This window comes from Streptomyces sp. NPDC020299 (genome assembly GCF_044387825.1).
Taxonomy (GTDB): domain Bacteria; phylum Actinomycetota; class Actinomycetes; order Streptomycetales; family Streptomycetaceae; genus Streptomyces.
This window is the reverse complement of sequence record NZ_JBIRWL010000001.1, coordinates 302,015-357,122: the sequence shown is the minus strand read 5'-3', so window position 1 is coordinate 357,122 and position 55,108 is coordinate 302,015. Positions and strand designations below refer to the sequence as shown.

At 72.5% G+C, this 55,108-nt stretch carries 56 protein-coding genes and 1 pseudogene (1 of these 57 only partly in view); 32 read left to right on the top strand and 25 right to left on the bottom strand.

What is annotated here, in order from left to right; all coding sequences use genetic code 11:
* The 3 genes from ACH45E_RS01715 to ACH45E_RS01705 form a co-directional block, all read left to right on the top strand.
* A protein-coding gene (locus tag ACH45E_RS01715; protein ID WP_361436885.1) for a hypothetical protein crosses the window boundary here: on the top strand, positions 1–476 show its 3' portion. The gene continues 7 nt to the left of window position 1, outside the view; only the last 476 of its 483 coding nucleotides appear in the window; its start codon lies beyond the left edge, outside the window; it ends in the stop codon at positions 474–476.
* Positions 477–571: 95 nt separating this feature from the next.
* On the top strand, positions 572–1,051 hold the full coding sequence (locus tag ACH45E_RS01710; RefSeq protein WP_361436288.1) for an SRPBCC family protein: 480 nt from the start codon (positions 572–574) through the stop codon (positions 1,049–1,051).
* Between the two features lie 173 nt (positions 1,052–1,224).
* On the top strand, positions 1,225–2,211 hold the full coding sequence (locus ACH45E_RS01705) for a pyridoxal-phosphate dependent enzyme (RefSeq protein WP_361436291.1): 987 nt from the start codon (positions 1,225–1,227) through the stop codon (positions 2,209–2,211).
* Between the two features lie 33 nt (positions 2,212–2,244).
* Here the strand turns inward: ACH45E_RS01705 and ACH45E_RS01700 are convergent, their stop codons facing one another.
* Entirely contained in the window at positions 2,245–3,036 is a 792-nt protein-coding gene (locus ACH45E_RS01700; RefSeq protein ID WP_361436294.1) for an inositol monophosphatase, read from the bottom strand.
* Positions 3,037–3,137: 101 nt separating this feature from the next.
* On the opposite strand from ACH45E_RS01700, the gene ACH45E_RS01695 reads away from it, so the two are divergent.
* The 3 genes from ACH45E_RS01695 (at position 3,138) to ACH45E_RS01685 (ending at position 5,813) form a co-directional block, all read left to right on the top strand.
* Positions 3,138–4,121 (top strand): AsnC family transcriptional regulator, encoded by a 984-nt coding sequence (locus tag ACH45E_RS01695; RefSeq protein WP_361436296.1) that lies wholly within the window; start codon positions 3,138–3,140, stop codon positions 4,119–4,121.
* Positions 4,122–4,543: 422 nt separating this feature from the next.
* Positions 4,544–4,951, top strand: a complete 408-nt coding sequence (locus ACH45E_RS01690; protein ID WP_361436298.1) for an SseB family protein — start codon at positions 4,544–4,546, stop codon at positions 4,949–4,951.
* A gap of 193 nt (positions 4,952–5,144) precedes the next feature.
* A complete protein-coding gene (locus ACH45E_RS01685; protein WP_399039939.1) occupies positions 5,145–5,813 on the top strand; it encodes an MBL fold metallo-hydrolase in 669 nt (222 codons plus the stop codon).
* A 4-nt stretch (positions 5,814–5,817) separates the two neighbouring features.
* On the opposite strand, the gene ACH45E_RS01680 is transcribed toward ACH45E_RS01685, so the two are convergent.
* The 6 genes from ACH45E_RS01680 to ACH45E_RS01655 form a co-directional block, all read right to left on the bottom strand.
* Positions 5,818–6,216, bottom strand: coding sequence for a MarR family transcriptional regulator (locus ACH45E_RS01680; RefSeq protein ID WP_361436300.1), 399 nt, complete (start codon positions 6,214–6,216; stop codon positions 5,818–5,820).
* 99 nt (positions 6,217–6,315) lie between these two features.
* Positions 6,316–6,666 carry a VOC family protein gene (locus tag ACH45E_RS01675; protein WP_361436302.1) on the bottom strand — a complete coding sequence of 117 codons (351 nt, stop codon included), beginning with the start codon at positions 6,664–6,666 and terminating at the stop codon, positions 6,316–6,318.
* 255 nt (positions 6,667–6,921) lie between these two features.
* The gene (locus ACH45E_RS01670) at positions 6,922–7,956 is read right to left on the bottom strand and encodes a LacI family DNA-binding transcriptional regulator (RefSeq protein WP_361436304.1); all 1,035 of its coding nucleotides are present in this window, start codon (positions 7,954–7,956) and stop codon (positions 6,922–6,924) included.
* A complete protein-coding gene (locus ACH45E_RS01665; RefSeq protein ID WP_361436306.1) occupies positions 7,953–8,858 on the bottom strand; it encodes a carbohydrate ABC transporter permease in 906 nt (301 codons plus the stop codon). Before ACH45E_RS01665 ends, ACH45E_RS01670 begins: the two co-directional genes overlap by 4 nt.
* Positions 8,855–9,781, bottom strand: a complete 927-nt coding sequence (locus tag ACH45E_RS01660) for a sugar ABC transporter permease (RefSeq protein WP_361436309.1) — start codon at positions 9,779–9,781, stop codon at positions 8,855–8,857. The genes ACH45E_RS01665 and ACH45E_RS01660 overlap by 4 nt, the downstream gene beginning before the upstream one ends.
* Positions 9,778–11,094, bottom strand: coding sequence for an extracellular solute-binding protein (locus ACH45E_RS01655; protein ID WP_361436311.1), 1,317 nt, complete (start codon positions 11,092–11,094; stop codon positions 9,778–9,780). Before ACH45E_RS01655 ends, ACH45E_RS01660 begins: the two co-directional genes overlap by 4 nt.
* A gap of 228 nt (positions 11,095–11,322) precedes the next feature.
* On the opposite strand from ACH45E_RS01655, the gene ACH45E_RS01650 reads away from it, so the two are divergent.
* From ACH45E_RS01650 to ACH45E_RS01585, 14 genes are all read left to right on the top strand, one after another.
* On the top strand, positions 11,323–13,350 hold the full coding sequence (locus ACH45E_RS01650; RefSeq protein WP_361436313.1) for a beta-galactosidase: 2,028 nt from the start codon (positions 11,323–11,325) through the stop codon (positions 13,348–13,350).
* A gap of 147 nt (positions 13,351–13,497) precedes the next feature.
* Positions 13,498–15,057, top strand: coding sequence for a glycosyl hydrolase 53 family protein (locus tag ACH45E_RS01645; protein WP_361436315.1), 1,560 nt, complete (start codon positions 13,498–13,500; stop codon positions 15,055–15,057).
* A 193-nt stretch (positions 15,058–15,250) separates the two neighbouring features.
* Entirely contained in the window at positions 15,251–15,538 is a 288-nt protein-coding gene (locus ACH45E_RS01640) for an ArsR family transcriptional regulator (protein WP_361436317.1), read from the top strand.
* A gap of 62 nt (positions 15,539–15,600) precedes the next feature.
* Positions 15,601–16,563: an SMP-30/gluconolactonase/LRE family protein gene (locus tag ACH45E_RS01635; RefSeq protein WP_361436319.1), complete on the top strand. Its 963-nt coding sequence runs from the start codon at positions 15,601–15,603 to the stop codon at positions 16,561–16,563.
* Between the two features lie 78 nt (positions 16,564–16,641).
* Positions 16,642–17,145, top strand: a complete 504-nt coding sequence (gene crcB, locus ACH45E_RS01630) for a fluoride efflux transporter CrcB (RefSeq protein ID WP_361436321.1) — start codon at positions 16,642–16,644, stop codon at positions 17,143–17,145.
* A 9-nt stretch (positions 17,146–17,154) separates the two neighbouring features.
* Positions 17,155–17,520 carry a fluoride efflux transporter CrcB gene (gene crcB, locus ACH45E_RS01625; protein ID WP_361436323.1) on the top strand — a complete coding sequence of 122 codons (366 nt, stop codon included), beginning with the start codon at positions 17,155–17,157 and terminating at the stop codon, positions 17,518–17,520.
* Between the two features lie 75 nt (positions 17,521–17,595).
* Positions 17,596–18,432, top strand: coding sequence for an undecaprenyl-diphosphate phosphatase (locus ACH45E_RS01620; protein WP_361436325.1), 837 nt, complete (start codon positions 17,596–17,598; stop codon positions 18,430–18,432).
* Between the two features lie 192 nt (positions 18,433–18,624).
* Entirely contained in the window at positions 18,625–19,302 is a 678-nt protein-coding gene (locus ACH45E_RS01615; protein ID WP_361436891.1) for a FadR/GntR family transcriptional regulator, read from the top strand.
* On the top strand, positions 19,299–20,735 hold the full coding sequence (locus ACH45E_RS01610; RefSeq protein WP_361436327.1) for an amino acid permease: 1,437 nt from the start codon (positions 19,299–19,301) through the stop codon (positions 20,733–20,735). Before ACH45E_RS01615 ends, ACH45E_RS01610 begins: the two co-directional genes overlap by 4 nt.
* 11 nt (positions 20,736–20,746) lie before the next feature.
* On the top strand, positions 20,747–21,763 hold the full coding sequence (locus tag ACH45E_RS01605) for an asparaginase (RefSeq protein WP_361436329.1): 1,017 nt from the start codon (positions 20,747–20,749) through the stop codon (positions 21,761–21,763).
* Positions 21,764–22,079: 316 nt separating this feature from the next.
* The gene (aspA, locus tag ACH45E_RS01600; RefSeq protein WP_361436331.1) at positions 22,080–23,495 is read left to right on the top strand and encodes an aspartate ammonia-lyase; all 1,416 of its coding nucleotides are present in this window, start codon (positions 22,080–22,082) and stop codon (positions 23,493–23,495) included.
* Positions 23,496–23,554: 59 nt separating this feature from the next.
* Entirely contained in the window at positions 23,555–24,484 is a 930-nt protein-coding gene (locus tag ACH45E_RS01595) for a glutaminase (RefSeq protein WP_361436333.1), read from the top strand.
* Between the two features lie 157 nt (positions 24,485–24,641).
* On the top strand, positions 24,642–26,048 hold the full coding sequence (gene mptB / locus ACH45E_RS01590; protein ID WP_361436335.1) for a polyprenol phosphomannose-dependent alpha 1,6 mannosyltransferase MptB: 1,407 nt from the start codon (positions 24,642–24,644) through the stop codon (positions 26,046–26,048).
* Positions 26,045–27,430, top strand: coding sequence for a glycosyltransferase 87 family protein (locus ACH45E_RS01585; protein WP_361436337.1), 1,386 nt, complete (start codon positions 26,045–26,047; stop codon positions 27,428–27,430). Before mptB ends, ACH45E_RS01585 begins: the two co-directional genes overlap by 4 nt.
* Before the next feature lie 59 nt (positions 27,431–27,489).
* Here the strand turns inward: ACH45E_RS01585 and ACH45E_RS01580 are convergent.
* Positions 27,490–28,305 (bottom strand): annotated as a pseudogene (locus ACH45E_RS01580) (D-alanyl-D-alanine carboxypeptidase family protein); the annotation flags it as partial.
* Positions 28,306–28,393: 88 nt separating this feature from the next.
* The gene (rho, locus tag ACH45E_RS01575) at positions 28,394–29,548 is read right to left on the bottom strand and encodes a transcription termination factor Rho (protein WP_361436339.1); all 1,155 of its coding nucleotides are present in this window, start codon (positions 29,546–29,548) and stop codon (positions 28,394–28,396) included.
* Positions 29,549–30,198: 650 nt separating this feature from the next.
* Between rho and ACH45E_RS01570 the strand changes: the two genes are divergently transcribed.
* Complete coding sequence (locus ACH45E_RS01570; protein WP_361436341.1) at positions 30,199–31,086, top strand: hypothetical protein; 888 nt, start codon at positions 30,199–30,201, stop codon at positions 31,084–31,086.
* 19 nt (positions 31,087–31,105) lie between these two features.
* Here ACH45E_RS01570 and ACH45E_RS01565 read toward each other — a convergent pair whose 3' ends face one another.
* On the bottom strand, positions 31,106–31,513 hold the full coding sequence (locus ACH45E_RS01565) for a nuclear transport factor 2 family protein (RefSeq protein ID WP_361436343.1): 408 nt from the start codon (positions 31,511–31,513) through the stop codon (positions 31,106–31,108).
* A gap of 70 nt (positions 31,514–31,583) precedes the next feature.
* Here ACH45E_RS01565 and ACH45E_RS01560 point away from each other — a divergent pair, with 70 nt between their 5' ends.
* Together ACH45E_RS01560 and ACH45E_RS01555 are read left to right on the top strand one after the other, a co-directional pair.
* Positions 31,584–32,147, top strand: a complete 564-nt coding sequence (locus tag ACH45E_RS01560; RefSeq protein WP_361436346.1) for a PadR family transcriptional regulator — start codon at positions 31,584–31,586, stop codon at positions 32,145–32,147.
* 5 nt (positions 32,148–32,152) lie between these two features.
* Positions 32,153–32,896 carry a class I SAM-dependent methyltransferase gene (locus tag ACH45E_RS01555; RefSeq protein ID WP_361436348.1) on the top strand — a complete coding sequence of 248 codons (744 nt, stop codon included), beginning with the start codon at positions 32,153–32,155 and terminating at the stop codon, positions 32,894–32,896.
* Here ACH45E_RS01555 and ACH45E_RS01550 read toward each other — a convergent pair.
* From ACH45E_RS01550 to ACH45E_RS01520, 7 genes are all read right to left on the bottom strand, one after another.
* Positions 32,874–33,617 (bottom strand): GntR family transcriptional regulator, encoded by a 744-nt coding sequence (locus ACH45E_RS01550; RefSeq protein WP_361436350.1) that lies wholly within the window; start codon positions 33,615–33,617, stop codon positions 32,874–32,876. The two genes, ACH45E_RS01555 and ACH45E_RS01550, sit on opposite strands and share 23 nt — an antisense overlap.
* Before the next feature lie 130 nt (positions 33,618–33,747).
* Positions 33,748–34,923 carry a serine hydrolase domain-containing protein gene (locus ACH45E_RS01545; RefSeq protein ID WP_361436352.1) on the bottom strand — a complete coding sequence of 392 codons (1,176 nt, stop codon included), beginning with the start codon at positions 34,921–34,923 and terminating at the stop codon, positions 33,748–33,750.
* A 108-nt stretch (positions 34,924–35,031) separates the two neighbouring features.
* Positions 35,032–35,436: a nuclear transport factor 2 family protein gene (locus ACH45E_RS01540; protein ID WP_361436354.1), complete on the bottom strand. Its 405-nt coding sequence runs from the start codon at positions 35,434–35,436 to the stop codon at positions 35,032–35,034.
* Positions 35,437–35,446: 10 nt separating this feature from the next.
* A complete protein-coding gene (locus ACH45E_RS01535) occupies positions 35,447–36,415 on the bottom strand; it encodes an acetylxylan esterase (protein ID WP_361436356.1) in 969 nt (322 codons plus the stop codon).
* A 145-nt stretch (positions 36,416–36,560) separates the two neighbouring features.
* Entirely contained in the window at positions 36,561–37,139 is a 579-nt protein-coding gene (locus tag ACH45E_RS01530) for a hypothetical protein (RefSeq protein WP_399039937.1), read from the bottom strand.
* Positions 37,140–37,326: 187 nt separating this feature from the next.
* Positions 37,327–38,115 carry a ferredoxin reductase gene (locus ACH45E_RS01525; protein ID WP_361436360.1) on the bottom strand — a complete coding sequence of 263 codons (789 nt, stop codon included), beginning with the start codon at positions 38,113–38,115 and terminating at the stop codon, positions 37,327–37,329.
* A complete protein-coding gene (locus tag ACH45E_RS01520; protein ID WP_361436362.1) occupies positions 38,108–38,713 on the bottom strand; it encodes a sulfite oxidase-like oxidoreductase in 606 nt (201 codons plus the stop codon). The genes ACH45E_RS01525 and ACH45E_RS01520 overlap by 8 nt, the downstream gene beginning before the upstream one ends.
* Positions 38,714–38,896: 183 nt before the next feature.
* Here ACH45E_RS01520 and ACH45E_RS01515 point away from each other — a divergent pair, with 183 nt between their 5' ends.
* Both ACH45E_RS01515 and ACH45E_RS01510 read left to right on the top strand, forming a co-directional pair.
* A complete protein-coding gene (locus ACH45E_RS01515) occupies positions 38,897–39,823 on the top strand; it encodes an NADP-dependent oxidoreductase (protein WP_361436364.1) in 927 nt (308 codons plus the stop codon).
* On the top strand, positions 39,820–40,545 hold the full coding sequence (locus ACH45E_RS01510; protein WP_361436366.1) for a GNAT family N-acetyltransferase: 726 nt from the start codon (positions 39,820–39,822) through the stop codon (positions 40,543–40,545). The genes ACH45E_RS01515 and ACH45E_RS01510 overlap by 4 nt, the downstream gene beginning before the upstream one ends.
* Before the next feature lie 15 nt (positions 40,546–40,560).
* Here the strand turns inward: ACH45E_RS01510 and ACH45E_RS01505 are convergent, their stop codons facing one another.
* Positions 40,561–40,962: a MarR family winged helix-turn-helix transcriptional regulator gene (locus tag ACH45E_RS01505; protein WP_399039935.1), complete on the bottom strand. Its 402-nt coding sequence runs from the start codon at positions 40,960–40,962 to the stop codon at positions 40,561–40,563.
* 280 nt (positions 40,963–41,242) lie between these two features.
* Here ACH45E_RS01505 and ACH45E_RS01500 point away from each other — a divergent pair, with 280 nt between their 5' ends.
* Positions 41,243–42,040 carry a putative protein N(5)-glutamine methyltransferase gene (locus ACH45E_RS01500; RefSeq protein ID WP_361436371.1) on the top strand — a complete coding sequence of 266 codons (798 nt, stop codon included), beginning with the start codon at positions 41,243–41,245 and terminating at the stop codon, positions 42,038–42,040.
* Here ACH45E_RS01500 and ACH45E_RS01495 read toward each other — a convergent pair.
* Positions 42,037–44,124, bottom strand: coding sequence for a SpoIIE family protein phosphatase (locus tag ACH45E_RS01495; RefSeq protein WP_361436374.1), 2,088 nt, complete (start codon positions 44,122–44,124; stop codon positions 42,037–42,039). The genes ACH45E_RS01500 and ACH45E_RS01495 overlap by 4 nt on opposite strands.
* 233 nt (positions 44,125–44,357) lie before the next feature.
* Between ACH45E_RS01495 and ACH45E_RS01490 the strand changes: the two genes are divergently transcribed.
* Complete coding sequence (locus tag ACH45E_RS01490) at positions 44,358–45,242, top strand: hypothetical protein (protein WP_361436894.1); 885 nt, start codon at positions 44,358–44,360, stop codon at positions 45,240–45,242.
* A 95-nt stretch (positions 45,243–45,337) separates the two neighbouring features.
* Positions 45,338–45,712: a hypothetical protein gene (locus tag ACH45E_RS01485; protein WP_361436376.1), complete on the top strand. Its 375-nt coding sequence runs from the start codon at positions 45,338–45,340 to the stop codon at positions 45,710–45,712.
* A gap of 40 nt (positions 45,713–45,752) precedes the next feature.
* Here the strand turns inward: ACH45E_RS01485 and ACH45E_RS01480 are convergent, their stop codons facing one another.
* The gene (locus tag ACH45E_RS01480) at positions 45,753–46,163 is read right to left on the bottom strand and encodes a tautomerase family protein (protein WP_361436378.1); all 411 of its coding nucleotides are present in this window, start codon (positions 46,161–46,163) and stop codon (positions 45,753–45,755) included.
* 160 nt (positions 46,164–46,323) lie between these two features.
* On the opposite strand from ACH45E_RS01480, the gene ACH45E_RS01475 reads away from it, so the two are divergent.
* Complete coding sequence (locus ACH45E_RS01475) at positions 46,324–48,339, top strand: NADPH-dependent 2,4-dienoyl-CoA reductase (RefSeq protein ID WP_361436380.1); 2,016 nt, start codon at positions 46,324–46,326, stop codon at positions 48,337–48,339.
* Between the two features lie 51 nt (positions 48,340–48,390).
* Positions 48,391–48,954: a PadR family transcriptional regulator gene (locus ACH45E_RS01470; protein ID WP_361436382.1), complete on the top strand. Its 564-nt coding sequence runs from the start codon at positions 48,391–48,393 to the stop codon at positions 48,952–48,954.
* 11 nt (positions 48,955–48,965) lie between these two features.
* On the opposite strand, the gene ACH45E_RS01465 is transcribed toward ACH45E_RS01470, so the two are convergent.
* Entirely contained in the window at positions 48,966–49,508 is a 543-nt protein-coding gene (locus ACH45E_RS01465; protein ID WP_361436384.1) for a hypothetical protein, read from the bottom strand.
* A 179-nt stretch (positions 49,509–49,687) separates the two neighbouring features.
* Entirely contained in the window at positions 49,688–50,665 is a 978-nt protein-coding gene (locus ACH45E_RS01460) for a fibronectin type III domain-containing protein (RefSeq protein WP_361436386.1), read from the bottom strand.
* A 352-nt stretch (positions 50,666–51,017) separates the two neighbouring features.
* Between ACH45E_RS01460 and ACH45E_RS01455 the strand changes: the two genes are divergently transcribed.
* Complete coding sequence (locus ACH45E_RS01455) at positions 51,018–51,725, top strand: glycoside hydrolase family 75 protein (RefSeq protein ID WP_361436897.1); 708 nt, start codon at positions 51,018–51,020, stop codon at positions 51,723–51,725.
* Positions 51,726–51,782: 57 nt separating this feature from the next.
* Here ACH45E_RS01455 and ACH45E_RS01450 read toward each other — a convergent pair whose 3' ends face one another.
* From ACH45E_RS01450 to dhaK, 3 genes are read right to left on the bottom strand one after another with little or no spacing between them, the layout of a single operon-like run.
* On the bottom strand, positions 51,783–52,193 hold the full coding sequence (locus tag ACH45E_RS01450) for a PTS fructose transporter subunit IIA (RefSeq protein WP_361436388.1): 411 nt from the start codon (positions 52,191–52,193) through the stop codon (positions 51,783–51,785).
* Entirely contained in the window at positions 52,186–52,803 is a 618-nt protein-coding gene (gene dhaL / locus ACH45E_RS01445; protein WP_361436390.1) for a dihydroxyacetone kinase subunit DhaL, read from the bottom strand. Before dhaL ends, ACH45E_RS01450 begins: the two co-directional genes overlap by 8 nt.
* Before the next feature lie 45 nt (positions 52,804–52,848).
* Positions 52,849–53,841 (bottom strand): dihydroxyacetone kinase subunit DhaK, encoded by a 993-nt coding sequence (gene dhaK / locus ACH45E_RS01440; RefSeq protein WP_361436392.1) that lies wholly within the window; start codon positions 53,839–53,841, stop codon positions 52,849–52,851.
* A gap of 484 nt (positions 53,842–54,325) precedes the next feature.
* Here dhaK and ACH45E_RS01435 point away from each other — a divergent pair, with 484 nt between their 5' ends.
* The gene (locus ACH45E_RS01435; RefSeq protein WP_361436394.1) at positions 54,326–54,769 is read left to right on the top strand and encodes a universal stress protein; all 444 of its coding nucleotides are present in this window, start codon (positions 54,326–54,328) and stop codon (positions 54,767–54,769) included.
* Positions 54,770–55,108: the final 339 nt, after the last annotated feature.

The following is a 55,108-nucleotide window of genomic DNA, read 5'->3' as shown; positions in this document are numbered from 1 at the left end:
TGCTGGGCATCTACCTCAACGACCATCTGGCGGGGGCCACCGTCGGCACCCGCCGCGCCGGGTACGTGGCACGGGCACACCGCGGCACCGCGCTCGGTGACGTGCTGGAACCGCTCGCGCGGGAGATCGCCGAGGACCGCGAGAGCCTGCTGGGCGTCATGGACCGGCTCGGAGTCCCGAAGCGCCGGTACAAGGTCCTGGCGGGAGCCGCCGCCGAATGTGCGGGGCGGCTCAAGCCCAACGGGCGCGTCGTCGCCCGGTCGCCGCTCTCGGCGGTCCTCGAACTCGAATTCCTGCGGCTCGGTGTCGAGGGGAAGGCGGCCGGCTGGCGGTCGCTGCGTCCGCTGGCCGACGCGGACGGGCGCCTCGGCCCACGGCAGCTGGACGAGCTGATCGCCCGGGCCGAACGGCAGCTGAGCACGCTGGAGGAGCTGCGCCTGCGCACGTCGCAGGAGGTGTTCCGCGACGGTGGGTGAGCCCACCTGTGATCGGGCCGGTCACCGGGGTACCCGGAGGCCGGCCGACGAGAGCCGGTCGATGACCACCGACCGATGAAGACGAAGGAGGGCTTATGAGCACGGTCAAGGAAACGGTTGAGGTCGAGGTCCCCCTCCACACCGCCTACAACCAGTGGACGCAGTTCGAGCAGTTCCCGCAGTTCATGGAGGGAGTGGAGGAGGTCAGGCAGCTCGACGACCGCCACAACCACTGGACCACCAAGATCGGGGGAGTGAAGCGCGAGTTCGACACCGAGATCGTCGACCAGCTCCCCGACGAGCGGATCACGTGGCGCTCGATCAGCGGCGACACCGAGCAGAAGGGGTCGGTCCGCTTCCAGCGCCTGGACGACACGCACACGCGCGTGGAGCTCGTCATGGACATCGTGCCGGGAGGCATGGTGGAGAAGGGCGCGGACGCGCTGGGCATGATCGACCGGCGAGTCAAGGGAGACATGCGCCGCTTCAAGGACTACGTCGAGCACCGCGGTGGCGAGACCGGCGCCTGGCGTGGGCGCATCAAGCCCGGCGACCCCGGCGGCCAGGTGCTCTGAGGCCGGGCGGGCCACGACTCCGGCTGGGCGCTGCCGCCCCCGGGAGCGACCGGAGGGCTGGACTTTCCGTCTAGATGCTGGACAATGATTCCAGCCTGGATCGGTCCGGCATCCGGCGACATCCGGCATCCGGCGACCGCAGTGGTCGGCAGCGCCCAGAACGGAGTTCGAACATGCCCGACACCCCGCCCGTCAGCCTCGACGACGTCCGGGACGCCGCCGCACGGATCAAGGGCGTCGCCCACCGGACGCCCGTGCTGCGCTCGCGGACCCTGGACGAGCTGGTGGGCGCCGAGGTCTTCGTCAAGTGCGAGAACCTCCAGCGGGTCGGCGCCTTCAAGTTCCGCGGTGCCTACAACGCCGCGTCCCGGCTGTCCCCGGAACGCCTGGCCAAGGGCATCGCCGCCTATTCCTCCGGCAACCACGCGCAGGCCGTCGCGCTGGCCGCCCGTGAGCTCGGCACCACCGCCGTCATCCTGATGCCCGAGGACACGCCCCGCGCCAAGCTGGAGGCGACCGCCGGCTACGGCGCCGAGATCGTCACCTACGACCGCTACACCGGTGACCGGGTCGCGATCGGGGAGGCCCTCGCCGCCGACCGCGGCCTGGAGCTGATCCCGCCGTACGAGCACCCCCACGTCATCGCCGGGCAGGGAACGGCGGCCCTGGAACTGATCGAGGAGGCCGGGGACCTCGACGCCCTGGTCGTGCCGGTCGGCGGCGGCGGACTGATCGCCGGAAGCGCGACCGCGGCCAAGGGCCTCCTGCCGGACATCCGGGTGATCGGCGTCGAGCCGGAGGCCGGGGACGACACCAGGCGCTCCCTGGAGGCCGGCCGGCGCGTCTCCATCCCCGTGCCCCGCACCATCGCCGACGGTCAGGCCGCCGACATCCCAGGCGAACTCACCTTCTCCATCAACCGGCGGCTCCTCGACGGCATCGCCCTGGTCGACGACGACCGGATCCGCGAGGGGATGCGGTTCGCCTTCGAGCGTCTGAAGACCGTCGTCGAACCGAGCGGCGCGAGCGCCCTGGCCGCCCTGCTGGCCCACCGCGTGGAGCCACTGCCCCGCCGGATCGGAGTCATCCTCTCGGGCGGCAACATCGGCGCCCAGCGCTTCGCCGAACTCCTCGGCGACCAGGGGCTCCGCCCGGACTGAGCGGTCCGGGGACGTCGTCGGCCCGGCGCGGCGTCACCCGAGACGCAAGGCGTCCACCAGGTGGCCGTGCAGCCCGGCCGGGGCGGACAGGAAGCTGTCCGAGGCGGCTGTCCAGGGCTTGCCGTCGGCGTCGCTGACCACCGCGCCCGCCTCCCGGGCGACCAGGGCACCGGGCAACAGGTTGGCGGCGTCCCGGCCGAACTGCCAGAAGGCGTCCAGACGCCCGGCGGCGGTGTCGGCGATCTGCCAGCTGGTGGGCCCCAGGTTGCGTACGGCGGCCACCCGCGGCAGCACCGCGGCCAGTGACCGGCCGGCCGCCTCGGCCACGCCCGGCTGCCGGCCGATGAAAGGCGGCTGACTGGTCGCGACCACGGCCGCCGCCGGATCCGTCTTCACCGAGGGTGCCACCGGTCGCCCGTCGAGCGTCGCGCCCCGCCCGCGGGCGGCCCGGTACGTCTCGCCCAGCAGCGGGGCGTACAGCACCGCCGCCACCGGCTCGCCGTCGCTCACCAGCGCCAGGCTCACGCAGTACTGGGGCAGCCCCTGAAGGAACTGCACCGCTCCGTCGATCGCGTCCACCACCCACACCTCACCCTCCGAGGGCAGTCCGGCCAGGCCGTCCAGCTCCTCCGCCCAGGCCACCCCCGGCCGCAGCGCCTCCAGGTGACGCCGCAGCACGGCCAGCGCCGGCGCCTCCAGTGCGTGGAACGCCGCGGCGAACTCCTCGGCTGTGGCGGCACGTTCCGGTCGCGAAGCGGCCGACACCAGCTGCCCGGCCTCGTGGGCGGCGGCGGTCATGGGGGCGAGCAGGCTCTCGTACGTCATGGTGGACTCCTCGGGAGTGGGTTGCTTCGGTGACTTGATCCTCGCCCCCGCCGATCGTCGTACGACTCTCCAGGCCGTGGATGTGAGCGATAATGTGCGCCATGGCCCTCGACATGGCGGATCCGGTACTCGGCGAGCTGGATCAGCGGCTGGTGGCCGCGCTCCAGTGCGACGGGCGGCTGGCCGCCGAACGCGCCGCCGAAGTGCTGGGGGTCAGCGCGCGCACGGTGCACCGGCGCTGGCGTGCCCTGCTCGGCGACGGGGTCTGCCGGGTGATCGCGCTGCCCGTGCGGCCCGACTCGGTCGGCGCGCTGTTCCTGCGGATCCGCGTGCTCGGCGGCCGGTTGGAGGCCCTCACGGCGGCGCTCGCGGCCCGGACCGACGTCCCGTTCATCGACCTGTCCACCTCCGGCGACGAGATCCTCGCCGTCTCCTGGACCCGGCCAGGCAGCCCGGACCACCTGGTCTTCCGGGAGCTGCCCGCCACCCGGGCGGTCACCTCCGTCTCGGCGGACACGGTCCTGCACGCCTTCGCCGAGGCCCCGGAGTGGCGGCACGACGTGCTGACCGATGCCGAACGCACCGCCCTGACCCCCGCCCGTCCGGCCGCGCCCGGCGAACCCGACGACGTCGACCGCGCCGTCCTGGCCGCCCTGGGCGACGACGCACGGGCCCCGGCGGCGGCCGTGGCCGCGCGCACCGGCCACCCCGAGTCCACGGTGCGCCGGCGCGTCGCCCGGCTGGCGGAGAGCGGGCGCCTGCTCACCCAGGTCGTCGTCGACCCACGGCGGCTCGGACTGGACATCGACGCCAACGTCGTGATGCGCGTCGCCCCCGGCCGGCTCGACGCGGTGGGCCGGACCCTGGCCCGCCACTCGGCGGTGCACGGCGCGTTCGCCACCACCGGCGCCGCCAACCTGCACGTCGCGGTCTGGGTGCGCGACCTGGCTCACCTCTACCGGTTCATCACGCGGGACCTGGGCGGGCTGGGCGTCGACAGTGTCGAGACCGTCATCGTCGGCCAGGCGGTCAAGCGTCCGGGCAAGACCCCCGTGATCCCCGACGCCCGGCACCGCCCGGCCTAGGGCCTGTCGTCACATTCCCGTCTGCCCCACGACGCCTGGCACGCTCCCCCACTGCCTCAAGGGCGTGGGAGGTACCCCCACTCGCCGCACCGGGCGAAAGCCCACGTACGTCCGGTCCGTCGACGGGGCCTTCCGCCCGGCACTCCCCCAGTCTTCGGCCGGGGGGACCCCCAGAGCACGCTCCCCCACGACGCCGCGGGGCCGCCCTTCGGGCGACGACGGGAATGTGACGACAGGCCCTAGCGTCCCCCCGCCGAACACGTCCGGCTGCCTCCGGCATGCGCCACGGTTCGCCGAACCGTCATCCGCCCGGTCCCATCCGGCCTGCATGCCCCCGGACCTGCTGGGTACGCGCTCAGGACCGTGCCCGCGGCCGAGTGCCGACGGGCGACCGCACGACCGCCGCTAGCAGGGGATCTGCCATGGAGACACCCGCGTACGACGACATGCCGACGCCGGCCCAGCGGGCGCTGGACGCGCTGGCCGAGAACGCCGAGGACCCAACCGCGCTGCACACGCTCGCCAGCAGCGACGTGCTGCTCCCCGTGCCGGACGACGCCGCCGCCGAGGACGCCACCGACCCCTCCGCGGTGGCACTGCCCGTCCTGGAGAGGCCGGGGGACAACCCCGTCGTGCCGGTGTTCACCTCGGAACTGGAGATGGCCGAGCTGCTGCCCTACGTCTCCCGCTACCGCCTCGTGCCCCTGGGCGCGCTCGCCTCCCAGTGGCCGGCCGACGACATCTCGCTCACCATCGACGGCAGCTCCGAGCACGGCCTGACCCTCACCTCCGAGGGGGTGCGCACCCTGCTGGCCCGCTCGGCGGGCTGAGCGCGGCCGATTCCGGCGACGACCGCCCGGCCGAGGCCGGCCGGAACTACCCCCGGAGAAGGGGTGGTCCGCGCGGCCAGGGAGGGAAGATCCCAGCGGAGGGGCCGGGCGAGCGAGCGGGACGGATGGTCGTGAGGATCGTCCTGCTACCGCGGCCGGCGGCGGCTTCCCGCAGTGGAACCGCGCCTGCGCGCTGTGCTCGGCCGCCCGGGACGGAAAGCTGCCCCCGCGCACCCAGGAGTGCGCGGCCCTCTCCGGCAACGGCCGCGACCGGTGGCTGCTGAACGCCTCGCCCGACATCCGTACCCGGCTCACCGCCACCCCTGCGCTCCGGCCCGGCCCCCGCGACACCCCGCTGCGGGGCGTGCTGCTGACCGATGCCGAGGCCGACCACGTCATGGGCCTCGCCGTGCTGCGCGGCGCGGCCGGCCTGCGGGTGTACGCGGCCCCCCCGGTCCGTGCCGCACTCGCCCCGGCCCGCGGCGCCCTCGACCGCCATGCCCCCTGGGAGTGGTACGACAGCCTGGCCGACGGCGGCTTCGTGCTGGGGGGCGGCCTGGTGGTCACGGCCCACCCGATGGGCGCCAAGGCCCCCAAGTACATGCCGGCCCCCGCCCCGGACGGCCGCTGGGTGACGGCGTACCGAGGACCTGGCCACCGGGGGAGTGCTGGTGTACGCGCCCTGCGTGGACGCCTGGGGCGAGACGCTGGACGGACTGTGCGCGACGGCCGACTGCGTGCTGCTGGACGGCACCTTCTTCGCGGCCTCACCTCGACAACACGAACCCACTGCCCGACCCCGCCTCCCCGGCCCGCGCGCAGGTGGCCGGCGTGGAAGTCCTCGCGGACGGGGCCGAGTTGATCCTCTAGGCCGGCTGCTCCTCCAGGATGCGGGCCAGTGCCGCCCGCTGCAGCGGCAGCACCCGCGCGTGCAGTTCACGGCCCTTGCCGGTCAGCGCGACCCAGACGCCCCGCCGGTCCTCGGCGCAGATCGAGCGCTCCACGAGGCCGTCCTTCTCCAGCCGCCCGATGAGGCGGGACAGCGCGCTCTGGCTGAGGTGCACCCGGCCGACCAGGTTCTGCACCCGGCACTGGTCGCCCTGCTCGCGCGGCTCGGAGGCGAGCAGATCCAGTACCTCGAAGTCGCTCGCGCCCAGCCCGTGGGGGTGCAGCGACCGGTCGATCTCGCACATCGTGCGCGCGTGGACCGACAGGATGTCCCGCCACCGTTCCTCGAGCCGTGCGTCGGCCGTCTTCGCTGCCATATCCGCACCGTAGCACCAAATCGGCCAATTGTTGAGTATGCAACTAGTGCGGGCGCAAGTAGTGCGGGCGCAAGGAGCCGGCGAGGAGCCGCACGAGGCTCAGGCGGCCGGGTCCTGGAGGAGCCCCACCAGATTGCCGTCGGGGTCCTTCACCGAGGCGATCAGCCGGCCGTTGCCGACGTCCCGCACGTCCTGGAGCAGTTCCGCACCCGCCTCGAGCAGCGCGGCGAGCCGCTCCCGGAGATCGGTGACGTGCCAGAACGGCACCGGCCCGGTCATGCCCTGCGCATGCCCGTTCGGGTCGAGGCCGACGTCCTGCCCGGCGGCCTTGAAGCCGACGTAGTAGGGCGCGTCGGCGTAGGGCTCGACGCCCAGCAGAGCGGTGAACAGGGGCTTGGCCTTCTCCAGGTCCTTGACCGGATAGATGATCGTCTGCAGGCCTGCGGTCATGGGACTCACTCCTCGGTGCCGGTGGTCCGACGGGTTTCCGTCGGTGCTCCCACGCTAGGGCGGGGGAGCCCGCTCCGGCTTCTTCGATCCTGACCGGTCGCGGGCTGCGCGCCGCCGTCATGCGTTGTGCCGCAGCGATCGGAACGCGGCAGCCCCGGGACCGTCGCATGCCAGACGCGCGACCGCGCCCGGGCGGTGGTCCTCGCCTACGGGACGGGGCTGGTCAGACCGGCCAGCCGGTGGGCCACGGCGCGCTCACGTCGACTCCCGGCGCACCAGTTCCGTCGGCAGGATCACCGCCGCCGGGTCCTCGCCGCCGATCTGGGCGAGGAGCACGCGGACCATCTCGGAGCTGATCCGGTCCCAGGGCTGCCGGATGGTGGTGAGGGCGGGGCTGACGGCGGTCGCCGCGGGGGAGTCGTCGAAGCCGCCGACAGCGATGTCGTCCGGCACCCGCTTGCCCGCCCGCTGGAGCGCCGTGACCACGCCCTGTGCCATCAGATCGGAGGCGACGAAGACGGCGTCCATGTCCGGGGCCTGGGCCAGCAGCCGCTCCGCCCCCGCCTCGCCGCTGGCCCGGCTGTAGTCGCCGGAGACGATGAGCCTGTCGTCGACGCCGGCCCCCGCCTCGCAGAGCACCTCCTTGTAACCGGCGAGCCGCTCGACACCGCCGGGCGTGTCCAGCGGGCCGGTGACCACGCCGATCCGGCGGCGGCCCAGCGACAGCAGATGGCGCACCATGTCACGGGCCCCGTCGCGGTCGTCGGCGGCCACGTAACTGACCTTCGAGCCCAGCCCGATCGGCTTGCCGCAGGCGACCAGCGGCACGCCCGCCTCCCGCAGCTCCTCGGCCACCGGGTCGCCGGAGTGGCTGGAGACCAGCAGCACCCCGTCGACGTGCCCGGCGGTGATGTACCGCGCTATGCGCCGCCGTTCGTCCTCCGTGCCGGCCAGCATCAGCAGCAGCGGCACGTCGTGCGCGGCCAGCGCCTGCGTGCACCCGCGCAGCAGGACGTTGAAGTTGGGGTCCTCGAAGAACCGCTCCTGCGGCTCGGTCAGCAGGAAGCCGACCGAGTCCGAGCGCCCCGTGATCAGCGAACGGGCATGCCGGTTCACGACGTACCCCGTCCTGCGGATGGCGGCGTTCACCGCCTCCTGCGCGGCCGGGCTGACGTAGTGCCCGCCGTTGAGCACTCGCGAGACGGTGCCTCGTGAGACCCCTGCCTCGCGCGCCACGTCGTGGATCGTCGGCGGTTTGCGACGGCTCCCCGCATTGCTGCTCATGGTCATGACTTTACGGCCCCGGACAGCAGATCCAGGCTCCAGAACCGCTGGATGACCAGGAAGAGGGCGATCAGCGGCAGCACGGCCAGAGCGGCCCCGGTGATCACCAGGGTGTACAGCGCAGGGGTGTTGGAACCCTGCTCCAGGAGCGTGTACAGGCCGAGCGGGATCGGGAACTTCTCGTCGTCGCTCAGCATGATGTACGGCAGCAGGAAGTTGTTCCACACCGCCACGAACTGGAACAGGAACACCGTCACCAGGCCGGGCACCATCATCGGCAGCGAGATCCGGGTGAAGATCCGCCACTCGCTCGCGCCGTCCATCCGTCCGGCCTCGACCACGTCACCGGGCACGGCGGCGGCCGCGTAGATGCGCGAGAGGTAGACGCCGTACGGGGAGAGGATCTGCGGGAGCAGCACGGACAGATAGGAGTCCGTGAGGTTCGCCTTCGCCAGCAGCAGGTACTGCGGGACGGCGAGGATCACCGGCGGCATCAGCACGCCCATGAGCAGGACGTTGAACATCGTCTCGCGCCCACGGAAGCGGTAGGTCGCCAGGGCGTACCCGCTGCACGCCGACACGGCCGTCGACAGCAGGGCGCCGAGACCGGAGTACAGGGCGGAGTTGCCCAGCCATTCCCAGTAGATGCCGTCGCGGTAGGCGCTGAGGTCCTCGAGGTTGCCGGCGAGGCCGGTGCCCGGCAGGAAGGTGAACGTGGAGAACAGCTCGTGCCCGGACTTGGTGGACGCGATCACCACCCAGGCGACCGGCAGCAGCATGTAGATCGCGCCGAGCAGCAGGGTGAGGGTCGGGACCAGCGCGATCCGGTGGCGCAGCGGCGGGCCCTGGGCGGTGCCGGGTGTGGTGCCGGCGGCCGGGGCGGCCTTGCGGACGGCAAGAGAACTCATCGTGCTTCCTCCTGCTTGTTGCGTCGGTTCGCGGCCCGCAGGAATCCGAACGACAGGACCAGCGTCACCAGGGCGATCAGCGTCGCCTCGGCGGCCGCCGAGTAGATGTCGTTGCGGTGGAAGGCGTCCTCGTACACCTTCATCAGCGGACTCCAGCTGGTGTTGACGGAGTTGGTGAGCGGGTGGAGGGTGGTCGGCTCGTTGAACACCTGGAGCGTCGCGATGATCGAGAAGAAGAAGGTCAGCACCAGCGAGGGCGCCACCATCGGGATCTTGATCTTCAGCGCGATCTGCAGCGGAGTGGCGCCGTCCAGCTTCGCCGCCTCGTACACCTCGGCGGGGATGGCCCGCAGCGAGGTGTAGATGACGATCATGTTGAAGCCGGTGCCGCCCCATACCGCGATGTTCGACAGGGCGAGGTAGAGCGGGCCGCCGTCCAGCAGGTCCGGCTGCGGCAGGCCGAACTTGTCGAGCAGGTAGTAGAACGGGCTGACGTCCGGCAGGTACAGGAAGCCCCACAGCAGCGCGGCCACCACGCCAGGGATGGCGTACGGCAGGAAGATCGCGAGCCGGGTGAACGGGGCGAGGCGCACCTTCTCGGAGTCGAGCATCAGCGCGAACAGCAGGGCCAGGCCGAGCATCACCGGGACGACGATGCATCCGTAGCCGAGCACGCGCAGCGCGCCGTCGAGGAGCTCGCTGTCACCGAGGGCGTCGGTGTAGTTCTCCAGGCCCGCCCAGACCTCCTTCCGCGCGCCCGACCCCAGGCCGAGGCCGGAGACGTGCACCTTGCGGAAGCTGAGCCAGACCGCGTACCCGATGGGCAGCGCGAAGAACAGGGCGAAGAGGATCGTGGCGGGGAGGAGGAAGGCGTACGGGGCCCCCTTGACCCCGTACGCCTTCCGGCTTGTGGTGCTCGTCACTGAGAGACTCCGAAGCCCTGCTTCTTCATGTCGGCGACCGTGGCGTCCTGCATCTTGTCCAGGGCGGCGGCGAAGTCCGACTTGTTCTTGGCGGCGGCGCCGAACGCGTCGTTGAAGGTCGCGTAGGCGACGTTGACGTTCGGGCCCCAGGCGGACGGCGCGGTGCTGTTCGCGATCTTGGCGGCCTGCGGGTAGAAGTCCGCCTGGTTGGAGAAGTACTCCGGCGGGTTGCTGAAGGCGCCGCTGAGCTGGGCGGAGGTGGAGGCCGGGTAGATGCCGCTGTCCTTCGCCAGTGCGTTGAGCGCGTCGTGGTCGGTGTTCAGCCACTTGGCGAACTTGGCGGCCGCCTCCTGGTGCTGGGAGTCGGTGGTGACGGCGGTCGAGGAGCCGCCCCAGCTGCCGGTGACGTTGTCGGTCGCGGACCACTGGGGGAGCGGGGCCATGGCCCACTTGCCCTTGGTGTCGGGTGCGGCGGTGGTGAGGGTGCCCGGCGCCCACACGGCGCTGACCCAGGCTATCTGCTTGCCGGTGTTGAGCGCCTTGTTCCAGGACGGGGTGTACATCGGCTGGTTGTCGACGACGCCCTCCTTGACCAGGCCGCCCCAGAACTTGGCGACCTTCTGGGTGGCCGCGTCGTTGATCGCGACCTTCCACTTGTCGCCGGAGGCGGTCCACCACTTGGCGCCGGCCTGCTGGGCGAGGCCCGCGAAGAGACCGGAGTCGTTGGCCGAGAACGTCGTCAACTCCTTGTCGGGGGCGGCCTTCTTCAGCGCGCGGGCGGTCTCGGCGAACTGCTCCCAGGTCGTGGGGACCTTCAGGTTGTACTTCTTGAACAGGTCCTCGCGGTAGTAGAACATCATCGGCCCGATGTCCTGCGGGACGGCGTAGACCGCGTCCGTGCCCAGCGTGGTCTGCTGCCAGACGCCGTCGGCGAACTTGCCCTTGACGTCGTCGACCTCCTTGGAGATGTCCGCCAGGGCGTCATTGCTGACCAGCGTCGGCAGCGCCTGGTACTCGGCCTGCACCAGGTCCGGCGCCTTCTTCGCCTTGTGCGCGGTGAGGATCTTGGTGACCAGCGTGTCGCCGGACGCCTGCTTCTTCACCGTGACGGTGATCTTGTCTTGCTTGCCCGGCCCCTTGTTCCACAGGTCCACGACCTTGTCCATACCGGGCGTCCAGGTCCAGTACGTCAGCGAGACCGGGCCCGACTCGGCCTTGCTGCCGTCCTCGGTGCCGCAGGCGGCGAGGGCGGTGGCGCCGAGCGAGACGGCGACGGCGGTTGTCACGAGGCGGCGGCGCTTCGTGTGCGGCATGGAACTCTCCCCTGACCTGGGTCCCCGCCTGCTGCGGGGATCTGCCATGCAGAAGCCGGCCGACCAGGGCTGCGCCCGTCGCGAGCCCTGTCCTGCTTCTGTGAGCGTTCACAGTAGAGAAACATCCTGGACACTTGTCAATGGTTGTTGCTGTGCGGTTATGTTGGGCTCGCACCGCCGCTGATGTGTGTGCACGTTCCCAAATGATCGATAACCCGGGAGAGATCCATGCCGGAGACCACCCCCAGGGGCCTCACCAGGCTCGCCTTCGGTGGGGACTACAACCCCGAGCAGTGGCCGGAAAGCGTCTGGCTCGATGACGTCCGGCTGATGCGGGAGGCCGGCGTCACGATGGTGAGCGCCGGGATCTTCTCCTGGGCGCTGCTGGAGCCCGCCCCCGGGGAGTACGACTTCGGCTGGCTGGACCGGATCCTGGACCTGCTGCACGAGGGCGGCATCCGCGTCGACCTCGGCACGCCCACCGTGGTGCCGCCCGCCTGGTTCTACCGGGCGCATCCCGAGGCCCTGCCGGTCACCGCCGAGGGCGTGCGCCACGAGTTCGGCTCACGCGGAGCGATCTGCCACAGCAACGCCGACTACCGTGCCGCCGCCGCGAACATCACCACGAAGCTCGCCGAGCGCTACGGCGACCACCCGGCCCTGGCGATGTGGCACGTCCACAACGAGTACGGCGTCCCCGTCTCCGCCTGCTACTGCGACTCCTGCGCCGCCCACTTCCGCCGCTGGCTCGCGGACACCTACGGCGGCGTCGACGCGGTCAACGAGGCCTGGGGCACCGCCTTCTGGGGCCAGCACTACACCGGCCTCGACCAGATCAACCCGCCGCGCGCGACCCCGACGGTCGGCAACCCGGGCCAGGCGCTGGACTACAAGCGGTTCGCCGACGCCACCATCCGCGAGAACTTCCGCATGGAGCGGGACATCCTGCACCGCCTCTCGCCCGGCATCCCGGTCACCACCAACTTCATGACCGCGCTCAGCCAGTGCGACTCCATGGACTACTGGGCGTGGGGCCGTGAGGTCGACCTCGTCACCAACGACCACTACCTGATCACCGACGGCCGCCGCACCCACGTCAACCTCGCGATGGCCGCCGACCTCACCCGCTCGGTCGCCGGGGGAGCCCCCTGGCTGCTCCTGGAGCACTCCACCTCGGGCGTCAACTGGCAGCCCCGCAACCCGGCCAAGGCCCCCGGCGAGATGGCCCGCAACTCCCTCGCACATGTCGCACGCGGCTCGGAGGGCGCCATGTTCTTCCAGTGGCGGCAGTCCAGGCGTGGCGCCGAGAAGTTCCACTCGGCGATGCTGCCGCACGGCGGCACCGGGACCCGCGTGTGGCGCGAGGTCGTGGAACTCGGCGCGAGCATCGACTCGCTGAGCCAGATCCGCGGCACCCGAACCCGGGCCGACGTGGCCGTCCTGTGGGACTGGCAGTCCTGGTGGGCGCAGAACCTCCAGTGGCGCCCGAGCGAGGACCACGACCCGCGCGAGCGCGCCGACTCCTTCTACGAGGCCCTCTACGACCGCCACCTCACCGTCGACTTCGCCCACCCCGAAGCCGACTTGTCGAGTTACCCCCTTGTCGTCGTACCGGCGCTGTACCTGATGACGGAGGCCGCCGGGAACAACCTCAAGGAGTACGTGGCGGGCGGCGGCACCCTCGTGGTGTCGTACTTCTCCGGCATCGTCGACGAGCACGACTCCGTGCACGACGGCGCCTACCCGGGCCCGCTGCGGGACGTCCTCGGGCTGACCGTGGAGGAGTTCTCGCCCCTGCTCGGGAACCAGCGGGTACGCGTCACCGGCCCCGACGCCTGTGAGCTCACCGGGGACGTGTGGACGGAGTTCGTGGTGCCGCGCGGCGCCGAGACCGTCTGGACGTACGCCGACGGCCTCACCGCCGGCCGCCCCGCCGTCACCCGGCACCGGCTCGGTGAGGGCACCGCCTGGTACGTTTCCACCCGCCTCGACACCCACGGCCTCGACGAGGTGCTCGCCCGGGCCGCCGCGGACGCCCGTATCGCGCCGCGCGCCGACCTGCCCCGGGACGTCGAAGTGGTGCGCCGCACCGACGAGTCGGGCACCCGTACCTTCCTGTTCGCGATCAACCACACCGCCACCGACGCCAAGGTGCCGCTGGACACCCCCGGCACCGAACTGCTGACGGGCGAACGCGCCGCGGGCCGCCTCGCGGTCCCCGCGGGAGCCGTCCGGGTCGTACGACTCGACGGCTAGGCCCTGTCGCCAAGGCCCCATCCGCTCCCCTCCGCCCGCGCGAGCCGTACGAGCCGCGGGCGGAGGGGCTCTCCTCCCACTCCCACAGAGGGCACCCCCCACGGAGGACACCCCCAACCCATCACGTCGAAGGGACGACGGACGACGATGTTCCATCCCAGACGCACCCTGAGGACCCTGCTGCTGCCGCTCGCGGCCGGGCTCGCCCTCACCGCCCTGCCCGCCCAGACCGCCCAGGCGGCGAGCACCCTCACCAACGGCGGCTTCGAGTCCGACGGCACCGGCGCGGCCACGCCAAGCGGCTGGTCGGAGTACGGCGACACCGGCGCCTCGTACACCGAGTCCGGCGGCCACGGCGGGAGCTACCGGCTCAGCCACTACTCGGCCTCCGCCTACAAGGTGGAGACCTACCAGTACCTGTCCGGGCTGACCAACGGCACCTACACCCTCACCGCCTGGGTCCGCTCCAGCGGCGGGCAGAACTCCGCCTACATATCCCTGAAGAACTGCGGGAGTCCGGAGCAGCGCACCGACCTGCCGGTGTCCACCGGCAGCTGGGTCCGCATCGTCACCTCCGTCGCGGTGACCGGCAACCAGTGCACCATCAGCATCAACTCCGACGCCAACGCGGGCAACTGGATCAACGTCGACGACCTGAGCTTCACCTCGGGCAGGACCGGCCTCGCCGTCAAGGGCGCCGACATCTCCTCCCTCGCCAAGAGCGAGGCCAAGGGCGGTGTGTACAAGACGAGTTCCGGCAGCACCGGTGACGCGGTCACCATCCTGAAGAACGCCGGGATGAACTACGCGCGCCTGAAGGTCTGGGTCGACCCGGCCGACGGCTACAACAACAAGACGCGCGTACTGGCCATGGCCAAGCGCATCAAGGCCGCCGGCATGAAACTGCTGGTCGACTTCCACTACTCGGACACCTGGGCCGACCCGGGCAAGCAGACCAAGCCCGCCGCCTGGGCCTCGCACTCCTACAGTCAGCTCAAGACCGACGTCTACAACCACACGTACGACGTCCTCAACGCGCTGAAGGCGCAGGGCACCACCGCCGACATGGTGCAGATCGGCAACGAGATCAACGGCGGCATGCTGTGGTCCGAGGGCTCCACCGACAACTGGTCGCAGCTCGCCGGCCTGATCAACTCCGGCTACAGCGCCACGAAGGCGGTGTCCTCGAGCACGCGGGTCGCGCTGCACCTGGCGAACGCCGGTGACGACGCCACCGTCCGCTGGTGGTTCGACAACGCCAAGACGTACGGCATCGACTACGACGTGATCGGCCTGTCGTACTACGGCTACTGGCACGGCTCACTGGCCGCCGCGCAGACCACCCTGGACGACGCCGCCGCCCGCTACGGCAAGCCGGTCTTCATCGCCGAGACGGCCTACCCCTTCCGCCTCGACAGCGACGACTCGCTCACCAACCAGATCGACACCACCGGCGAACTCGTCACCGGCTACCCGGCCACCGTCGCCGGGCAGACCCGGTGGATGAACGACGTGGCCAGCATCGTGGAAGCCGTCCCGAACGGCCGCGGCCTCGGCGTCTTCTACTGGGAGGCCACCTGGACCGCCGTCACCGGCAACGGCTGGGACCCCGCCGACGCCACCTCCGGCAACGGCTGGGAGAACCAGGCCCTGTTCGGCTACGACGACAAGGCCCTGTCCTCCATGACGTGGTTCAGCCACCGCTGAACCACCCCGACGGGCCCGGCCGCGTGGGGGCGGCCGGGCCCTTCTGGCTCCCCTACCGGGCCCGATCGCCAACTCCGCTGTCCAGCAGGGCCGTTCGGTACCGGACAAGGGTCGACGACTGTCGTACGCGGTGGTAGCGGCTGCGGGAGAGTGGGAAGACCGAACACGGGGAGGCGCGGACGGAGGCGATGCGATGCTGAGGACTCCCACGGGCGAACGACGCCTGGAGATCCTGGAGTGGCTCAAGGACCCGGCCGCGCACTTCCCACCGCAACGCCACGCCGACCTGACCGAGGACGGCGTCACCGCACACGCCGTCGCCGCCAAACTCGGCGTGTCCCGCCGGGCCGCCGAGACCCACCTCGGCCTGCTGACCCGCATCGGCCTGCTGCGCGCCAAACGGATCCGGCGCCGCACCTACTACCGGCGCGACGAGGTACGGATCGCCGAGGTGGCCCGGATGTTCGAGAAGGGCTGGTAGGGGCACCCACGAGCAGCGAGCATGGGACTTCACCAGCGTTCGACAGCGAAGGGCAGGCGCGCATGGACCGTCCCACGGAACTCGTTCCCCGCCATTACGTGGCGATCGGCGGCCGGGGCCCCGAGGACGTGGTGGCCGACGACCGGGGCCGCGTCCTGACCGGCGTGGAGGACGGCCGCATCCTCCGCCTCGACGGCCTGGCCGACCCCGGCACGGCCCGCGTCGAAGTGCTCGCCGACACCGGCGGCCGGCCCCTCGGCCTCGAACTCCTCCCGGACGGCGACCTGATCGTGTGCGACGCCGAACGGGGCCTGCTGCGCGTCGGACCGGGCGACGGCTCCGTCCATGTGCTGGCCGACTCGGTGGCGGGGGAGCCGCTGCGGTTCTGCAGCAACGTGGTGGCCCTGTCCGACGGCAGCCTCTGCTTCACCGTCTCCAGCCGCCGCCACCCGCTGCGGCACTGGATGGCCGACCTGGCCGAACACTCCGGCACCGGACGCCTGCTGCGCCTCCCGCCCGGCGGTGGCAGCCCCGAGGTGCTGCTGGAGGGGCTGCAGTTCGCCAACGGCGTCGCCCCGAGCGCGGACGAGTCCTTCCTGGTCGTGGCCGAGACCGGCGCCCGCCGGCTGACCCGCGTCCGGCTCACCGGCCCCTGGGCGGGCACCGCCGAGCCCTTCGCCGACGGCCTCCCGGGCATGCCCGACAACATCTGGCGCGCCGGGAAGTCCGGCCCGATCTGGGTGGCCCTGGCCGGACCGCCCGTCCCGCCGCTGGACCTGCTGCACCGCACCCCGCCCGCCGTACGCCGCGCCGCGGCCCGGGCCGCCGCGCACGCCCCCTATCGCCCGACGGGCTACGCCGGCGTCCTGGCCGTCGACGACGACGGCACCACGGTCCACCACCTCACCCGCCGCCGCTCCGGCTTCCGCATGGTCACCAGCGTCTGCGAGACCGACGGCCACCTGGTCCTGGGCAGCCTGTGGGAGCGCGGAGTCGCGGTCTGTGAGGTGCCCGCCGCGAGGTGACCCGCGGGTACACCCGGGCGGTACCCTGATGCCCGGCCGTGATCCAGTCGACGGGGCCGGATCAGGAGACGTTCGACCATGACAGCCCCGGAAGCCGAGAGCCTCCGCGTCCAGTCCGGCCCCGTGCGGCGACCGGCCTGGCGCGCGCAGGCACCCGTGGTCGCGGTGGTCGCACTCGGCGGCGCGCTCGGCGCGACGGCCCGCTACGCACTGTCCCTGGCATGGCCCACGCCCCCCGGCGGCTTCCCCTGGGCGACCTTCTGGACCAACGTCGGCGGCTGCGCCGTGATCGGTGTGTTCATGGTGGTCATCAGCGAGGTGTGGGCCGCCCACCCCCTCGTCCGCCCGTTCTTCGGCACCGGCGTGCTCGGCGGCTTCACCACCTTCTCCACCTACGCCGTCGACATCCAGCGGCTGCTCGACGGCGGCCGGCCCGGCACGGCGCTGGCCTATCTCGCCGCGACCCTGCTCGCGGCCCTGACGGCGGTGTGGGCCGCCGCTGCGGCGACCCGCGGCGTCCTGAAGCCGCGAGGCGGGCCCGAACCAGGGCGCAAGTCCGGGCAAAACGGACGAGAAGGGTAAGAGGTCGTTGTGAACTGGCTGTTGGTCGTCCTCGGGGCCATGGTCGGTGCGCCGCTGCGCTACCTGACCGACCGTGCGGTGCAGTCCCGGCACGACTCGCGCCTGCCCTGGGGCACGTTCGTGGTGAACGTCACCGGCTGCCTGGTCCTGGGCGTGCTGACCGGGGCGTCCTCGGCCGATCCGCACCTCCGGCTGCTGCTGGGCACCGGCCTGTGCGGGGCGCTGACGACGTACTCGACCTTCTCCTGGGAGACTCTGAGGCTGACCGAGACCGGTGCGGGGCTCTACGCTGCCGCCAATGCCCTCGCGAGCGTGGCGGTGGGTCTCGGTGCGGCCTTCGCCGGTGTGTCGCTCGCCCAGACGGTGTGGGCGTAGGCACCAGCCGCACAACCGGGCATAGTAAGACTGTCTACAGCACTGTCGACCAACTCCTGAGCAGAACTGGATCCCATGAGCGCCATCTCCGTCGGTCAAGCCGTCGTCCTCGGTGTCGTCGAGGGGGTGACCGAATTCCTCCCCGTGTCCTCGACCGGCCACCTCAAGATCACCGAGGGGCTCATGCACATCCCCGTCGACGACAAGTCCGTGGTCGGCTTCTCGGCGGTCATCCAGGTCGGCGCCATCGCCGCCGTGCTGGTGTACTTCTTCAAGGACATCGTGCGGATCGTCTCCGCCTGGGGCCGCGGCATCCGCAACAAGGAGGAGCGCTACCACCACGACTACAAGTTCGCCTGGTGGGTGATCTACGCGACCATCCCGATCGTCGCGGTGGGCCTGGCCGCCAAGCCGCTGATCGAGGGCCCGCTCGCCTCGCTGTGGGTGGTCGCGGGCTCGTTGATCGTCGGGTCCGGTGTGATGTGGGCCGCGGACCAGATGGGCCGGCACAAGCGCGGCGAGGACGACACCTCGTTCAAGGACGCGATGCTGGTCGGCTGCTCCCAGATCCTCGCCCTGCTCTTCCCCGGCTTCTCCCGCTCCGGCGCCACCATGTCCACCGCGCTCATCCTCGACCTGGACCGCGTGGCCGCCACCCGGCTGTCCTTCTTCCTCGGCATCCCGGCCCTGACCGGTGCCGGCCTGTACGAGCTGAAGGACGCCCTGGGGACGGGTGTGGGCGCCGCCCCGCTGGTGGTCGGCACGGTCGTCTCCTTCGTGGTCGCCTACGCCTCCATCGCCTGGCTGCTGAAGTTCGTCGCCAAGCACTCCTTCAACGCCTTCGTGCTGTACCGGATCGTCATCGGCGTGGCCCTCTTCGGCCTGCTGGGCTCCGGGGTCCTCGACGGCTGACGGGCCTGAGGCCGTCGGCCTGAGGCCGTCCGTGATCTCCCACGGGGTGTGATGCAGAGTTTCATGCATCACACCCCGTGAATGTTTCCTTTCCAGGTGCCTTGACACTGCCGTCCCGCAACCCGCAGGATCGAGCCCGTGAACCTGTCAGACAGCCAGACAGGTGGCCCGGTTCCCCGGCGCGTCAGCGCCATGGAAGCCGTACTCGGCCACCTCCGCGGTGCCATCGAACGCGGCGAGTACGCGATCGGCGACAAGCTCCCCTCCGAGGCGGAGCTCTGCCGCACGCTCGAGGTGTCCCGGCCCGTGCTCCGCGAGGCGCTGCGGGCCCTGCAGACGATGGGCCTGACGGTCTCCCGGACCGGCAAGGGCACCTTCGTCGTGGCCAGTGCCGTCGAAGATCCCACCTTCGGCGACTACGCGGCCAGCGACCTGCTCGAGGTGCGCCGGCACATCGAGATCCCGGTCGCCGGGTACGCGGCCGCGCGCCGCACCCCCGAGAACCTCGACCACCTCGCCCATCTGCTCGACCGCATGGAGCGGGAGACGGACACCACCGCGTGGGTCGCGATGGACACCCTCTTCCACCTCGCCGTGGCCGAGGCCGCCCAGAACCCGGTCTTCCGCCGGGTCATCGAGGAGATCCGTGACGCACTGGCGCGTCAGTCGGCCTTCCTCAACGAGCTGGGCGGCCGCCGTGAGCAGTCCAACCGCGAGCACCGGGCGATCGTCGAGGCGCTGGCCGACGGCTGCGAACACGACGCGGTGGAGGCCATGAGCCACCATCTCGACCGCGTCGAGACGACCCTGACCGACATCGTGCGCTCCCCGCGCACGGACACCCCCACGGAAGGCGGACCCGAGGCGTGAGCGAGCACCTCAAAGAAGAGACGCGCCCCTCGTCCGGTCACGTCGACGCCGGAGACGCGGGCTACAGCAAGTCCCTGAAGTCCCGGCACGTCAACATGATCGCCATCGGCGGCGCCATCGGCACCGGCCTCTTCCTCGGCGCCGGCGGCCGTCTCGCCGACGCCGGACCCTCCCTGTTCGTCGCGTACGCGGTCTGCGGCGTCTTCGCCTTCCTCGTCGTCCGCGCCCTCGGCGAACTCGTGCTCTACCGGCCGTCCTCCGGCGCCTTCGTGTCGTACGCCCGGGAGTTCCTCGGCGAGAAGGGCGCGTACACCGCGGGCTGGATGTACTTCCTGAACTGGGCGACCACCGGCATCGCCGACATCACCGCGGTGGCCACCTACACCCACTACTGGGGCATGTTCTCCGACATCCCGCAGTGGGTGATCGCGCTGATCGCCCTGGCCGTGGTCCTCACCGTGAACCTGATCTCGGTGAAGATCTTCGGCGAGATGGAGTTCTGGTTCGCGATCGTCAAGGTCAGCGCGCTCGTCGTCTTCATGTGCATCGGCATCTACCTGCTGGTCACCCAGCACCCGGTCGACGGCAGCCACCCCGGCCCGTCACTGATCACCGACAACGGCGGCCTGTTCCCCAACGGGCTGATGCCCATGCTGCTGATCATCCAGGGCGTCGTCTTCGCCTACGCCTCCGTCGAGCTGGTCGGTGTCGCGGCCGGTGAGACCGAGAACCCCGAGAAGATCATGCCGAAGGCGATCAACTCGATCATGTGGCGGGTGGGCCTGTTCTACGTCGGTTCGGTCGTCCTGCTGTCGATGCTGCTGCCCTGGAACAAGTACACGGCGGGGGAGAGCCCCTTCGTCACCGTGCTGTCCCACATCGGTGTCCCGGCGGCCGGCGGCGTGATGAACCTGGTCGTCCTCACCGCGGCGATGTCCTCGCTCAACTCCGGCCTGTACTCCACCGGCCGCATCCTGCGCTCGATGGCGGTCAGCGGCTCGGCCCCGAAGTTCACCGCGCGGATGAGCCGCAGCCAGGTGCCGTACGGCGGGATCCTGCTCACCAGCGGTATCTGTGTCCTGGGCGTCGGCCTCAACTTCGTCGTCCCCGCGGACGCCTTCGAGATCGTGCTCAACTTCGCGGCGATCGGTATCCTTGCCACCTGGGGCATGATCATGATCTGTCACCTGTTCTTCTGGCGGAAGACCCAGAAGGGCGAACTGACCCGGCCCGGGTACCGGCTGCCGGGTTCGCCCTGGACCGAACTCGTGACGCTGGCGTTCCTCGCCTCCGTCCTGGTCCTGATGTACGCCGACGGCGGCGCCGGACGCACCACCGTGCTGTGCCTGCCGCTGATCGTCGCAGCGCTGGTCGCCGGCTGGTACGCCATCCGCGGCCGTACGGCGCGCCAGTCCACCACACCCAACCAGTGATACAGGCAGTGATGTACAGCAGTTTCCCCGCGGAGGCACCCCTCGTCCGCGAGCCGCTCCACGCTCCCGTCGCCCACCTGATACGCGGCGGGATCGTCGAGGGCGTCCACTACGGTTCCGTCGTCGTCCTCGACGGCGACGGACAGGTCCGGCTGCAACTCGGCGACATCGAGGCGGCCTTCTACCCCCGCTCGGCCCTCAAGCCCGTGCAGGCCGTGGCCATGGCGCGGCTCGGGCTGCCGCTCGACGGCGCCCTGCTGTCCCTGGCCGCGGCGAGCCACTCCGGCGAGGAGTACCACCTCGCCGGCACCCGGCGGATCCTCGAACTCGCCGGGCTCACCGAGGACGACCTGCGCAACGTCCCCGACCTGCCGTTCGACCCCGTCGTCCGGGACGCCTGGGTCCGGGAGGGCCGCCTGCCCAACCGGCTCGCCCAGAACTGCTCCGGCAAGCACGCGGCGATGCTGTGGACCGCCAAGCTCAACGGCTGGTCCCTGAAGGACTATCTGGACCCCGCGCACCCCCTCCAGCGGGCGATCGCGGAGACCGTCGAGGACCTCACCGGCCAGCGCATCGCCCGCGTGACCGTCGACGGCTGCGGCGCCCCGCTGTTCTCCGTCTCCCTGCACGGCCTCGCCCGGGCCGCCGCCCGGATCACCACCGCGGCGCCCAGCACGGCCGAGGCCCAGGTGGCCGACGCCATGCGCGAGCACGCCGAGATGGCCTCCGGCTCCGGCCGTGACGTGGCCGCCCTGATGCGGGCCGTGCCCGGCCTGCTGGCCAAGGACGGCTTCGAGGGCGTCCAGGTCGCCGCCCTCCCGGACGGCCGGGCCGTAGCCGTCAAGATCGCCGACGGTGCCAGCCGGGCCCGCGTCCCGGTCGCCGCCGCCGCCCTCGCCCGCGCGGGCGTCGACCCCGCCCACCTCACCGAGTTCGCGGGCGAGCCGCTGCTCGGCGGCGGCGAACCCGTGGGCTGCGTACGCGCGGTCCGCGCCCTGGACCCGGTCCCGCTCACGGCTTGCGCGTAGCCGCGGCGCTCGGCTTCGGCGGGGTCGGCGGTGTTGTCCGCGGCGCTTGGGCGGTCGGCTCGGCGGGCGGTGTTCGTGGTGCCGGCCGGGGCCGGTCCTCGGGCGGCGTCCGCGGTGTCCGTCGAGTGTGAACGCCGGGGCACGTCCGTGGCGTCGGCCGGGTCCGGCCGGCGGGCGGTGTCCGCGGCGAACCCAGCCACGGCCCGCCCCCTCACCGGCGGTCAGCCGCCCCCGCCATCCCCGGCGAACCCCGCGCGGTCACCCACGCCGCCCACCCCACCCTCACCTCCGTACCTCCGAAAGAGGCCCGCACCCCATGACCGCCGCTGCCACCACCCGCACCGAACACGACCTGCTCGGAGACCGTGACGTCCCCGCCGACGCGTACTGGGGTGTCCACACCCTGCGCGCCACGGAGAACTTCCCGATCACCGGCACGCCGATCTCCGCCTACCCGCATCTGATCGACGCCCTGGCCGCCGTGAAGGAGGCCGCCGCGCTGGCGAACGACGAACTCGGGCTGCTGGAGCCGAAGAAGGCGGCCGCCATCGTCGAGGCGTGCCGGGAGATCCGGGACGGCAAGCTGCACGACCAGTTCGTCGTGGACGTCATCCAGGGCGGCGCGGGCACGTCCACCAACATGAACGCCAACGAGGTCGTCGCGAACCGGGCGCTGGAACTGCTGGGGTACGAGAAGGGGCGGTACGCGCATCTGCACCCCAACGAGGACGTCAACCTCGGCCAGTCGACGAACGACGTCTACCCCACCGCCGTGAAGATCGCGACCGTCTTCGCGGTGCGCGGGCTGCTCGAGGCGATGGCCGTGCTGCAGGACTCCTTCGCCCGCAAGGCGGTCGAGTTCCGGGACGTGCTGAAGATGGGGCGCACGCAGTTGCAGGACGCGGTGCCGATGACGCTGGGCCAGGAGTTCTCGGCGTTCGCGGTCATGCTCGACGAGGACCGCAGCAGGCTCGCGGAGGCCGTCGAGCTGATCCACGAGATCAATCTGGGCGCCACCGCGATCGGCACCGGGCTCAACGCCCCCGCGGGGTACGCCGAGTCCGCCCGCCGGCACCTCGCCGCGATCACCGGCCTGCCCCTGGTCACCGCCGCCAACCTGGTCGAGGCCACCCAGGACTGCGGCGCGTTCGTCCAGATGTCCGGCGTGCTCAAGCGCGTCGCGGTCAAGCTGAGCAAGAGCTGCAACGACCTGCGCCTGCTGTCCTCCGGGCCCCGCGCGGGCCTCGGCGAGATCAACCTGCCGCCGGTGCAGGCCGGTTCGAGCATCATGCCGGGGAAGGTCAACCCGGTGATCCCCGAGGTCGTCAACCAGGTCGCCTTCGAGGTGATCGGCAACGACGTCGCCATCACCATGGCCGCCGAGGCCGGACAGCTCCAGCTCAACGCCTTCGAGCCGATCATCCTGCACTCCCTCTCCGAGAGCATCACGCACCTGCGGACCGCCTGCCTCACGCTCGCCGAGCGCTGCGTGAACGGCATCACCGCCAACACCGAGGCCCTGCGCGCCACCGTCGAGAACTCCATCGGTCTGGTCACCGCCCTCAACCCGCACATCGGGTACACGGCCGCCACCGACATCGCCAAGGAGGCCCTCGCCACCGGCCGCGGTGTGGCCGAACTGGTGCTGGAGAAGGGCCTGTTGCCCGCCGAGACACTCGCCGGCCTGTTGCGCCCGGAGGTCCTCGCGGGCAGCGTGACACCCCTCACCTGACCTGCGCCGACGCAGCGGCGATGGACGCATCGGGACCGGCCGGAGGCACAATAGTGATCATGACAACGACGTCGTCCTTCACCTTCCTGCCGGTCCTGGAGCGCATCGCCGAGGAGATCGAGCGGACGCCCGGCCGCGGGCGTCCCGCCGACTACATCCCGGCGCTCGCGGCCTGCGACCCGCGCCGCTTCGGCATGGCCGTCGCCGAGCTGGACGGCACGGTCTACGGGGTGGGGGACTGGCGGCAGCCGTTCTCGGCGCAGTCCATCACCAAGGTCTTCACCCTCGCCCTGGACCTGGCCCGCGAGGGCGACGCACTCTGGGAGCACGTGGGCCGCGAGCCCTCCGGCAACCCGTTCAACTCCCTGGTGCAGCTGGAGTACGAGAACGGCATCCCGCGGAACCCCTTCATCAACGCGGGCGCCCTCGTCGTCACCGACCGCCTCCAGACCCGTACCGGCGACGCGGCCGGCGAGCTGCTGGCCTTCCTGCGCGCCGAGAGCGGCAACGCGGCCCTGGACTTCGACAAGGACATCGCCGCGTCCGAGACCGCGCACGGTGACCGCAACGCCGCCCTCGCCCATTTCATGGCGTCCTACGGCAACATCGACAACCCGGTCCCGGTCCTCCTCGACCAGTACTTCCGGCAGTGCTCCATCGCCGCCTCCTGCGCCGACCTCGCCCTGGCCACCACCTTCCTGGCCCGGCACGGCATCCGGGCCGACGGCACCCGCCTGCTCACCCGCAGCCAGGCCAAGCAGGTCAACGCGGTGATGCTGACCTGCGGGACGTACGACGCGGCCGGGAACTTCGCCTACCGGGTCGGCCTGCCCGGCAAGAGCGGGGTGGGCGGCGGGATCATCGCGGTCGTACCGGGCCGCTGCACGCTGTGCGTGTGGAGCCCGGGGCTCGACGAGCGCGGCAACTCCGTGGCGGGTGTGGCGGCCCTCGACCGGTTCACGACCCTGACCGGGCTGTCGGTTTTCTGATCCTCTCTGGTCCTCCCTCTGATCCTCTTTCTGATCCCCACAGTCCCCGCACAGTCCTCGGGCCCGATCACGTCCCGGTCACGCGCAGGCCGTCCTTCGGAGGGAGCCAGGTCGCCTTCCGGCCATCCGGCGTTGCCACGCTGCCCCGGTGTTGGCCATGGCTTTTCCCGTCGATCTCCGCCGCTGCCAGGTACTGGGCCTGGCCGGTACCGCCTGCCTCGCGCTGGGCGGTGAGACGGCCGGCGCCCTGCCCGTGCGGGAACTCCTCGCCCCCGCCTCCGTCCGCGCCGCCCTCGGCCTGGTCGGCGTGTACTTCGGCGTGGTCCTGCTGATCGCGGCCTGGCTGCTGCTGGGACGCCTGGTGCGCGGCGACCGTCCGCCGACCCCGCGGGCCCTGCTCCTGGTCCTCGCCGTGTGGGCGGCCCCGCTGCTGCTGGCGCCGCCGCTGTTCAGCCGGGACGTGTACAGCTACCTCGCGCAGGGCGCCATGGTCGACGCCCACATGGACGTGTACGCGCACGGCCCGGCCCGGCTCGGCGGCCCGCTCGCCGACGAGGTCGCACCGGTGTGGCGGAACACCGGTGCCCCGTACGGACCGGCCTTCCTGGCGGTCGCCTCCGCCCTGGCCGGCCTGACCCGGGGCGAGCTGCCCGCCGGGCTGTTCGGGATGCGGCTCCTCGCGCTGCTCGGCGTGGCCCTGATGGCCGCCGCGCTGCCCCGCCTCGCCCGGCACAGCGGCGCCGACCCGGCCGCCGCCCTGTGGCTCGGCGCCCTGAACCCGCTGGTGCTGCTGCATCTGGTGGCCGGGGCCCACAACGACGCCATCATGCTCGGCCTGCTGGGATTGGGCCTGGTGGCGGCGCTGCGACACGCCCCAGGCCGGTGGCCCGTCCTGGGCGCCGTTCTCGTGACGCTCGCGGCCCTGGTGAAGGCGCCCGCCGCGCTCGGCCTGCTGGCGGTCGTCGTCGTCCAGGTACGCGCGGGGCACAGACCGGTGCGGGCCGTGCTGACGACCTCACTGGCGGCCGGCGCGACCACGGCCGTCGCGACCGCCGTCGCCGGGACCGGGTACGGCTGGATCACCGCGCTGGACACACCGGTCTCCCCGCACAACTGGGCGCTCACCAGCCTGCTCGGCCGAGCCACCGCCGCCCTGCTCGAACGCCTCGGCAGCGGCCTGGCCCCGCTGGCCGTTCCGGCCTGGCACGTGCTCGGCCTCGCGGTCACCGCGGCCGTGGTCCTCCTCATCTGGCTGCGGCTGCGGCCCGCCCCGGTCTACGCGCTCGGCCTGAGCCTCGCCGTCGTGGCCGCCTTCGGCCCGGCGATCCGCCCCTGGTACGCCCTGTGGGGCCTGTTCCTGATCGCGGCCGCCGCGCCCAGTACCTCGGTACGGCGCCGGGTGGCCGCGGTCACGGGCGTGCTCGCGCTGGCGGTGCTGCCCAGCGGTGGCCCCGCGGACACCGGTCAGCTGGTGCTCGCCGTCTCCGGGGGCGTGCTCGCGGTCGTGGTCCTGACGCAGGCCCACCAGGCGGCCCGGACACCGGCCCTGGGGCGTGCGGCGTGAGGGGGCCGGGCACCGACCGGGGGCGGGTGCTCCTCGTCCTGGCCCTCTGCGCCGCGGTGACGGTCTTCACCGCGACCGTGCCGCTGCTGCGCGGCTTCTTCGACCTGCGCGTCTACTACGGGGCCGTGGACGGCTGGGTCCACCACGGCGGCCGGATCTACGACTACCGCGTGCCGGGGACGCCGTACGGCTTCACCTACCCGCCGTTCGCCGCCCTGGCCATGCTGCCGATGGCGCTCCTGCCCCTGCGCACCGCGATCGCCGCGTCCCTGCTGCTGAACCTGGCGGCGCTGGCGGTGGTGCTGCGCATCCTGGCCGGACCCGCCTGGCGACGGCACGGCTGGTACGGCTGGGCCCTGGCCGCCTGTCTGCTCGCGCTGTTCGAGCCGCTGCGCGACACCTTCAGCTTCGGCCAGGTCAATCTGCTGCTGCTGGCCCTGGTGCTGGCCGACGGCCGGCTGCTCGCGACCGGGCGGGGCCGCTGGGCGGGCGCCGGTATCGGACTGGCCGCCGCGATCAAGCTCACCCCGGCCGTCTTCATCGGTCTGCTGCTGCTCGCCCGCCGGTGGCGGGCCGCCGCGCTGGCGACGGCGGTCGCCGCCGGGGCGACCGCGCTGGCGGCCTGGGCGGATCCCGGAGCCTCCCGCTTCTACTGGACCGAGGCGCTGTGGGACACCGGCAGGGTCGGCCGGCTGGACTACGTCTCGAACCAGTCCCTCCAGGGGGTGCTGGCCCGGCTCGGCGAACCGGGCCGTCCGGTGTGGGCGACGGCCGTGCTGCTGGTGCTGTGCGTGTGGGCCTGGCGGTCGCGGGGAGCGGTCGCGGCCGGGGACTGGCCGGCCGCCTTCGCCCTCACCGGCCTCACCGCCTGCCTGGTCAGCCCGATCACCTGGGTGCACCACCTGGTGTGGCTGCTGCCGTCCTTCGCCGTGCTGGTCCGCGCCGGTCACCCGCGCCTGGCGGGCGCGCTGTACACGATGCTGTGCACCAGTGTGGTGTGGCTCTGGTACGACGACGCGTCCGGCCTCGACGGGTTCCTGGGCAGCAATGCCTACACGTGGATCACCCTGGGCCTGCTGCTCGGCCTGCCGGCCGGTCAGCCGTCCGCCTTCCGGCCGCCCTTGGCGCGCAGGGCCAGTGCCACGCCTGCGGCGCCGAGACAGGCGGCGCCCGCGACGACCCCGGCGTCCGGCCAGTCGGATTCCGTGCCGGCGGGAGGCGCCGGCGGGGCCGCCACGGGCTGCGCGGACGCGGCCGGGTGGGGCGGACGCGGGATCAGGGCGTCCAGCGAACCCACCGGATCGACGCGTCCGGAGGCGGCGAAGCCCCAGTCCAGCAGTGCGCGCGCCTCCTCGTACACGGCGAAGCCGCCGCCCTCCTGAGGGTTCATCACGGTCGTCACGAGCGTGCGCCCGTTCCGGCGCGCGGCGGCGACGAGCGTGTTCCCCGCGTTGGTGGTGTAGCCGTTCTTGACGCCGATCAGACCGGGGTACGGCTGCACGCCGTCCTCGCCGGTCAGCAGCCGGTTGGTGTTCTCGATGCCGTACGACCCGCCGTCGTCGCCGGGGAAGCGGGCCTGGGCGGTGGAGCAGTACCGGGCGAAGTCGCGGTTGCGCAGTCCGGCGCGGCCGAAGACCGCCAGGTCGTACGCCGACGACACCTGGCCGGGAGTGTCGTAGCCGTCCGGCGAGACGACCCTGGTGTCCAGGGCGCCCAGGGCGCGGGCCCTGACCTGCATCCGGTCCGCCGTGGTCTGCCAGCCGCCGGCGAGGGAGGCCAGGACGTGCACCGCGTCGTTGCCCGAGCTGAGGAAGACGCCCCGCCACAGGTCGGCGACCCGGTACGTGTGTCCCTCGACCACGCCGACCAGGCTGCTGCCCTCGCCGACGTCCGCCAGTTCCTTGGTGTCGACGGTGTGCCGGGAGCTCCCGGGCAGGGTCGGCAGCACGGTCAGGGCGAACAGCGTCTTGAGGGTGCTGGCGGGCGGCAGCCTGCGGTGCGCCTCGGACGAGGCCAGCACCTCGCCGCTGTCGGCGTCCGCCACCAGCCACGACAGCGCGGAGACGGCCGGGACCTCGGGCACCCCCGGGTGCGGACGGACCTGAGTGCCGGAACGGTAGAGGAGCGACGGCTGCGGGACCGCCGCCCTCGGCCGTCCGGGTGGGGCGGGGTCCGCCGACGCCGGGGCGAGCGCGAGCACCCCCGCGACGCAGAGGGCGCAGGTCGAGGCAGCCACCCGAGAGGAGAATCCGATCATCATACGAATCAACGTAGGAACGGACGTGCCGTGGCGCGCGTTGCCTGGGCCGGACGGCCCCGGGAGGCACCCGGATGCCGCACGCGGATCAGTCCGTCGGCAGTGTCGGCTGGACCCGCCGCAGGAACGTCGCGTTGTCGGGGGTCTCGCGCATCCGCCGCAGTAGCGTCTCAAGGTTCGCCGGGCCGCCGTCCCGCGACCGCAGCGCGCGGCGCAGCCCCCGTACGGTGGTCAATTCGGCCGGGGTGAGCAGGAGTTCCTCGCGGCGGGTGCCGGAGGCGTCGAGGTCCACGGCCGGGAAGAGCCGGTGGGAGGCCAGTTCCCGGTCCAGCCGCAGCTCCATGTTGCCGGTGCTCTTCAGCTCCTCGAAGAACAGGCCGTCGGCGCGGGAGCCGGTGTCCACCAGGGCGGTGGCCAGGATGGTGAGTGAGCCGCCCTCCTCGGCGTGCCGCGCCGCGCCGAAGAACCGCTTGGGGCCGAGCAGGGCGCCCGCGTCGACGCCGCCGCTGAGGGTGCGGCCGCCGGCGGAGGCCGCGTTGTTGTGGGCCCGGCACAGCCGGGTCAGGGAGTCGAGCAGGATGACGACGTCCTCGCCGTCCTCGACGAGCCGCTTGGCGCGCTCGACGACGAGTTCCGCGAGCGCGATGTGGTCCTTGGCCGACCGGTCGAAGGTCGAGGCGTACACCTCGCCGCGGACCGAGCGCCGCATGTCGGTGACCTCCTCGGGGCGCTCGTCGAGCAGCAGCACCATCAGCCGGCACTCGGGGTGGTTGCCCGCGACGGCGGCGGCGATCTGCTGGAGCAGCACGGTCTTGCCGGTCTTCGGCGGGGCCACGATCAGCCCGCGCTGGCCCTTGCCGACGGGGGTGAACAGGTCGGCGACGCGTCCGGCGAGCCCGGCCGCCGGGTGTTCGAGGCGGATCCGCTCGCGCGGGTGCAGCGGAGTCAGGTCACGGAAGTGGCGGCGTCCGCGGAGCGCCTCGGGTGTACGTCCGCCCACGCGCGCCACGTCGGTCAGGGTGCGGCGTTCGCCGCGGACGCCCTCGACGAGGTCGCCGCGGCGCAGGCCGTGACGCCGGATCAGCGCGGGGGAGACCTGGAGATCGGCGGGCGAGGGCAGGCAGCTCTCGGCGCGCAGGTGCCCCTTCCCGTGCGCGTCGATGTCGAGGACACCGGTGACGATCTGGTCGGCCGTGCGCTGCTGCCGTGCGGGAGGGTGTTCGAGTGTGGTGGTCGTGGTCATGAGGGTGGGGGGTCCTTTCCGGACGGTCGGAACGTGGGAACAAGGCATGGGAAGGGGGATCGGCCGCGCGGGGAGGGACGTGGGAACACGCCTCCGGCGGCGGAAGCAGCACCTCGGGTGATCGCGGACACGATGCGCCTGCGGCGGAAACGTCCTGCTCACGAGGTGGTGCGGAGAAGCCGGCGTGCCGGTCGCGAAGCGACGGGCGGCTCGGCTGAGCGAAGTGGAACGGGCACCGGCGCCCGGAACGGGGCGCACCTTGATGCTGATCGCACTGTACCAGTGGGCCCGCATCCGTCAACATGGCGTCGACCGGGTCTATTCCCCTGCCCCGCCGGTCGCGGCAGCGGCGGCAGCATCCTCGGAGCATCGGTCGGGCCGGCGGGCCGGTGGGTCGGCGGGCGGGAGGCCGCACTGCCCGCTCGGCTCCCATGCTCGGCAGCCCGCCTCCGGGCGCAGAACGCGAGTTGACGCGGAACACCGCTATGGACGGCGCCCGATCAGCCCATGACCGGCCGAGCCGCCCTTGCCGTTGGGCCGTGCTGCTCATGTCGTGTCGGTGTCGTCACCGGCCTGCACCAGATGTCCCCAGACCATAACGATCCTGGACGTGACGGGACTTGACCGCCCACATGCTTTATCTTCACGTCATGTCCACGCCGCCCACGCCGCCGCAGCAGCCCGACCAGCCGTCGGACGCGCCCGCTCAGCCGACCGCGTATCCCTACCCGAACCCGCAGTCGCCGCCGCCCGGCGGGCCGGCCGGTTTCCCGCCCCCGACGGTCCCGGCCCAGGCGCAGCAGGGCTTCTACGCCCAGCCGACCCTGGTCGGTCAGCCGGGCCAGCCGGGCAACCCGTATGCGCAGCCGAGTCCCTACGGTCCCGTGCCGGTCCCGCCGCCCGGCGGTGGCAACGGCGGTGCCGGGCGGGCGGTCCTGTGGGCCGTGGTCGGCGCGGTGGTGGCCTCCGCGGCCTGGGCGGCCGGCGTCTTCCTGATCGCCGGCAAGGACAGTGCGGACCTGCGCGGCTACTCCGCACCCTCGAACCTCTGCTCGGGCGGCGACTACTCCTCCTTCAAGGACGAGTACCCCGAGAACGACACCTCCCCGACCCACAACTCGCTCAAGGCCGCCGCCCTCGACGAGGGTTACTGCAGCCTCAGCCTGAAGAAGACGGGTTCGAGCTACGCGGACGCCTACCTGACCGCCCAGGTGGACCTGCACAAGAAGACCGACCCCGGGCCCGAGTTCACGGCCACCTGGAAGAACTACGACGACAGCCACTCCGGTTACGACGTGGAGAGCGTGAACGGCATCGGTGACGAGGCGTACCTCGTCACCGAGGACACCACCAGCGGCTCCTCCAGCGGCTCCCGCTACGCCACGCTGGCCGTACGGGACGGCTGGATGACGTACACCATGAGCTACAGCGCCTACCTGTCCTCGTACGACGCGGACAAGGACCCGCCGAAGCTCGACGAGGTGACCGACTGGCTGAAGTCGGACACGAAGGCCACCTTGGAGAACCTCAAGGGCTGACCCTCGCCCTCGCCCGACGTCAGGAGGCGGCGGCCGACCGGGCCTCCGCCTCCTTCGCGATCGCCTCGAACTGTGCGCCCATGGCAGCCGCGAGGGCCTGCGCGGCCGACAACGGCCGCACCATGACCGTCAGTTCGTCGATCAGGCCGTCCTCGTCGAGATGGATGAAGTCGCAGCCGGTCAGCTCGCGGTCGCCCACCCGGGTGGCGAAGACCAGCGCGTGGTCGCGCCCGTCGGCGCCGGCGAGCTCCCGCTCGTACCGGAAGTCCTCGAAGACCCGCGCGACCCCGCGCAGGATCGCCGCCGTGATCGCCTTGCCCGGGTACGGCTTGAACACGACCGGGCTGGTGAAGACCACGTCCTCGGCCAGGAGCGCCTCCACGGCGTCCATGTCGCCCGCCTCGACCGCCTCGCGGAACGCTCGCATCGGATCACCTCATAGTCAATTAGTTGAGTAATTGCGGATGACAATAGTCACCTGCTGTTAGCGTGTCCACATGTCTCTGAAGTACGCCGTCCTCGCCGCTCTGCTGGAGGGCGAGGCCTCGGGCTACGAGCTGTCCAAGGTCTTCGACGTGTCCCTGGCCAACTTCTGGCCGGCGACCCCGCAGCAGCTCTACCGCGAGCTGGAGCGGCTCGCGGGGGAGGGGCTGATCGAGGCCCGGGTGGTGCAGCAGGAGCGACGGCCCAACAAGCGGATGTTCACCCTCACCGAGGCCGGCCGCGCGGACCTGCGTTCCTTCGCCGCCGAGCCGCCCCGCCGGCCCACCGCCCTCCGCGACGAGCTCTTCATCAAGATCCAGGCGATGGACGGTGCGGACCCGGCCGTCACCCGCGAGCTGGTCGAGGAGCGCATGACCTGGGCGCGCGGCAAGCTCGACCGCTATCTGCGCGTCCGCGACCGCCTCCTCGGCGGCCGCACCGAGGAGCAGTACCTGAGCGAGTCCGACCGCGTCGGCCCGTATCTGACCCTGATGGGCGGGATCGCTTTCGAGGAAGGGAACCTGCACTGGTGCGAGCGGGTTCTGGCGCTCCTGGAGCGGCGCGTTGCCCTAGGCTGACCCGGATGTTCAGCCCCGAAGGCCCCACCCTGCGCGAACTCGCCGTGCAGGCGCTGTCGTCCGTCGAGCACGGCTACGACCTGCTCGCCCCGAAGTTCGACCACACCCCCTTCCGGACGCCGGACGGGGTGCTGGAGCCGGTGGCGGAGGCGCTCGCCCGGCTCGGTCCCGTCGCGGACGGCCTCGACCTGTGCTGCGGGACCGGCGCCGGTACCCAGGTGCTGGCGCGGGTGTGCCGCGAGAGCGTCACGGGCGTCGACTTCAGCGCCGGCATGCTCGCCGTCGCCCGGGAGCGGGTCCGCCCCGCCGGCCCCCGCGTGTCCTGGGTGCGCGGTGACGCCCGCGCCCTGCCGTTCGCCGCCGCCTTCGACCTGGTGGTCAGCTTCGGGGCGCTGGGCCACTTCCTGCCCCGCGAGCTGCCCGGCCTGTTCGCGCAGGTGCGCTCGGTGCTCCGCCCGGGCGGCCGGTTCGCGTTCCCCGTGCTCGGCCCGCCCCGGCCGACGACCCTCGCGTACTGGACGCTGCTCGGCTTCGACGCGGTGATGCGGGTGCGCAACGCCGTCTGGCGTCCGCCGTTCGTCATGTACTACCGCGCCTTCCGGTTCGGGGACGTGGTACGGGAGTTGGAGCGCGCCGGGTTCGTGGTGGAGCTGCACGCCCTGCCCGAGCTCGGGCGGCGCGCGGACGGCAGCCCCCGCGCCCGGCTGGTGATGGCACACAGTGGCGTCACCCCGCCGCCGGCACCGTGAACTCGTAGACCAGGGTGTCCTGCTGGGCGTCCACCACGAGATCGGTGATCTCCAGTGGCCGGGCGAACTGGTCGTGGACCCGTCGGGTCACCCGGACCGAGGAGGCGTCGGCGACCTGGCTGATGGAGTCCCGGTGGTGCAGGGTCAGTCCCGCCTTGCGCATCCAGTCGTAGGCCCGCTGCAGCTGCGCGGCCGCGGCGCCGTCGGCACGGTCGCGGTAGCGCCCCAGCTCGGCCACCTCGGACAGGGCCACGGCGGAGAACGACGTCACCGCGGTCCGCACGGCGCGGCCGTCGGGTGTGGCGGACTGGTAGCGGTGCACCAGGGTCGGCCGGTGCGGGGCGAGGCCGAGGGCGGCGGCATGCTCGGGCGGGGGAGCCTCCCAGGTGACGGTGGCCCGGTCGGCCGCGCCCGGATCGACGCTGCGGGCGCCCACCGGGAAGGCGAGCGACACCGGCTCCTCCACCGGCAGGCCGGGCAGGGTCGCGTGGGTGCCCCGCCGGTCGGTGGTCACCAGACCGTCGCGGCGCAGCACCTCCAGCGCCTGCCGGACGGTCTCCCGGCTGACGCCGAAGTGCTCCGCCAACCGCCGCTCGCCCGGCAGCCGTTCACCCGGCGGAATGGTTCCCTCGCTCAGCTCGCCGAGTAACTGCGTCGCGATCCGCCAGTAGAGGGGCTGGTCGTCGGTCTGCGGATGTTCCTGGGGGGTGGTGCGGGCCATGCCGCGCCTCCTGTTGGTGACAAGACGTAGCCGTGCGGGCTCATTGCGCGACCACATCTAGCATTGGTCTACACCAACAGGGAAGGGTGGCCTGCGGGTTCGGCCGAAACCGAACCGCGCGTCAAGGGCCTCACAGCGCGCGGTACAGGGCGTCCACGAGTGCCGTCTTACGCGGGTCGTCGGCGATGTGCGGCCCCATCCGGTTCATCACATAGCCCAGGGACACACCGGCCTCCGGGTCGGCGAGCCCGCAGGAACCGCCGAAGCCGTCGTGTCCGAAAGCGCGCGGATCGGGACCGTACGAGCCGTTCGGGCCGCTCAGCCACAGCCCCAGCCCGACCTCCGTCTCGTGCTCGAAACCGGCCCCCAGTACCAGGTCACGACAGCTGCCCTGGCCCTCCCGCACCCGCTCGGCCGCCTCGGCGGACAACACCCGCCGGCCGCCGTACGTCCCGCGCCCGGCGAAGACGCCGTACAGCTCGGCGACCGCCCGCGCCGTGCCGTGACCGTTGGCGGCCGGGATCTCGGCGGCCCGCCACTCGGGCGTGTTGGCCTCCTTCGCGCCCACCCCGGGATTGGTCAGCGCCGCGATCGCCGCGGGCGCCAACTGGCTGAAGATCGCGGACTGTTCGCTGCTCGGCGCGGCCCGTGCATGCACCAGCTCGGCCGCCCGGCCCGCCTCCCGCTCCGGCAGGCCGATCCGGAAGTCGATCCCGAGCGGCCCGGTCACCTCCCGCTCCAGGAACGCCCCCGGCAGCAGCCCCGAGACCCGCCGGACCACCTCGCCGACCAGGAAACCGTACGTCAGCGCGTGATAGCCGGACCGCGTCCCCGGCTCCCACCACGGCTCGGTCGCCGCGAGCCGCGCGGTCGTCAGCTCCCAGTCGTAGAGCTGCGGCAGCGAGTGCGGTTCGCGGATGCCGGAGAGTCCGGCGCGGTGCGACAGCAGATGCCGTACGAGGACCTTCTCCTTGCCCGCCGCGGCGAACTCGGGCCAGTAGTCGGCGACCGGCGCGTCGAAGTCGAGCAGCCCCCGGTCGGCGAGGATGTGCGCGCACAGCGCCACCGGCCCCTTGGACGTCGACCAGACGTTGACCAGGGTGTCCCGCTGCCACGGGCGGGTGCGTGCCGCGTCCGCCCAGCCGCCCCACAGGTCCACCACGGGCTCGCCGCCGACCGTCACCGCCACCGCGGCGCCGAGCTCCTCCCGGTCCCGGAAGTTCTCCTCGAACGCCCGCCGCACCGCCGTGAAGCGGGCGTCGCAGTGGCCCTGCACCCGTACCTCGTGAGCCTCGTCCCCGGACATCAGCCCTCCGTCGTCCGCCGTGGGTCCGGGCCGCGCCGCTGCGACCCGGACCCCTGAACGTACCGACTGGTCGGACTGGAGGGAAGGGTGGGGACGGGACAAGGGCGGTCAGCGGAAGAACAGCCTCCCGGTGGGCTCCCGGTGACCGTCCGCCGTGTGCCAGTAGTCCCGGGTCTCCACGGCGCGGCCCTCCTCGTCGAACCGCGCGAAGACGCAGCCCGCGAGCGTGGACGGCACGCCGTCCTCCTCCGCCAGGACCAGGAACTCCGCCACCGCGACGCCGTCCGGAGCGACGACCGGCGCCGAGAACCGCACGCCGGTCACCCGTTCCTCGACGAACGACCAGCGCAGGTAGGTCCCGAGCGCCTCCCGCCCGCGGTGCGGCTCACGGAACGGCATCGACCGGTGCACGCAGTCCTCGGCGTACAGCTCCAGCAGCGCCGCCACGTCGTGCGTGGCCCAGGCCCGCTCCCAGACCCGGACGAACCGCTCCGCGGCCTCCCGTGTGTCCATCCGCCGCCCCTCAGGCGTACGACCGCAGCCAGCGCAGCTTCGCCGCCTGCTGGTACGGGCCGCCGCCCTCGTGGTCGTTGAAGTCGTACACCTCGATCTCCTTGTCGTCGTGCGCCCAGGCGTTGAACGCGGCGAAGATCGTCGACGGCGGGCAGGTCTGGTCCTCCAGGGCCGTCGAGAACAGGGCGGGCGCCCGGCCGCGGGCCGCGAAGTGGACGCCGTCGAAGTAGGACAGCGTGCGCAGGACTTCATCGGTGCGGCCCCGGTGCGTCTTGAGGTAGAGGCCGATCTCCCGGTACGGGTGCCGGTCGGTCACGGTGACCGCGCGCGGGAAGTCGCACAGGAACGGCACATCCGGGGCGACCGCCACCAGGTCCGGGACCAGCCCGCCCACCGCGAGGGTGATGCCGCCGCCCTGGCTCCCGCCGGTCGCCACGGTCCGCGCCGCGTCGGTGAGCGGGTGCGAACGGGCCGCCTCGACCGCGCGCACCGCGTCCGTGAACACCCGGCGGTAGTAGTAGTTCTCGGGCGCGTCGACGCCCCGGGTCATGAAGCCGGGGTACGCCGGGGAGCCGCCCACCGGGTCGGCGGTGCCGCCCCCGCCGCCCCAGGCGCTGCCCTGGCCGCGTGTGTCCATCACGAAGTGCGCCCGGCCCGTCGACGCCCACAGCAGGTGCTCGTGCGGCAGCCCGCGCCCGCCGCCGTAGCCCACGAACTCCACCACCAGCGGCAGCGGCTCCGTGGCGCCGGCGGGCAGGGTCAGCCAGCCCTTCACCGGGTGGCCGCCGAACCCGGCGAACGTCACGTCGTACACCGACACGGTGGACAGCCCGCAGTCCACCGGTTCGAAACGGGCGTCCAGGTCGTGCTCCCGGGCCTCCTGGAGCGTCTTGGACCAGAAGGCGTCGAAGTCCTCGGGCTCGGCGGACTCACTGCGGTACGCGCGGAGTTCGTCCAGAGGAAGATCGAACAGGGCCATCAACAACCGCCTTTGAGTGAGAGCGTGCGGATGATCACACCGTACGTCGGTGATCGGAGGACTCGCCAGGCCCTCGCCGGGCACCGAGCCCCCTCGCCCGCGCCGGCCGGGTCAAGCCCTGCGCGGGGTCAAGCCCTGCGCCGGGTCAAGCCCTGCGCCGGCTCCAGTCCGGCCCCGTGCGGGCCCACTCCCGCTCCCACTCGTCCATCCGGTGCCGCAGCGAGACATGCCGGGCGATGCCGTGGCCGAGGAGGAGGACGGCCGCCGCGCCGCCCGCCACGCATACGCCGACGCCGACGGTGTGCTGCCAGACCGCGACATCGTCCGGCGGCGGGGCCACGCTGCGTCCCCGGGAGTCGAACCACACGTCCACCACGTCACCCTGACGCGCCTCCGCCGGGACCCGGGCCGACGCCGTACGCGTCCCCTGGCCCGGCTCCGCCCAGCGCACCGTCGTCCGGTAGGCCTGCCGGCCGCCCACCGAGGGCAGCCGCTCCGGCGTGTCGCCGATCACCTCGGCACGGACGCGGTGGCGTTCCGCCCGCTGCGCCGTGGCCGCGGTCCGCGCCTCCTCATGGGCCCACAGGCCCGCCAGTGCCCCGGCCAGGGGCGCGCCCACGAACAGCAGGACGGCGACCGCCAGCGCCGCCCACGCCTCCACGACGTCCGACCGGCGTCGCAGCGGATTGCGCCGCCAGCGCCATCCGCGCACCCGGGTTCGCATGTCGACCTCCTCGCCGTCACCCGCAGCGGCGGCCCCCTCGTGGACCACGGCACGTCGCACGCATGCGAGCGTCCACACCGGTCGCGTACCCCGTACGGAGCAGCTCGCTCACCCGCGGCGGAGCCGAGCATGGCAAAGGGACCCACAGCGCCGCTGGACGCCCGCTTGCGCGCCCCGGGCCCGCCCGTCAGCCGAAGCGCTCGATGCGGATCCGGTCGACCGGTTGCCCCGCGGCGACGAGCAGCCGCGAGGCGTGCTCCGCGAAGCCGTTGGAGCCGCACACATAGGCCTCCCACCCACCAGGAGGCTGCTCGGCCAGGAGCGGCGCCACATGTGCGGCCGCCATACGTCCCACCGGCACGCCCTCCGGTGCCCGGCGCGTGAACACGGCCGTGGTCTCCGCGCCCAGCTCGCGCGCGTAGATCAGCTCCTCCGGGGTCCGCGCGGACACCACCATGCGCAGCGGCACGGACAGGCCCCGCGCCCGGTGGTGCCGCACCATGGACATCAGCGGTACGGTTCCGGAGCCGGCGCCGACCAGCAGCGCGGGCCGGTCGCCCGGCCAGGCGAAGAAGCCGCTCAGCGGGCCGCGCACCTCGACCGTGTCACCCGGCCTGGCCACCGTGTGGAACCAGCCGGAGACCTCGCCGCCCTCGACGTGGTCCAGGGTCAGCTCGATGTGCCCGGAGCCGTCCGGCGCGGACGCGATGGAGTAGTGGCGCTGCGCCGTATAGCCGTCCTCGGCGGTGAGCCGCAGCATCAGATGCTGTCCGGGCAGATGCCCCGCCCAGGCCGGCACGGCGAGCCGGAAGGTGGCGGCCCGGGGCGTCTCCCGCCGGATCCCGGTGAGCGTGGCCGTCTGCCACACCGACGCGGCCGGGTCGCCGACCTCGATGCGTCCGGGCACCGCGAAACGGGCGGGGGGATTGAACGTCGTGGTGGTCGTGAACGTCGTGGTGGTCACCGTCTCAGTCACCGGAGTACCGCTGCTCCTCCCAGGGGTTGCCCCGCGCGTGGTAGCCGTTGCGCTCCCAGAAACCCGGCTCGTAGTGGTCGAGCAGGGTGATACCGGCGATCCACTTGGCGCTCTTCCAGAAGTACAGGTGCGGCACCAGCAGCCGGACCGGCCCGCCGTGCTCGGGGGCGAGCGGCTCGCCGCCGTACTCCCACGCGATCCAGGCGCGCCCGCCGGTGAGGTCGGCCAGCGGCAGGCCGGCGGTGTAGCCGGTGTGCGAGTACGCGACGGCATGGGTGGCGGAGCCGTGGGGCCGCACCGCGCCGAGGAAGGCGTCCAGCGACACGCCCCCGAACCGCACCCCGAACTTCGACCAGCCCGTCACGCAGTGGATGTCGCCCTCGTACGCGGACTCCGGCAGCGCGTGCGCCTCGTCCCAGTCCCAGGTGCGCGGCTCGGCCACCAGTCCGTCGACGCGGAACGTCCAGTCGGCGGGCGCGAGGTCGGGGGTGACCTCGGCGGACAGGACGGGCCAGTCGTCGCCGGCGTCGTACTGGCCGGGCGGCAGCCCCGCGCGGCCGGCGCGCGGGCGCCCGGTGAAGCCTCGGGTGACGTTCATGCTTCAACCGTACGCTGTCCCCGCCGGTGTTCCGTCCCTGGTCAGTGCCCGTCGTCGGGCTCCAGCATTGCGGCCGTATGAACTCCGGGCGGGTCCGGGAATAGCCCTCCCGTGTTCCCGCTTGGCGCTGAGTGCCGACGCCGGTGCCCCGGCGACGGCAGCGCAAGGAGAGTGAGGAAGCAGATGCCCAAGGCGTACGTCTTCACGCGGTACGGCGGACCGGAGACCGAGGCCCTCGTGGAGGTGGACCGGCCGAGCCCCGGCCCCGGCCGGCTCCTGGTCGCGGTCCGGGCGGCGGGCGTGAACCCGGTGGACTGGAAGCTGCGCACCGGCTACCGCCGCCCCGGCGAGACCGGCGAGCGCCAGTTCCCCGCCGTGCTCGGCAACGAGGTCTCCGGTGTCGTCGAGGAACTCGGCGAAGACGTGAGCGGATTCGCCGTCGGGGACGAGGTCTTCGGCAACACGGCCGCCGGAGGGTACGCGGAGTACGCGGTGCTGCCCGCCCAGGTGGCCGCGCACAAGCCCGCCGCCCTCTCCTTCGCCGACGCCGCCACCCTGCCGGTCGCCGCCGCCACCGCCTACGACGGCGTGCGCCAGCTCGCCCTGCCCGCGGGCGCGACGCTGCTGATCACCGGCGCGGGCGGCGGGGTCGGAGCAGCCGCCGCACAGATCGCCCGTGCTTTCGGGCTGCGGGTCGTGGGGGTGGCGAGCGAGGGCAAGAAGGAGTTCGTCGAGTCGCTGGGCGCCGTGCACGTGCCCGCCGGGCCCGGCCTGGCCCGGCGGGTGCGCGCCGCCGCGCCCGCCGGCGTCGACGGCGTCTTCGACCTCGTCGGCGGCGAGGTGCTCGCAGAGGCGGCCGCACTGCTCACCGACCGGACCAGGCTGATCACCGCCGCCGCGCCCGAGCAGACCGTGGCGGACCTCGGCGGCGCCCGGGTGGCGCGCGCCCGTACCGCGGCCGTCCTGGACGCGGTGGCGGCGCTGGTCGTCAAGGGCGACCTGGACCCGCACGTCACCCGGACCTTCCCGCTGGAGCGTGCCGAAGAGGCCCTGCGCGCCGTCGAGGAAGGGCACGCCCGCGGCAAGATCGTGATCGAGGTCGCCCGATGACCGCCGAGACCCCGCACGTCCTCGACAACCCCGCCCGCGCCTCCCTGACCGGCCCGCACGCCCGCTTCGCCGAGCGGCGGGGCCGGGTCCTGCGCTACCCGGTCGACGTGTCCCCGTGGCTGGCCCTGCCCGACGAACCCGCCGCCGAGGACTGGGCGGACGTCGCGGCGCTGGCCGGACCGGGCGCCGAGGTGCCGCTGGCCGGCTTCGGCGGGCAGGTCCCGGACGGCTGGGAGATAACCTTCCACGTCGAGGGCGTCCAGCTGGTGGACGAGAGTCTGGCCGCCGTCCCCGACGCGGAAGCGGTCCGCCTCGGCCCCGCCGACGTACCCGAGATACTCGACCTGGTCGAACGCACCAGGCCGGGCCCCTTCCTGCCGCGCACCGTCGAGCTCGGCACCTATCTGGGCATCCGGCGTGAGGGTGCTCTGATCGCGATGGCGGGGGAGCGGCTGCACCCGCCGGGGTGGACCGAGATCAGCGCGGTCTGCACCGACCCCGCCTTCCGCGGTGAGGGCCTGGCGACCCGGCTGATCCGCGCTGTCGCGCACGGCATCCGGGAACGCGGCGAGACCCCGTTCCTGCACACCGGCGCGGGCAACACGGGTGCCATCCGGCTGTACGAGTCGCTCGGCTTCCGGCTCCGCCGCCGTACCGCGTTCCTCGCGGCCCGGGTTCCCGAGCGGCTGGCCGACGGCCTGGAGGCCGTGCCGGTGGCGTGACCGGGCGGTCCCCGCTCACTCCGCCCCGGCGACGTCCGGCGGCTCGGCGTTGTACCGCTCCAGGTACGCCGCGAACCGCGTCAGGTCCTCTTCCGGCCAGTCCGCCAGCCGCTCCCGGAAGGCCGTCCGGCGGCGCCGGGTGACCTGGGCGAGGATCTCCTGGCCGGCCTCGGTCAGATGCAGCAGCTGGACCCGGTGGTCCGCCGGGTCCAGGCGGCGCTCGACGAGCCCGGCCCGCTCGAGCGCGGACACCTGGCGGCTGACCGTGGACTTGTCCAGGGCGTAGTGCGCCGCGAGGTCGGTGGCCCGGCAGCCGCCGACCTCCTCCAGATGTCCGAGCAGCGTGTACGACACCAGCGACAGCTCCGGGTGCATGCGCCCCGCCGAGGCCCGGGCCCGCCGGGCGAAGATCGTCATCTCGCGCTGGATGGTCTCGATGGCCGTCCGGGCTGCTGTCACGGGTCCGCCTCCTCCGCCCTTCTTGCCGCACCTTCTGGTTGTAGAATACAACTGGCTGGGCCGGGGTAAGGTGGCCGTCCGGCTGCGGACTGTCCCGACCGCAAACCACCGAGGAGGTGAGACCCATTACCGCTGTATCAGCTGGGGTGCTCTCTCCTCGCGACGGAACGGATCACCCGCACCGGTGACCGTGTGAGCGCCCTTCGGTCCCAGGCCCGAAGAAAGGCTCTCGGCTTCCATGCCCCCTCTTTCCCCCCTTTCGCCCGACGCCGTCGTGACGGCGCTGCGCGCCGCCGGCTGCGTCTTCGCCGAGGACGAGGCGGAGTTGCTCCTCGCCGCCGCCCGCACCCCGGACGAACTCGCCACGATGGTGGACCGGCGCGTCGCCGGGCTTCCCCTTGAACACGTCCTCGGCTGGGCCCACTTCCACGGGCTGCGCATCGCCGTGGAGCCCGGCGTCTTCGTGCCCCGGCGCCGCACCGAGTTCCTCGTCGGCCAGGCTCTCGCCCAGGCGCCGGACGCGGCCGTCGTCGTCGACCTGTGCTGCGGCTCCGGCGCGGTCGGCGCGGCCCTGGCCGCCGCCCTCGGCCGGGTGGAGCTGCACGCCGCCGACATCGACCCCGCCGCGGTGCGCTGCGCCCGCCGCAATGTCGCCCCGTACGGCGGTCAGGTCCACGCGGGCGACCTGTTCGGGGCGCTGCCCGGCGGTCTGCGCTCTCGCGTGGGCATCCTCGCGGCCAACGTGCCGTACGTCCCCACCGGCGAAGTGGGTCTCCTGCCGGCGGAGGCCCGCGAGCACGAACCCCTCGTCGCCCTCGACGGCGGCCCCGACGGCCTCGACGTCCTGCGCCGCGTCGCCGCCGAGGCCCCCGACTGGCTCGCTCCCGGCGGCTGCCTGCTGGTCGAGACGAGCGAACACCAGTCCCCGGCGGCCCTCGACGCCTTCACCCGCGCCGGTCTGACCACGCGTCTGGCGGTGTCGGAGGAGCTGTACAGCCATGTGGTGCTCGGCGTGCGCCCCGCGCGCAGGGCCTAGGCCAGCTCCTGCGCCCGTGCGATGAGGAGCGCCACGTCGTCGTGGTTGTCGGGGTGGTGCATCGTCCGCAGGAGGAGGTCGCAGACCTCCTCCAGTGGGCGGGCCGGGTCGTCGAGGAGGGAGAGCAGGGCGTCCAGGCGTTCGTCGAGCGAGTGCCGGCGCGTCTCCACCAGACCGTCGGTGTAGAACACGAGTTCGTCGCCGGGGGCGAAGTCGACGGTGACGGTGGAGAAGCCCACGCCCCCCACGCCCAGCGGCACCCCCGTGGGCAGGTCGAGCAGCTCCGGCGGGCGGCCGGGACGCACGTGCGCCGGGGGCAGGTGACCGGCGTTGGCGATCCGGCACTGGCGCAGATGGGGGTCGTGGACGGCGTACACGCAGGTCGCGATGGAGTGGTCGAGAGCCGAGGTGGTCTTGTCGAGGTGCTCCAGGAGCACCGCGGGATCCAGACCGAGCGAGGCCAGCGTGGTGGTCGCGGTCCGTAGCCGGCCCATCGTCGCGGCGGCGCTGATGCCGCTGCCCATCACATCGCCCACGACCAGCGCCGTCTTGCCGTCCTCCAGGGGGATGACGTCGAACCAGTCGCCGCCGACCTCGCTGGTGGCCCCGGCCGGCTGGTAACGGGAGGCCACCTCGAGGCCGGTGGTCACCGGCGGACGGCCGGGCAGCAGGCTGCGCTGGAGGGTGAGCGCGGTGTCGCGGGCGTTCTGGTACCAGCGGGCGTTGTCGATCTGCACGGCCGCTCGGGCGGCCAGCTCCCGGGCGAGCAGCAGATCGTCCTCGCCGAAGGGCTCCGGGTTCCGGGTGCGCTTGAGATCGAGGGCGCCGAGCACCTCGCCGCGTGCGATCAGGGGTACGGCCAGATACGAGTGGATGCCCGCCCGGTCCAGCAGGGCGGCCGCCTCGGGGGAGCGGGCGATGCGCGAAAGGTCCTCGTCCTTCACCCGCGCCACCAGGACCGGGCGGCCGGTCCGTACGCACTCGGTGACCAGCCGGTCGGGCGCGTAGCGGGCGATCTGCCCGGGCGGGTCGGCGGCCCGCAGGGCGTCCTCCGCGTCCTCCGTGTCCGCCGCGCGGACGGCGAGGGCGCGGATCACCGCCGGTTCGGACGGTCCGAGGGTGCTGCGGCGGCCCTCGACGACCGCGTCCAGCAGGTCCACCGCCGCCACGTCGGCGAGTTCCGGCACGGCGACGTCGGCCAGCTCGCGGGCGGTGCGGTCCAGATCCAGCGTGGTGCCGATCCGCGCCGAGGCGTCGGCGATCAGGGCGAGACGGCGCCGCGCGGCCTCCGCCTCGACGCCCGCCCGGTACTGCTCGGTGGTGTCGACCATCGAGGCCGCCACGCCGAGCACCGTGCCCGTGGCGTCCTCCAGCCGGTACAGCGACACCGACCAGGCGTGGTCCTCGTCCGGGTCGGCCGGGGTGCGGCCCACCGTGGACCGGTCGACGAGCGGCGCGCCCGTCTGAAGGACCCGGCGGGCCGCGGACTCCAGCGCGTCGGCGTCCAGCAGCGGCACCACCTCGCGGAGGGTCCGCCCGAGGTGTTCCTCGGCCGGCACGCCGTTGATCTTCTCCAGCGCCGGGTTGACCGAGACGTACCGCAGCCGCGTGTCCAGGACGGCCAGTCCGATCGGCGACTGCTGCACCATCCGCCCGGACAGCGCGAGGTCCTGCTCCATCCGGCGGACCGTCGACTGATCCGCGGCCAGGCCCAGCGCGTACACGGCTCCCCGGTCGTCCAGCAGCCGCATGTTGCGGAACTCCACCAGGCGCGTGCTGCCGTCCTTGTGCCGGATGGGGAAGCCCCCGGCCCAGCCCTGCCCGGTGCGCAGCACGTCGGCGAAGAGCTCGCCGACCAGCTCGATGTGCTGCTCGTGCACCATCAGGCGGGCCGCGTACCGCCCCAGCGCCTCCTGCGCCGACCAGCCGAACAATTCCTCGGCCTGCGGGCTCCACAGCACGATGCGCCCGTCGGAGTCCAGCACCACCGAGGCCACACCCAGCACGTCGAGCAGCCCGCTCGGGCGCAGCGGTCCGCGCAGGGGCTCGCCGCCCCCGCCCACCGGAGCCTCGGCTGCACTCATGCCACGCACCGCCTCTTGCCGTCCGCACGGCACGCCTTCCCCAGTGCCGTCTCCCCTTGTTCTACCGTGCCCGCGCCGGACTCTTTGACGCTGGCGCCGACTTTCTCCACCGCGACGCCACAGAGTTCACGCCGCAGTTGCGTGATTGGTCTGTACATGACCATGGCGTCGGGCCAGACTGTCGGCCGACCGATCACCACCCCCCGCCCGAGGAGTCGGCCATGCCCGCGCCCCTGCCCGCATCCGTCCGGCAACGTGGTCACACAGCCCTCAGCGCACTCGTCGTCCTGGCCACCGCCGCCGCCCTGTCCCTCACCGTGTCCGCCACGTCCGCCTCCGCCGCCGGCACCTGGACCGAGACCGGTTCCGACCGCGCCGATCCGCTCACCGAGAGCCAGGGCCTGACCTCGGTCGAGGTCCCGGCCGGCAGCCCCAACCGGTACACCGGCATCGGCACCATCCCTTTCGACGTGAGCAGCCGCGGCTGGAACCACGTCGGCGACCCCGACGCCTCGTACGGCGGCTACTACATCGAGCCGTACCAGCGGGACTCCGGCAACTCGAAGATGTTCCGGGTGCAGGCACCCGGCGGCGCCTGGTCGGAGTACGTCCACACGCTGAGCTCCGGGGAGGCGCTGAACAACTCCTGGGTCGCGATCTCGCCCGACGGCCAGTGGATGCTTTCGGGGGAATACGGCACGATGACCCGCTTCCTGGTCTTCCCGGCCCCGGGCGCGAACACCTCCACCTCGCCCTCGGCGAACCTGCCGCAGGTCTCCACCGTCAACCTCGACCATGCCGTGCGCGACGTCCAGGGCTGCGACTTCTCCGGCCCGACGACGCTGCTGTGCTCCTCCGACGACCCCGAGGGCACGCTCTTCGGCATCACCAAGCCGCTCCTCCAGGTCGACCTGTCGGGCGCGCCGAACGGTACGGCGGACGTCTCCGGCCACGTCACGGCGCTGCGCCAACTGCCCCTGCGCAGTGCCTGCTCCGGCACCTTCGAGGCCGAGGGCATCGACTACGACCGGCGTACCGGCACCCTGCGCGTGATCGTGGTGTCCCCGGGTTTCTGCGTGCTCACCGACAGCAAGACGTACAAGTTCACGCGCGGCTAGAGGTGTGCCGGGTGGTCGGTGGTGCTTTCCTGGGGATGGACGCGGCTGGGCGGGGTACCCCGTTGCACCGCAGCGCGGCCAGGAAAGGAGCGATCATGAAGGACACGGAGCGGTCGCATCCGGAAACCGTCTCGGTGGAGATCAGCGGATACTCCAAGGATGACGCCCGACTCGTCTTCGAAGCGCTCAGCGCCTGCTTCGCCTCGGACCGGGCTCCCGAAGAGGTGCCGCAGCAGCTCCACGAGAGCCGTCCGATGGTGTGGCTCGGCACCTACGACGTCGCGGACACCCGCGGGCAGGGCTGCCCGCCGGTGCACCTCGGCTCACCCGTCCAGGCGGACGTCCAGGGCAGTTACTGGGCGGTGGACCGCTTCCGCCACAGCCTGGACTCGATGTTCACCGTTCAGGAGACCTGCACGGCCTCCGGCGACCAGGAGAGGGACCTCCACCTGCGTCTCGAAAGCCGCTGAGCGGAGTCACCGAGAGAGCCGCTGCCGGCTCTCCGGCCGCTCATGACGCCCCGGCCGCCCCATCGGCGCCCGGGGCGTACTGCGCCTCCCCGTGGCCGAGGGACCAGTCGACCGACTCGTTCTCGGTGACGGTGACGAGCACATTGCGCGGCTCGGTGCCCGCGTAGGCGTGGGCGAGCTCCGCGATCCGCCGGTACAGCGCCCGCTTCCGGCCGGGCGTGCGCCCCGACCGCATGGTGATCGCGACGAAGACGACACCCTCGTCCCGGTGGATGCCGAGGTAGTCGTCGTGGCGCAGGGTGCCGGTGATGCCGTCGTGGCCGGTGAGGACCTGGAACCGGTCGTCGGGCGGGATGCCGAGGGTCTCGACCAGCGCTTCGTGGACGGCGCGGCCGAGGGCTTCCAGGCGGGTGCGATCGGTGCCGAGGGCGTCGATGCGGACGAAGGGCATAGGGGGCTCCTGTCTGGGGCGGGCCGGGTGCACACTGATTGTACATACCAGTAGTTACAAAGTGGCCGGACTCACCCGCCCAGGTTTATGCAACTAGTTGCACAACGACCTCTCCCTCCTCTAGAACAGAGCCCAAGACACCGCGCACGGAGGGCCCCCGATGAGCCGTTACCCCCACCTGCTGAACCCCCTCGACCTTGGCTTCACCACGCTTCCCAACCGGGTGCTCATGGGCTCCATGCACGTGGGCCTGGAGGAGGCCGAGCGCGGGTTCGAGCGGATGGCGGAGTTCTACGCGGCCCGCGCGCGCGGGGGAGTGGGGCTCATCGTCACCGGCGGCATCGCGCCGAACGACGAGGGGCGCCCGGGTGAGGGCGGCGCCAAGCTCACCACCGAGGCCGAGGCCGAGCAGCACGCCGCCGTCACCGCCGCCGTGCACCGCGAGGGCGGGAAGATCGCGATGCAGATCCTGCACTTCGGACGGTACGCCTACCACGAGGACCTCGTCGCACCGAGCCCCATCCAGGCGCCGATCAGCTTCTTCCAGCCCCGCGAGCTCACCGACGACGAGGTCGAGCGGACCATCGACGACTACGCGCGCGCCGCCCGCCTGGCCCGGCAGGCGGGCTACGACGGCGTCGAGATCATGGGCTCCGAGGGCTACCTCATCAACGAGTTCATCGCCGCGCAGACCAACCACCGCACCGACCGCTGGGGCGGCTCGTACGAGAACCGCATGCGCTTCCCCGTCGAGATCGTCCGCCGCGTACGCGCCGCGGTCGGCGAGGACTTCATCATCATCTACCGGCTGTCCATGCTGGACCTGGTCCCGGGCGGCTCCTCCCTGGAGGAGGTCGTCACCCTCGCCAAGGCCGTCGAGGCCGCCGGGGCGACGATCATCAACACCGGTATCGGCTGGCACGAGGCGCGCATCCCCACCATCGCCACCTCGGTCCCGCGCGGCGCCTACACCTGGGTCACCAAGAAGGTCATGGGCGAGGTGTCCATCCCGCTGGTGACCACCAACCGCATCAACACCCCCGAACTCGCCGAGCAGTTGCTCGCGGACGGGTGCGCCGACATGGTCTCCGTGGCCCGCCCGATGCTCGCCGACCCCGACTTCGTCGCCAAGGCCGCCGCCGGCGAGCCCGAGGCCATCAACACCTGCATCGGCTGCAACCAGGCCTGCCTGGACCACACCTTCAGCGGACAGATCACCTCCTGCCTGGTCAACCCGCGCGCCTGCCATGAGACCGAGCTGGTTCTGGCGCCGACCCGGCTGGCGAAGCGCGTCGCCGTCGTGGGCGCCGGTCCCGCCGGTCTCGCCTGCGCCGTCAGCGCCGCCGAACGCGGCCACCGGGTCACCCTCTTCGACGCCGCGAGCGAGGTCGGCGGTCAGCTCAACGTGGCCCGCAAGGTCCCCGGCAAGCAGGAGTTCGACGAGACCCTGCGCTACTTCCGCCACCAGCTCGGCGCGCACGGCGTGGACGTACGGCTGAACACCCCCGTCGAGGCCGAGGACCTCACCGACTACGACGAGGTCGTCGTCGCCACCGGCGTCTCCCCGCGCACCCCCGACATTCCCGGGGTCGACCACCCCCGCGTCGTGGGCTACCTCGACGTGCTGCAGGGCGGCGCCCCCGTCGGCGACCGGGTCGCGATCCTCGGCGCGGGCGGCATCGGCTTCGACGTCGCGGAGTTCCTCACCGACGGCGGGGACCAGGCGAGCGAGGACCCGGCGACGTACTTCCGTCACTGGGGCGTCGACACGGACTACCGCGCGCCCGGCGGCCTCGCCGCCCCCGAGCGGCCCGCGCCGCCGCGCACCGTCCACCTGCTGCAGCGCAAGACCACCAAGGTCGGCGCGGGGCTCGGCAAGACCACCGGCTGGATCCACCGCACCGAGCTCAAGCACCGCGGGGTCACCATGGTCCCGGGCGTGCGCTACGACCGGATCGACGACGCCGGGCTGCACATCACCGTCGGCGAGGAGAGCACGGTCCTCGAGGTCGACACGATCGTGCTCTGCACCGGCCAGGAGCCGCGCCGCGGCCTGTACGAGAAGCTGGTCGCCGCCGGCCGCCCCGCGCACCTCATCGGCGGCGCCGACATCGCCGCCGAACTGGACGCCAAACGCGCCATCAAGCAGGGCACGGAGCTGGCGGCGGCCCTCTAGGGCCTGCTGGACGGCGCCGGAACGGCCCGGTGCCCTCCCTAGGATGAGTTCATGTCACTCCCGCACGCGATCCTCACCGCCCTGCTCGAGAAGCCGTCGTCGGGGCTGGAGCTGACCCGCCGGTTCGACAGGTCGATCGGTTACTTCTGGTCGGCGTCGCACCAGCAGATCTATCGCGAGCTGGGGAGACTGGAGGCCGAGGGGCACATCCGCACCCTGCCGGCCGAGCAGCCGGTCCGCGGGCAGAAGAAGAGTTACGAGGTCCTGCCCGCGGGCCGCGCCGAGCTGGCCCGCTGGACGTCCGCGTCCCAGGACCCCAAGCCGCACCGCGACGCCCTGCTGCTGCGGCTGCGCGCCGCGGCGGTGGTCGGCACGGCGGGCCTGGAGACCGACATCCGCCGCCATCTCGAGCTGCACCGGCGGCAGTTGGCCGAGTACCAGGAGATCGAGCGGCGCGACTTCCCACCGGACCGGGACAGCACTCAGGACCGGCTGCGCCACCTGGTGCTGCGGGCGGGCATCGACCTGGAGACCTTCTGGACCGGGTGGCTCACCCACGCCCTGGCCGAGTTCGGCGAGCTGCCGCGGAACACGGCCGGCGACGAGGGTGTCTGACCGGGCCCGGTTCAGAACCGGTACGGCTTCGAGCGGCGGCGCAGGATCCAGCCGGTGGCGATGAGAGCGATGCCCACCAGCCCCCCGCCCACACCGAGGGTCACGGGGCCGTAGTCGCGGGCGGCGCCGCCCACGCCACCCATGACGCCGCGCGACGGCGAGGGAGCGGACGTGGCGGAGATCGTCGGTCTCGACGGAGGCGCGACGACGACCGCCTGGGTGCCCGCGGTGATGCCGTTGGAACAGACGACCACGACGGTGTACGTCCCCGGGCTCACCCCCGACCAGGCGGCGGACTGGCTGATGGTCGTGCCCGCCAGGGCCACCTGCCGGCCCTGGGCGAAGTTCGCCTGGCTGCTCGCGATCAGGGAGGCGTTGCCCCAGCTGCCATTGTTCTGCGTACAGGCGCTGGTCGTCACCGACACCGTGGACCCGGTGGTGCTGACGGAGATCCCCGAGACGGCGCCGGCCGGCCCGGTGTACCCGATCGGGAGCGCGGCGGCGGCCGCCGCGGTGAGGCCGGAGCGGAGGAGAAGTCGAGTAGTGCTGCGCATTGGGCTGCCCTCCGGCGGCACGGTTGGCGGAACGTCCCATGCGCCGCCGGGGGTCGGGAAACGTCCGTGCTGCCTCAGGGCCAGCAAACGTGCCCCCGGGCCGTCCCGCAGGCGGACCGCACCCGTCCGGGTGAGGGATTGCCGCACCCGGGTGAACTCCGGGGCGCCGTCCGGCGCGTTCAGCCGCCCTGGCCGGTGGTCACGGTCCGCTCCGCCGAGAACCCGCCCCAGGTGCCGTCCGGCAGCCGGGCCCGGATCCGCACCCGGTGGACCACGCCCGCGTCCCCGCCCGCGTAGAAGCTGTAGGACGCCCGGCCGCGCGGCGGAGTCCCGCCCCACACCAGGGAGGTGGCGGGGCGCCCGTCCAGCCGGATCTGGTACTCCGTGACCACGCCTTCGGTGCGCGGCGGCACCCAGGACAGGTCGATGTAGTACGCACCGCCGGCGCGGTGGGCCGTGGCCCGGAACCCGGTCGGGGCGGTGCCCCGGCCGTCGTCGGAGCCCGGTGTGGTCAGCCGGACGGGGGCGCCGGCGGGCGAGAGGTTGTCGGCCGCGTCGCGGGCGCGGACGGTGAAGACGTAGCGGGTGCCCGGGCGCAGCCCCGTGACCACGGTCGCGGTCTGCCCGCCGCCGACGCTGTGGATCTTCACCCCGCCCTGGCAGATGTCGTACGACACCACGCCCCGGTCGTCCTCGGACGCGACCCAGGACAGCTGGACGGACCGGCTGCCGACCGCACGGCCCGCGGTATGCCCGGGGCGGCTCGGTGCCGAGCGGTCCGCCGTGACGGCGGCGGGTGTCCTCGCCCGGACCTTCCGGCTGGGCGGGCCGGTTCGCCCGTCCGTGTCCCGGGCCCGGACGGTGAAGACATACATGGTGGACGGCCTGAGCCTGGTGACGTCCACCATGTGCTGCGAACCCGGCACCTCCGTGATCTTCGTGGTGCCCCGATACACCTCGTAGACGCGGACACCGGCGCCACCGGTCACCGCGTTCCACATGACGTGCACGGTCGTGGCGCTCCCGGCCGCGGCGGTGACACCCGTCGGCGCACCCGGCATCCGGCCCTCGTCACCGGCCGGGCCGCCCCAGCCGCAGGACACCACCAGTGCCAGGGCACCGCAGACGACCACCGGAGGGAGGGGCACGCGTCGCACGACTCAGCCTCCCCCCGCAGCGCGGTCGGCACTGTCACCGCAATGGTCCGGACCAATATGACGCGTATGGCGTGATCACCTCAAGAGGGTGGTGTGATGGTCCTATTTGGCGACCGGCACGGGGAGTTACGTATGCTGAGCCACCTCATGGCCGAACTGCCCCCGAGATCAGGGCAGTTCACGCCTGGGGCGCGGGACGCTGTCGTCGCTGAACCCGCGCCCGCACGGGCGGCCGGGGCGGCCTGGCCCGACACGGGCTCAGGTCCCCGGCCACTCGGCCACTCATGGGGCGTCCGTTATGTCAGATTTGGCCGGGTTACCGCCCATGTCTCCCCATGAGAGGGTCACCATCGTGCGTGCCCAGGCACTGACGCTGGCCGCGGCCGGCGCGGCCGCTCTGTTCGTCCCGGCGACGCTGACCGAGCCCGCCGTCGCCGTACGGCCCGGCGGGGCAGCCGTCTCCCGGAGCGAAGGCCGGGTTTCGGCCGCGGACCTGCTGGCCAGGTTGCGCCACTGCGCCCCGGTCTCCCACGGCCGCTACCGCACCGACTCCTCGGGCTCGGCGAAGGTCCGGGTCTGCGGCACCCGGGAGGTGGTGTTCTGGACGGCCGACATGGACATCGACTGCGACGGCCGGCCCACCGCCCGCTGCAACCGCCGCACCGACCCGCTCTTCTCCTCCGCGACCGCCTACCAGCAGTCCGACGGCCGCCATCTGAGCGCCGAGCGCCTGCCCTACATCGTGGTGCCGGCCGGAAGCCGCATCTGGAACCCCCACGAGCACGGCGTCCGCGGCGGCTCGGTGGCCGCCGTCCTCTACCGGGGCACGGTGCGGTACGCGGTCGTCGGCGACACCGGCCCGCGCGACATCATCGGCGAGGCCTCGTACGCCACCGCCCGCAGCCTCGGGATCCCCACCGACCCGCGCACCGGCGGGGCGCCCTCCGGTGTCACGTACATCGTCTTCAAGGGCTCGCCGGTCGAGCCCATCGAGAACCACGCGGAGGCCGTGGCACGAGGAGAGCGGCTGGCGCGGCGATTCGTCCGGGACGGCGGTTGAACGGGCGGCCCGACGGCACCGCCGAGCCGGGACCGCCGAGCCCCGGGGTCTTCCCCGTCACACCTTCCGGTAGGTGTACGCGTCCACGGCCGCCGCCTCCACCGCGTCGAGGCCGGCGCCCGTCGCCGCAGTGACGACCGCGGCCACCGCGCCCTCCAGGAACGGGGCGTCCACGAGGCGGGAGTCCGGCGGCAGTTCGTCCCCCTCCGTGAGCAGCGCCTTCACGGTGAGCACCGCGCTGCCCAGATCAGTGAGCAGGGCGACCCCGGCGCCCTGGTCCACGGCCGCGGCCGCGGCCGCGACCAGCTCGGAGCTGGTCCCGATCCCGCCACCCTCGGTGCCGCCCGCCGCGGCGACCGGTACCGCCGTACCACCGGCGGCCAGCCTCCTGGCCAGCTCCGCGACGGAAGCGGCCACCTCCGCACTGTGCGACACCAGCACGATCCCGACCAGCCCGCCGTCACTCACCTGCCGCCTCCGCGCCCTCCGCGGCCTGCTCGAGTGCCGCGATCAGCAGCGCCGACGAGGTGGCCCCCGGGTCCTGGTGGCCGATGCTGCGCTCCCCGAGGTAGCTCGCCCTGCCCTTGCGGGCCTGCAACGGGATCGTGGCCTCGGCGCCCTCCTCGGCGGCGGCCCGGGCCGCACCGAAGCCGTCGCCGAGCGCATCGACGGCCGGCACCAAAGCGTCGATCATGGTCTTGTCCCCGGGGGCGGCACCGCCGAGGGCCATCACCCCGTCCACGCCCGCCCGCAGCGCCCCGGCGAGCTCTTCCTGGCTCACCTCGGCGGCGTCCCCGAGCGCCTTGCCCGTACGGCGCAGCAGGGTGCCGTACAACGGCCCGGCCGCGCCGCCGACCGTCGAGATCAGCTGGCGTCCGGCCAGGGTCAGCACGGCACCCGGCGTCTGCGGCGCCTCCTTCTCCAGCGCGGCCCGCACGGCCGTGAACCCGCGCAGCAGATTGCTGCCGTGGTCGGCGTCCCCGATGGGCGAGTCGAGGGCCGTGAGCCGTTCCGCCTCGCGGTCCACGGATGCGGCGGTCGCCGTCATCCAACGGCGGAAGAAGTCGGCGTCGAGCACTGGGTCTCCTCGCGTGGTAGATGGGTCTGACGCTCCGGCGCCGTATCACATACCCCAGCGCAGCGCCGGTGTGCGCACCGGCGCCTCCCACAGCCTGAGCAGTTCCTCGTCGACCTGGCACAGCGTGACCGAGGTACCCGCCATGTCCAGCGAGGTGACGTAGTTGCCCACGAGGGTGCGGGCCACGGCGACACCGCGCTCGGCGAGCACCCGCTGCACCTCGGCGTTGAAGCCGTACAGCTCCAGCAGCGGGGTGGCACCCATGCCGTTGACCAGTACGAGCACGGGACTGCGCGGGGTGAGGTCCTCCAGGATCGCGTGGACCGCGAAGTCGGCGATCTCGCCGGAGGTCATCATCGCCCGCCGTTCCCGGCCCGGCTCGCCGTGGATGCCGATGCCCAGTTCCAGCTCGCCGGGCGGCAGGTCGAAGGTGGGGCTGCCCTTGGCCGGGGTGGTGCAGGCGCTGAGCGCCACGCCGAAGGTGCGGGAGTTCTCGTTGACCTGGCGCCCGATGGACTCCACCCGCTCCAGCGGCTGCCCCTCGGCCGCGGCGGCGCCCGCGATCTTCTCCACGAACAGGGTCGCGCCGGTACCGCGCCGGCCGGCCGTGTAAAGGCTGTCGGTGACCGCCACGTCATCGTTGACCAGCACCTTCGCGACCTGGATGCCCTCGTCCTCGGCGAGCTCGGCCGCCATGTCGAAGTTGAGCACGTCGCCGGTGTAGTTCTTCACGACGAACAGCACACCCGCCCCGCTGTCCACGGCGGCCGCCGCCCGCGCCATCTGGTCCGGCACCGGCGAGGTGAACACCTCGCCCGGACAGGCCGCCGACAGCATGCCGTGACCCACGAACCCGCCGTGCAGCGGCTCGTGCCCCGACCCACCGCCCGAGACCAGCGCCACCTGACCGGCCACGGGGGCGTCCCGCCGTACGATCACCCGGTTCTCGACATCGACGGTCAGCTCGGGATGCGCCGCCGCCATCCCCCGCAGCGCGTCCGCGACCACGGTCTCCGGGACGTTGATCAGCATCTTCATGGTGTCTCCTCGCGAGCTCAGCACTGGGGCTTAAGACCTGTGTCTTCGCAGGTCACCGACGGTGAGAACAGTTTTCGATCTTGGCGGTTCGTTGCGGTCCGAGGCGGGTCGTGGCGGGTCTGTCGCTGACTTAACGCTGACTTCGGTGACGGGGTGTCAGGTGCAGTCGGCCGCCCGATGGAGGGGGGCGCCCGTACTGTCTATGGGCAGTATCGACCTTGCGCGAGCGAAGGTCACCTGGACGGTGGCTTTACGGATGCGCTGTGCCCCCGATCATTGGCGGCAGCGCTGTGAAGCCCGGTGGACACACGAGTGGGACCTCGTCGAGCCGGGCCGGCTGGAATGCCGTAGGCGCTGACGGCAACCGCGTCCGTCATGCCGCTGGATGCTCTCCTCTGGCATTGCGGCGATACGTCGCGCAGCGTGGAGGAGGCGGGGGCGGACCGGGCGAACGGGCTTCAGTGCCCGGGGATGGGTGAGACGCATGGACAGGGATGTCTCCCAGCCGAAGGTCGTCGTCGGTGTGGACGGCTCGTCGTCCTCGTACGAGGCGTTGCGCTGGGCCGTGCGCTACGCCGGCCTCGTCGGCGGAACCGTGGACGCGGTCGCCGTATGGGAGCTGCCGGGCCTGTACGGCTGGTCGACGGCCGCCGTTGACATGGACGTCGACGAGGAGGAGACCCGTCAGCGGATGCGGCAGGAACTGACCGGCGTGCTGGGCGCGGATGCGGCCGACGCGGTCAGGACCCATGTGGTGCACGGCAATGCCGCTGACGTCCTGCTGCGGGCCGCCGAGGGAGCCGAGGTCCTGGTCGTCGGCAGCCGGGGGAGGGGCGGGTTCGCCCGCGTCCTGCTCGGTTCCGTCAGCCAGCATGTGTCGCAGCACGCCAGCTGTCCGGTCGTGATCGTCCGTTCCGAGCCGCAGTGAGACGAGGTCTTGGCGGTTCCGGCGAGATCGATGGAGGGTCGTGTGGATCTCCTGCTCTGTGGCCCCGCCTCGTATAGACGGGCGAGACGCCGGCCGGCTTCGGTTCTGTGACGACCGCGGCCTGGGATGACGAAGGTGCGCGGAAGAACCAGCGGACGCAGAGGTACGGCGTGGACCAACAAAGTTCCTTCCGCTGTACTGACTTGCGAGTAAGCCATTCCCCGCAGCGGCCGCACGGACGGTGACGGGCAGGTCAGTTGCCTGGTCGGCGGAGTCAGCGGGCGGCGGTGATCAGAGGCGAGGCGCACATCCTCCAGGACGAACCGGAGAACACCTACA

Excerpts from the sequence above, each read along its gene's own strand:
- ACH45E_RS01510 (WP_361436366.1), top strand. The coding sequence starts at position 39,820 with ATGACCGCCGAGACCCCGCACGTCCTCGACAACCCCGCCCGCGCCTCC.
- ACH45E_RS01565 (WP_361436343.1), bottom strand. The coding sequence starts at position 31,513 with ATGCGAGCGTTCCGCGAGGCGGTCGAGGCGGGCGACATGGACGCCGTG.
- ACH45E_RS01700 (WP_361436294.1), bottom strand. The coding sequence starts at position 3,036 with ATGACGTACGAGAGCCTGCTCGCCCCCATGACCGCCGCCGCCCACGAG.
- ACH45E_RS01690 (WP_361436298.1), top strand. The coding sequence starts at position 4,544 with ATGGAGACACCCGCGTACGACGACATGCCGACGCCGGCCCAGCGGGCG.
- ACH45E_RS01475 (WP_361436380.1), top strand. The coding sequence starts at position 46,324 with ATGAGCCGTTACCCCCACCTGCTGAACCCCCTCGACCTTGGCTTCACC.
- ACH45E_RS01655 (WP_361436311.1), bottom strand. The coding sequence starts at position 11,094 with ATGCCGCACACGAAGCGCCGCCGCCTCGTGACAACCGCCGTCGCCGTC.
- ACH45E_RS01495 (WP_361436374.1), bottom strand. The coding sequence starts at position 44,124 with ATGAGTGCAGCCGAGGCTCCGGTGGGCGGGGGCGGCGAGCCCCTGCGC.
- ACH45E_RS01665 (WP_361436306.1), bottom strand. The coding sequence starts at position 8,858 with ATGAGTTCTCTTGCCGTCCGCAAGGCCGCCCCGGCCGCCGGCACCACA.
- ACH45E_RS01535 (WP_361436356.1), bottom strand. The coding sequence starts at position 36,415 with ATGGCCCTGTTCGATCTTCCTCTGGACGAACTCCGCGCGTACCGCAGT.
- ACH45E_RS01705 (WP_361436291.1), top strand. The coding sequence starts at position 1,225 with ATGCCCGACACCCCGCCCGTCAGCCTCGACGACGTCCGGGACGCCGCC.
- dhaK (WP_361436392.1), bottom strand. The coding sequence starts at position 53,841 with ATGAAGATGCTGATCAACGTCCCGGAGACCGTGGTCGCGGACGCGCTG.
- ACH45E_RS01550 (WP_361436350.1), bottom strand. The coding sequence starts at position 33,617 with ATGGCCCGCACCACCCCCCAGGAACATCCGCAGACCGACGACCAGCCC.
- ACH45E_RS01675 (WP_361436302.1), bottom strand. The coding sequence starts at position 6,666 with ATGACCGCAGGCCTGCAGACGATCATCTATCCGGTCAAGGACCTGGAG.
- ACH45E_RS01620 (WP_361436325.1), top strand. The coding sequence starts at position 17,596 with ATGAGCGCCATCTCCGTCGGTCAAGCCGTCGTCCTCGGTGTCGTCGAG.
- crcB (WP_361436321.1), top strand. The coding sequence starts at position 16,642 with ATGACAGCCCCGGAAGCCGAGAGCCTCCGCGTCCAGTCCGGCCCCGTG.
- ACH45E_RS01470 (WP_361436382.1), top strand. The coding sequence starts at position 48,391 with ATGTCACTCCCGCACGCGATCCTCACCGCCCTGCTCGAGAAGCCGTCG.
- rho (WP_361436339.1), bottom strand. The coding sequence starts at position 29,548 with ATGACCACGACCACCACACTCGAACACCCTCCCGCACGGCAGCAGCGC.
- ACH45E_RS01505 (WP_399039935.1), bottom strand. The coding sequence starts at position 40,962 with ATGACGATCTTCGCCCGGCGGGCCCGGGCCTCGGCGGGGCGCATGCAC.
- ACH45E_RS01435 (WP_361436394.1), top strand. The coding sequence starts at position 54,326 with ATGGACAGGGATGTCTCCCAGCCGAAGGTCGTCGTCGGTGTGGACGGC.
- ACH45E_RS01480 (WP_361436378.1), bottom strand. The coding sequence starts at position 46,163 with ATGCCCTTCGTCCGCATCGACGCCCTCGGCACCGATCGCACCCGCCTG.
- ACH45E_RS01500 (WP_361436371.1), top strand. The coding sequence starts at position 41,243 with ATGCCCCCTCTTTCCCCCCTTTCGCCCGACGCCGTCGTGACGGCGCTG.
- ACH45E_RS01465 (WP_361436384.1), bottom strand. The coding sequence starts at position 49,508 with ATGCGCAGCACTACTCGACTTCTCCTCCGCTCCGGCCTCACCGCGGCG.
- ACH45E_RS01530 (WP_399039937.1), bottom strand. The coding sequence starts at position 37,139 with ATGCGAACCCGGGTGCGCGGATGGCGCTGGCGGCGCAATCCGCTGCGA.
- ACH45E_RS01680 (WP_361436300.1), bottom strand. The coding sequence starts at position 6,216 with ATGGCAGCGAAGACGGCCGACGCACGGCTCGAGGAACGGTGGCGGGAC.
- ACH45E_RS01560 (WP_361436346.1), top strand. The coding sequence starts at position 31,584 with ATGTCTCTGAAGTACGCCGTCCTCGCCGCTCTGCTGGAGGGCGAGGCC.
- ACH45E_RS01645 (WP_361436315.1), top strand. The coding sequence starts at position 13,498 with ATGTTCCATCCCAGACGCACCCTGAGGACCCTGCTGCTGCCGCTCGCG.
- ACH45E_RS01710 (WP_361436288.1), top strand. The coding sequence starts at position 572 with ATGAGCACGGTCAAGGAAACGGTTGAGGTCGAGGTCCCCCTCCACACC.
- ACH45E_RS01695 (WP_361436296.1), top strand. The coding sequence starts at position 3,138 with ATGGCCCTCGACATGGCGGATCCGGTACTCGGCGAGCTGGATCAGCGG.
- ACH45E_RS01615 (WP_361436891.1), top strand. The coding sequence starts at position 18,625 with ATGGAAGCCGTACTCGGCCACCTCCGCGGTGCCATCGAACGCGGCGAG.
- ACH45E_RS01605 (WP_361436329.1), top strand. The coding sequence starts at position 20,747 with ATGTACAGCAGTTTCCCCGCGGAGGCACCCCTCGTCCGCGAGCCGCTC.
- ACH45E_RS01540 (WP_361436354.1), bottom strand. The coding sequence starts at position 35,436 with ATGGACACACGGGAGGCCGCGGAGCGGTTCGTCCGGGTCTGGGAGCGG.
- ACH45E_RS01555 (WP_361436348.1), top strand. The coding sequence starts at position 32,153 with ATGTTCAGCCCCGAAGGCCCCACCCTGCGCGAACTCGCCGTGCAGGCG.
- ACH45E_RS01635 (WP_361436319.1), top strand. The coding sequence starts at position 15,601 with ATGGACCGTCCCACGGAACTCGTTCCCCGCCATTACGTGGCGATCGGC.
- ACH45E_RS01545 (WP_361436352.1), bottom strand. The coding sequence starts at position 34,923 with ATGTCCGGGGACGAGGCTCACGAGGTACGGGTGCAGGGCCACTGCGAC.
- ACH45E_RS01515 (WP_361436364.1), top strand. The coding sequence starts at position 38,897 with ATGCCCAAGGCGTACGTCTTCACGCGGTACGGCGGACCGGAGACCGAG.
- aspA (WP_361436331.1), top strand. The coding sequence starts at position 22,080 with ATGACCGCCGCTGCCACCACCCGCACCGAACACGACCTGCTCGGAGAC.
- ACH45E_RS01640 (WP_361436317.1), top strand. The coding sequence starts at position 15,251 with ATGCTGAGGACTCCCACGGGCGAACGACGCCTGGAGATCCTGGAGTGG.
- ACH45E_RS01650 (WP_361436313.1), top strand. The coding sequence starts at position 11,323 with ATGCCGGAGACCACCCCCAGGGGCCTCACCAGGCTCGCCTTCGGTGGG.
- ACH45E_RS01485 (WP_361436376.1), top strand. The coding sequence starts at position 45,338 with ATGAAGGACACGGAGCGGTCGCATCCGGAAACCGTCTCGGTGGAGATC.
- ACH45E_RS01670 (WP_361436304.1), bottom strand. The coding sequence starts at position 7,956 with ATGACCATGAGCAGCAATGCGGGGAGCCGTCGCAAACCGCCGACGATC.
- ACH45E_RS01595 (WP_361436333.1), top strand. The coding sequence starts at position 23,555 with ATGACAACGACGTCGTCCTTCACCTTCCTGCCGGTCCTGGAGCGCATC.
- ACH45E_RS01520 (WP_361436362.1), bottom strand. The coding sequence starts at position 38,713 with ATGAACGTCACCCGAGGCTTCACCGGGCGCCCGCGCGCCGGCCGCGCG.
- mptB (WP_361436335.1), top strand. The coding sequence starts at position 24,642 with ATGGCTTTTCCCGTCGATCTCCGCCGCTGCCAGGTACTGGGCCTGGCC.
- ACH45E_RS01570 (WP_361436341.1), top strand. The coding sequence starts at position 30,199 with ATGTCCACGCCGCCCACGCCGCCGCAGCAGCCCGACCAGCCGTCGGAC.